At 63.9% G+C, this 55,298-nt stretch carries 59 protein-coding genes (1 of these 59 running past the window's edge); 37 read left to right on the forward strand and 22 right to left on the reverse strand.

Features of this window, described 5'->3' with window-relative positions; genetic code table 11:
* Positions 1–336: 336 nt before the first annotated feature.
* From pgsA to AB4074_RS15510, 5 genes are all read right to left on the reverse strand, one after another.
* Positions 337–966 (reverse strand): phosphatidylinositol phosphate synthase, encoded by a 630-nt coding sequence (gene pgsA, locus AB4074_RS15490; protein ID WP_441414172.1) that lies wholly within the window; start codon positions 964–966, stop codon positions 337–339.
* Complete coding sequence (locus tag AB4074_RS15495) at positions 959–1,567, reverse strand: HIT family protein (RefSeq protein ID WP_345450673.1); 609 nt, start codon at positions 1,565–1,567, stop codon at positions 959–961. Before AB4074_RS15495 ends, pgsA begins: the two co-directional genes overlap by 8 nt.
* 29 nt (positions 1,568–1,596) lie before the next feature.
* Positions 1,597–3,606, reverse strand: a complete 2,010-nt coding sequence (gene thrS, locus AB4074_RS15500; RefSeq protein WP_441414173.1) for a threonine--tRNA ligase — start codon at positions 3,604–3,606, stop codon at positions 1,597–1,599.
* A 242-nt stretch (positions 3,607–3,848) separates the two neighbouring features.
* Entirely contained in the window at positions 3,849–4,133 is a 285-nt protein-coding gene (locus tag AB4074_RS15505) for a YegP family protein (RefSeq protein WP_441414174.1), read from the reverse strand.
* A gap of 111 nt (positions 4,134–4,244) precedes the next feature.
* Positions 4,245–5,831 (reverse strand): S53 family peptidase, encoded by a 1,587-nt coding sequence (locus AB4074_RS15510; RefSeq protein WP_441414175.1) that lies wholly within the window; start codon positions 5,829–5,831, stop codon positions 4,245–4,247.
* Between the two features lie 174 nt (positions 5,832–6,005).
* On the opposite strand from AB4074_RS15510, the gene AB4074_RS15515 reads away from it, so the two are divergent.
* The 4 genes from AB4074_RS15515 to AB4074_RS15530 all read left to right on the forward strand — a co-directional run bounded on the left by AB4074_RS15515 (position 6,006) and on the right by AB4074_RS15530 (position 9,532).
* Positions 6,006–7,406 (forward strand): glutamate decarboxylase, encoded by a 1,401-nt coding sequence (locus AB4074_RS15515; RefSeq protein WP_441414250.1) that lies wholly within the window; start codon positions 6,006–6,008, stop codon positions 7,404–7,406.
* 43 nt (positions 7,407–7,449) lie between these two features.
* Positions 7,450–8,316 carry a class II glutamine amidotransferase gene (locus AB4074_RS15520; RefSeq protein WP_441414176.1) on the forward strand — a complete coding sequence of 289 codons (867 nt, stop codon included), beginning with the start codon at positions 7,450–7,452 and terminating at the stop codon, positions 8,314–8,316.
* 89 nt (positions 8,317–8,405) lie between these two features.
* On the forward strand, positions 8,406–8,558 hold the full coding sequence (locus AB4074_RS15525; RefSeq protein WP_172465612.1) for a hypothetical protein: 153 nt from the start codon (positions 8,406–8,408) through the stop codon (positions 8,556–8,558).
* An 83-nt stretch (positions 8,559–8,641) separates the two neighbouring features.
* Positions 8,642–9,532, forward strand: coding sequence for a helix-turn-helix transcriptional regulator (locus AB4074_RS15530; protein ID WP_441414177.1), 891 nt, complete (start codon positions 8,642–8,644; stop codon positions 9,530–9,532).
* 4 nt (positions 9,533–9,536) lie between these two features.
* Here the strand turns inward: AB4074_RS15530 and AB4074_RS15535 are convergent, their stop codons facing one another.
* The 4 genes from AB4074_RS15535 to AB4074_RS15550 form a co-directional block, all read right to left on the reverse strand.
* Positions 9,537–10,457: a dienelactone hydrolase family protein gene (locus AB4074_RS15535; RefSeq protein WP_441414178.1), complete on the reverse strand. Its 921-nt coding sequence runs from the start codon at positions 10,455–10,457 to the stop codon at positions 9,537–9,539.
* Positions 10,458–10,492: 35 nt separating this feature from the next.
* Entirely contained in the window at positions 10,493–10,936 is a 444-nt protein-coding gene (locus AB4074_RS15540; protein WP_441414179.1) for a hypothetical protein, read from the reverse strand.
* A 200-nt stretch (positions 10,937–11,136) separates the two neighbouring features.
* Positions 11,137–12,117, reverse strand: coding sequence for a cation diffusion facilitator family transporter (locus tag AB4074_RS15545; RefSeq protein ID WP_441414180.1), 981 nt, complete (start codon positions 12,115–12,117; stop codon positions 11,137–11,139).
* Between the two features lie 36 nt (positions 12,118–12,153).
* On the reverse strand, positions 12,154–12,885 hold the full coding sequence (locus tag AB4074_RS15550; RefSeq protein WP_441414181.1) for a DUF72 domain-containing protein: 732 nt from the start codon (positions 12,883–12,885) through the stop codon (positions 12,154–12,156).
* Positions 12,886–12,956: 71 nt separating this feature from the next.
* On the opposite strand from AB4074_RS15550, the gene AB4074_RS15555 reads away from it, so the two are divergent.
* The 6 genes from AB4074_RS15555 (at position 12,957) to AB4074_RS15580 (ending at position 17,777) form a co-directional block, all read left to right on the forward strand.
* Complete coding sequence (locus AB4074_RS15555) at positions 12,957–13,166, forward strand: hypothetical protein (RefSeq protein ID WP_441414182.1); 210 nt, start codon at positions 12,957–12,959, stop codon at positions 13,164–13,166.
* Entirely contained in the window at positions 13,163–13,717 is a 555-nt protein-coding gene (locus tag AB4074_RS15560) for a DUF6328 family protein (protein ID WP_441414183.1), read from the forward strand. Before AB4074_RS15555 ends, AB4074_RS15560 begins: the two co-directional genes overlap by 4 nt.
* Positions 13,718–13,997: 280 nt before the next feature.
* Entirely contained in the window at positions 13,998–14,300 is a 303-nt protein-coding gene (locus AB4074_RS15565) for a hypothetical protein (protein WP_441414184.1), read from the forward strand.
* Positions 14,301–14,356: 56 nt separating this feature from the next.
* Positions 14,357–15,121: an SRPBCC family protein gene (locus tag AB4074_RS15570; protein WP_441414185.1), complete on the forward strand. Its 765-nt coding sequence runs from the start codon at positions 14,357–14,359 to the stop codon at positions 15,119–15,121.
* Between the two features lie 398 nt (positions 15,122–15,519).
* A complete protein-coding gene (locus tag AB4074_RS15575; protein ID WP_441414186.1) occupies positions 15,520–15,867 on the forward strand; it encodes a hypothetical protein in 348 nt (115 codons plus the stop codon).
* A gap of 17 nt (positions 15,868–15,884) precedes the next feature.
* Positions 15,885–17,777 (forward strand): transketolase, encoded by a 1,893-nt coding sequence (locus tag AB4074_RS15580; protein WP_441414187.1) that lies wholly within the window; start codon positions 15,885–15,887, stop codon positions 17,775–17,777.
* A 67-nt stretch (positions 17,778–17,844) separates the two neighbouring features.
* Here AB4074_RS15580 and AB4074_RS15585 read toward each other — a convergent pair whose 3' ends face one another.
* A complete protein-coding gene (locus AB4074_RS15585; protein WP_441414188.1) occupies positions 17,845–18,921 on the reverse strand; it encodes a LacI family DNA-binding transcriptional regulator in 1,077 nt (358 codons plus the stop codon).
* Positions 18,922–19,068: 147 nt separating this feature from the next.
* Here AB4074_RS15585 and AB4074_RS15590 point away from each other — a divergent pair, with 147 nt between their 5' ends.
* The 7 genes from AB4074_RS15590 to AB4074_RS15620 all read left to right on the forward strand — a co-directional run bounded on the left by AB4074_RS15590 (position 19,069) and on the right by AB4074_RS15620 (position 24,834).
* Positions 19,069–19,950, forward strand: a complete 882-nt coding sequence (locus AB4074_RS15590; RefSeq protein WP_441414189.1) for an ABC transporter substrate-binding protein — start codon at positions 19,069–19,071, stop codon at positions 19,948–19,950.
* 73 nt (positions 19,951–20,023) lie between these two features.
* A complete protein-coding gene (locus tag AB4074_RS15595) occupies positions 20,024–20,812 on the forward strand; it encodes an amino acid ABC transporter permease (protein WP_441414190.1) in 789 nt (262 codons plus the stop codon).
* Positions 20,809–21,588 (forward strand): amino acid ABC transporter ATP-binding protein, encoded by a 780-nt coding sequence (locus AB4074_RS15600; RefSeq protein ID WP_441414191.1) that lies wholly within the window; start codon positions 20,809–20,811, stop codon positions 21,586–21,588. The genes AB4074_RS15595 and AB4074_RS15600 overlap by 4 nt, the downstream gene beginning before the upstream one ends.
* A complete protein-coding gene (locus AB4074_RS15605) occupies positions 21,588–22,631 on the forward strand; it encodes a Gfo/Idh/MocA family protein (protein ID WP_441414192.1) in 1,044 nt (347 codons plus the stop codon). The genes AB4074_RS15600 and AB4074_RS15605 overlap by 1 nt, the downstream gene beginning before the upstream one ends.
* A gap of 71 nt (positions 22,632–22,702) precedes the next feature.
* Complete coding sequence (locus tag AB4074_RS15610; protein ID WP_441414193.1) at positions 22,703–23,824, forward strand: NAD(P)/FAD-dependent oxidoreductase; 1,122 nt, start codon at positions 22,703–22,705, stop codon at positions 23,822–23,824.
* Positions 23,825–24,031: 207 nt separating this feature from the next.
* Entirely contained in the window at positions 24,032–24,280 is a 249-nt protein-coding gene (locus AB4074_RS15615; RefSeq protein ID WP_441414194.1) for a hypothetical protein, read from the forward strand.
* Positions 24,281–24,486: 206 nt separating this feature from the next.
* Positions 24,487–24,834, forward strand: a complete 348-nt coding sequence (locus tag AB4074_RS15620) for a YegP family protein (protein WP_441414195.1) — start codon at positions 24,487–24,489, stop codon at positions 24,832–24,834.
* Between the two features lie 139 nt (positions 24,835–24,973).
* Here the strand turns inward: AB4074_RS15620 and ligD are convergent, their stop codons facing one another.
* Positions 24,974–25,996 carry a non-homologous end-joining DNA ligase gene (ligD, locus tag AB4074_RS15625; RefSeq protein WP_441414196.1) on the reverse strand — a complete coding sequence of 341 codons (1,023 nt, stop codon included), beginning with the start codon at positions 25,994–25,996 and terminating at the stop codon, positions 24,974–24,976.
* Between the two features lie 89 nt (positions 25,997–26,085).
* Positions 26,086–27,912 carry a gamma-glutamyltransferase gene (ggt, locus tag AB4074_RS15630; RefSeq protein ID WP_441414197.1) on the reverse strand — a complete coding sequence of 609 codons (1,827 nt, stop codon included), beginning with the start codon at positions 27,910–27,912 and terminating at the stop codon, positions 26,086–26,088.
* 178 nt (positions 27,913–28,090) lie between these two features.
* On the opposite strand from ggt, the gene AB4074_RS15635 reads away from it, so the two are divergent.
* From AB4074_RS15635 to AB4074_RS15675, 9 genes are all read left to right on the forward strand, one after another.
* Positions 28,091–29,080, forward strand: coding sequence for a LacI family DNA-binding transcriptional regulator (locus AB4074_RS15635; protein WP_441414198.1), 990 nt, complete (start codon positions 28,091–28,093; stop codon positions 29,078–29,080).
* Between the two features lie 2 nt (positions 29,081–29,082).
* On the forward strand, positions 29,083–30,063 hold the full coding sequence (locus AB4074_RS15640) for a 2-hydroxyacid dehydrogenase (RefSeq protein ID WP_441414199.1): 981 nt from the start codon (positions 29,083–29,085) through the stop codon (positions 30,061–30,063).
* Positions 30,060–31,277, forward strand: a complete 1,218-nt coding sequence (manD, locus tag AB4074_RS15645) for a D-mannonate dehydratase ManD (protein ID WP_441414200.1) — start codon at positions 30,060–30,062, stop codon at positions 31,275–31,277. Before AB4074_RS15640 ends, manD begins: the two co-directional genes overlap by 4 nt.
* A gap of 3 nt (positions 31,278–31,280) precedes the next feature.
* Positions 31,281–32,804: a mannitol dehydrogenase family protein gene (locus AB4074_RS15650; RefSeq protein ID WP_441414201.1), complete on the forward strand. Its 1,524-nt coding sequence runs from the start codon at positions 31,281–31,283 to the stop codon at positions 32,802–32,804.
* Positions 32,801–33,853 (forward strand): NAD(P)-dependent alcohol dehydrogenase, encoded by a 1,053-nt coding sequence (locus AB4074_RS15655; RefSeq protein WP_441414202.1) that lies wholly within the window; start codon positions 32,801–32,803, stop codon positions 33,851–33,853. The genes AB4074_RS15650 and AB4074_RS15655 overlap by 4 nt, the downstream gene beginning before the upstream one ends.
* A gap of 48 nt (positions 33,854–33,901) precedes the next feature.
* A complete protein-coding gene (locus AB4074_RS15660; protein ID WP_441414203.1) occupies positions 33,902–35,278 on the forward strand; it encodes an MFS transporter in 1,377 nt (458 codons plus the stop codon).
* A gap of 76 nt (positions 35,279–35,354) precedes the next feature.
* Positions 35,355–36,029, forward strand: coding sequence for a bifunctional 4-hydroxy-2-oxoglutarate aldolase/2-dehydro-3-deoxy-phosphogluconate aldolase (locus AB4074_RS15665; protein WP_441414204.1), 675 nt, complete (start codon positions 35,355–35,357; stop codon positions 36,027–36,029).
* Complete coding sequence (locus tag AB4074_RS15670; protein ID WP_441414205.1) at positions 36,026–36,979, forward strand: sugar kinase; 954 nt, start codon at positions 36,026–36,028, stop codon at positions 36,977–36,979. Before AB4074_RS15665 ends, AB4074_RS15670 begins: the two co-directional genes overlap by 4 nt.
* Positions 36,976–38,004 carry a DUF4862 family protein gene (locus AB4074_RS15675; RefSeq protein WP_441414206.1) on the forward strand — a complete coding sequence of 343 codons (1,029 nt, stop codon included), beginning with the start codon at positions 36,976–36,978 and terminating at the stop codon, positions 38,002–38,004. Before AB4074_RS15670 ends, AB4074_RS15675 begins: the two co-directional genes overlap by 4 nt.
* 68 nt (positions 38,005–38,072) lie before the next feature.
* Here the strand turns inward: AB4074_RS15675 and AB4074_RS15680 are convergent, their stop codons facing one another.
* Entirely contained in the window at positions 38,073–38,600 is a 528-nt protein-coding gene (locus AB4074_RS15680; protein ID WP_441414207.1) for a hypothetical protein, read from the reverse strand.
* Between the two features lie 313 nt (positions 38,601–38,913).
* Between AB4074_RS15680 and AB4074_RS15685 the strand changes: the two genes are divergently transcribed.
* Positions 38,914–40,155, forward strand: coding sequence for a serine/threonine-protein kinase (locus AB4074_RS15685; protein WP_441414208.1), 1,242 nt, complete (start codon positions 38,914–38,916; stop codon positions 40,153–40,155).
* A gap of 167 nt (positions 40,156–40,322) precedes the next feature.
* Here the strand turns inward: AB4074_RS15685 and AB4074_RS15690 are convergent, their stop codons facing one another.
* Positions 40,323–40,580, reverse strand: a complete 258-nt coding sequence (locus AB4074_RS15690; RefSeq protein WP_415984111.1) for a DUF6458 family protein — start codon at positions 40,578–40,580, stop codon at positions 40,323–40,325.
* 224 nt (positions 40,581–40,804) lie between these two features.
* Here AB4074_RS15690 and AB4074_RS15695 point away from each other — a divergent pair, with 224 nt between their 5' ends.
* Positions 40,805–41,146 carry a YegP family protein gene (locus tag AB4074_RS15695; protein WP_441414209.1) on the forward strand — a complete coding sequence of 114 codons (342 nt, stop codon included), beginning with the start codon at positions 40,805–40,807 and terminating at the stop codon, positions 41,144–41,146.
* An 84-nt stretch (positions 41,147–41,230) separates the two neighbouring features.
* Here AB4074_RS15695 and AB4074_RS15700 read toward each other — a convergent pair whose 3' ends face one another.
* Both AB4074_RS15700 and AB4074_RS15705 read right to left on the reverse strand, forming a co-directional pair.
* A complete protein-coding gene (locus tag AB4074_RS15700; protein WP_441414210.1) occupies positions 41,231–41,683 on the reverse strand; it encodes a hypothetical protein in 453 nt (150 codons plus the stop codon).
* 4 nt (positions 41,684–41,687) lie between these two features.
* Positions 41,688–42,992, reverse strand: coding sequence for an MFS transporter (locus AB4074_RS15705; RefSeq protein ID WP_441414211.1), 1,305 nt, complete (start codon positions 42,990–42,992; stop codon positions 41,688–41,690).
* Between the two features lie 498 nt (positions 42,993–43,490).
* On the opposite strand from AB4074_RS15705, the gene AB4074_RS15710 reads away from it, so the two are divergent.
* From AB4074_RS15710 to fdxA, 8 genes are all read left to right on the forward strand, one after another.
* Entirely contained in the window at positions 43,491–44,099 is a 609-nt protein-coding gene (locus AB4074_RS15710; RefSeq protein ID WP_236810629.1) for a helix-turn-helix domain-containing protein, read from the forward strand.
* 228 nt (positions 44,100–44,327) lie between these two features.
* On the forward strand, positions 44,328–45,710 hold the full coding sequence (locus AB4074_RS15715) for an FAD-dependent oxidoreductase (protein ID WP_441414212.1): 1,383 nt from the start codon (positions 44,328–44,330) through the stop codon (positions 45,708–45,710).
* Entirely contained in the window at positions 45,707–46,966 is a 1,260-nt protein-coding gene (locus AB4074_RS15720; RefSeq protein WP_441414213.1) for a CaiB/BaiF CoA transferase family protein, read from the forward strand. The genes AB4074_RS15715 and AB4074_RS15720 overlap by 4 nt, the downstream gene beginning before the upstream one ends.
* Before the next feature lie 8 nt (positions 46,967–46,974).
* A complete protein-coding gene (locus tag AB4074_RS15725; RefSeq protein ID WP_441414251.1) occupies positions 46,975–47,790 on the forward strand; it encodes an enoyl-CoA hydratase-related protein in 816 nt (271 codons plus the stop codon).
* 57 nt (positions 47,791–47,847) lie between these two features.
* A complete protein-coding gene (locus AB4074_RS15730) occupies positions 47,848–48,780 on the forward strand; it encodes a dihydrodipicolinate synthase family protein (protein WP_441414214.1) in 933 nt (310 codons plus the stop codon).
* Positions 48,780–49,565, forward strand: a complete 786-nt coding sequence (locus tag AB4074_RS15735) for an SDR family oxidoreductase (protein WP_441414215.1) — start codon at positions 48,780–48,782, stop codon at positions 49,563–49,565. The genes AB4074_RS15730 and AB4074_RS15735 overlap by 1 nt, the downstream gene beginning before the upstream one ends.
* Before the next feature lie 61 nt (positions 49,566–49,626).
* Positions 49,627–51,102 (forward strand): aldehyde dehydrogenase family protein, encoded by a 1,476-nt coding sequence (locus AB4074_RS15740; protein ID WP_441414216.1) that lies wholly within the window; start codon positions 49,627–49,629, stop codon positions 51,100–51,102.
* A 6-nt stretch (positions 51,103–51,108) separates the two neighbouring features.
* On the forward strand, positions 51,109–51,426 hold the full coding sequence (gene fdxA, locus AB4074_RS15745) for a ferredoxin (protein ID WP_441414217.1): 318 nt from the start codon (positions 51,109–51,111) through the stop codon (positions 51,424–51,426).
* Positions 51,427–51,428: 2 nt separating this feature from the next.
* Here the strand turns inward: fdxA and AB4074_RS15750 are convergent, their stop codons facing one another.
* The 5 genes from AB4074_RS15750 to AB4074_RS15770 all read right to left on the reverse strand — a co-directional run bounded on the left by AB4074_RS15750 (position 51,429) and on the right by AB4074_RS15770 (position 54,053).
* Entirely contained in the window at positions 51,429–51,740 is a 312-nt protein-coding gene (locus AB4074_RS15750) for a hypothetical protein (RefSeq protein WP_441414218.1), read from the reverse strand.
* A gap of 32 nt (positions 51,741–51,772) precedes the next feature.
* Entirely contained in the window at positions 51,773–52,780 is a 1,008-nt protein-coding gene (locus tag AB4074_RS15755) for an isopenicillin N synthase family dioxygenase (RefSeq protein ID WP_441414219.1), read from the reverse strand.
* 54 nt (positions 52,781–52,834) lie between these two features.
* Positions 52,835–53,182, reverse strand: a complete 348-nt coding sequence (locus tag AB4074_RS15760) for a VOC family protein (RefSeq protein WP_441414220.1) — start codon at positions 53,180–53,182, stop codon at positions 52,835–52,837.
* A 79-nt stretch (positions 53,183–53,261) separates the two neighbouring features.
* Positions 53,262–53,558 carry a hypothetical protein gene (locus AB4074_RS15765; protein WP_441414221.1) on the reverse strand — a complete coding sequence of 99 codons (297 nt, stop codon included), beginning with the start codon at positions 53,556–53,558 and terminating at the stop codon, positions 53,262–53,264.
* A 102-nt stretch (positions 53,559–53,660) separates the two neighbouring features.
* Positions 53,661–54,053 (reverse strand): nuclear transport factor 2 family protein, encoded by a 393-nt coding sequence (locus AB4074_RS15770; RefSeq protein ID WP_441414222.1) that lies wholly within the window; start codon positions 54,051–54,053, stop codon positions 53,661–53,663.
* A gap of 173 nt (positions 54,054–54,226) precedes the next feature.
* Between AB4074_RS15770 and AB4074_RS15775 the strand changes: the two genes are divergently transcribed.
* Complete coding sequence (locus tag AB4074_RS15775; RefSeq protein ID WP_441414223.1) at positions 54,227–55,078, forward strand: alpha/beta hydrolase; 852 nt, start codon at positions 54,227–54,229, stop codon at positions 55,076–55,078.
* On the opposite strand, the gene AB4074_RS15780 is transcribed toward AB4074_RS15775, so the two are convergent.
* Positions 55,075–55,298 carry the end of a group II truncated hemoglobin gene (locus AB4074_RS15780; RefSeq protein ID WP_441414224.1) on the reverse strand. Its footprint extends 238 nt past the window's final position, so only the last 224 of its 462 coding nucleotides appear in the window; the start codon falls outside the window, past its right edge; the stop codon is at positions 55,075–55,077. The genes AB4074_RS15775 and AB4074_RS15780 overlap by 4 nt on opposite strands.

Genomic DNA, 55,298 nt, shown 5'->3' on the forward strand with positions numbered 1-55,298 from the left:
ACACGCCGCCGGGCCGCTACGCTCCCGGCGACAAGCTCCTCGCGTTCCTCGAAGCCCTCTGATTATGCCGATAAGAATCCCAGACAAGCCCGCCAAATCAGGCCACAACAGCAAACGTCGGCATAATCCGGACATCGGCATAATGCAGCCACCACCACCACGTCATCCACAAAGAACACTGGACCATCACCCTGGAAACCGGCACGGCATGGTTCAAACCACCACCCCACGTCGACCCCCGCCAAACACCCCGACGCAACCACCACTTCAGACCCACCCGGACATAAACTGACCCGACAGGAAACGTGCCTGAACACGACAGGATGAGCCCACCACTTAAGCGGGCGTCCCGCCGTCGACGTCTGCCATCGCCTGTTCGCGGACGGCCGCCATCCTTTGGACGACGGTGACGGCCGTAGCGGCGGCGAGCATGACAAGGGTCACCAGCAAGACGACGGGAGGCAACCCGAGCCCGGTCAGGCCGGTGACGAGGAGCACAGAAATGAGCCGTTCCGCGCGCTCGGCGATGCCCACATTGGCATAGAAGCCTAATGATTCAGCCTTGGCGCGGGCGTACGAAACCACCATCCCGAGCACCAGGCAGGCCAGGGAAGCGACAGCGATCGCACTGTTCTCCCCGCCCGTGAAGAACCAGATTGCGACGCCGGCGAAAATGGCGCCGTCTGCCAGCCGGTCCAGCGTGGAGTCGAGGAAGTTTCCCCAGGGGCCGCTGCGTCCCTGTTCCCTCGCCATGATGCCGTCCACGACGTCGGACAGCGCGAAAACGGCGATCAGCAGCGAACCCCACCAGAGCTGGCCCAGGGGGTAGAGAATCAGGGCGCCGAGAACTACGCCGGCGGTCCCGACGACGGTGACGGCGTCGGGCGAGACCCCAACCCTGAGCAGGAACCGGGCAAGGGGCGAGAACAGCCCGGTGAAAAACCCGCGGGCGTGCCGATTAAGCATCCGTCTCCCCGGAGAGATCCGACTCTTCAGGCCAGGCGTCGGCCACTTGCTGGCGGACCTCGTCAAGGGTCTGCGTGATGGCCTTCGTCTGGGCGATGATCGGGAAGAAGTTCCCGTCCCCACCCCAGCGAGGAACCACGTGCTGATGCAGGTGTGCGGCGATTCCCGCCCCGCCTGCCACGCCTTGGTTCATGCCCAGGTTGAAGCCGCTCGGGTTGGCCACCTTTCGCAGCACCCGCATAGCGGTCTGCGTGAGCTCCGCCATTTCCGCCGTTTCCTGCACTGTGATGTCGGTGTAGTCCGGAACGTGCCGGTAAGGACACACCAGCAAATGACCGGGGTTGTAAGGGAACAAATTGAGCACCACGTAGCACGTCTTGCCGCGCCGCACGATGAGGGATTCCTCGTCCGTGCGGCTTGGAGCTACGCAGAACGGGCAGTCGTCCTGGTTTTTGAACTGGTTCTGCCCGCCCTTGATGTAGGCCAGGCGGTGCGGAGTCCACAGGCGCTGGAAGGCATCAGGAACACCTGCCAGGCCGAAGTCGTCAGTCACTTCGGCATCGCCCGGATACTCAGCTGTCACGCCCGTGTTCTCCTGCACTGTTTCCTGCCCCCGCGGTGTCCGACTCGTCAGCTCTCGCGGTTCTTGACGGCGTCCACAATTCTTCGGACGGCCTCGGCAACGGGCACACCGTTGTCCTGGCTGCCGTCACGGAAGCGGAATGACACCGCACCGGCCTCTGCGTCCTCTCCGCCGGCAATGAGGACGAAGGGAATCTTGTCCTTGCTCGCAGTGCGGATCTTCTTCGGGAAACGGTCCGAGGAAATGTCCACCTCGGCACGGATGCCCGCGGCCTTGAGCTGGCCGACGACGTCGAACATGTAGTCGTTGAACGCCTCCGCCACGGGAATGCCGACCACCTGCACGGGCGAGAGCCAAGCGGGGAAAGCTCCCGCGTAGTGTTCGGTCAGTACGCCCATGAAACGCTCGACCGAGCCGAACAAGGCACGGTGGATCATGACCGGACGCTGGCGGGTACCGTCGGCAGCCTGGAACTCCAGCTCGAACCGCTCAGGCAAGTTGAAGTCCAGCTGGATGGTGGACATCTGCCAGGTGCGGCCCAAAGCATCCTTCGCCTGCACGGAGATCTTGGGACCGTAGAACGCGGCTCCACCCGGATCCGGGACCAGCTCCAGCCCCGAGGCCTCGGCTACTTCGGCCAAGGTCCGGGTGGCTTCCTCCCATGCGGCGTCATCTCCAACGAACTTGTCTTCGTTCTTGGTGGACAGTTCAAGGTAGAAGTCGTCCAGTCCGTAGTCTTTGAGCAGGCCAAGGACGAAGTTCAAGGTTGTGGTGAGCTCGTCCTTCATCTGCTCGCGGGTGCAGTAGATGTGGGCGTCGTCCTGTGTCATGCCGCGCACGCGGGTCAGGCCATGGACAACACCGGACTTCTCGTAGCGGTATACAGAGCCGAATTCGAAGAGCCGAAGGGGAAGTTCCCGGTAGGAGCGGCCGCGTGACCGGAAGATCAGGTTGTGCATGGGGCAGTTCATCGGCTTCAGGTAGTAGTCCTGGCCGGGCTTGCGTACGGTGCCGTCGTCGTTCAGTTCCGCGTCGATGTGCATCGCCGGGAACATGCCTTCCTTGTACCAGTCAAGGTGGCCGGAGACTTCGTAGAGGTGTCCCTTGGTGATGTGCGGGGTGTAGACAAACTCGTACCCGGCGTCGACGTGACGCTGGCGCGAATAGTCCTCCATCGCCTTGCGGATGATGCCGCCCTTGGGGTGGAACACCGGCAGGCCGGAGCCCAGCTCATCCGGGAAGGAAAACAGGTCCAGCTCCGCGCCGAGCTTGCGGTGATCGCGGCGCTCGGCCTCGGCGATGCGCTCCTGGTATGCCTTCAGCGCGTCCTTGGTGGGCCAGGCGGTGCCGTAGATGCGCTGCAGCTGCTGGTTGTTCTGGTTGCCCAGCCAGTATGCCGCCGAGGAGCGGGTCAGGGCGAAGGCGTTGGAGATCAGCTTGGTGTTGGGCAAGTGCGGGCCGCGGCAAAGATCGCACCAGACGCTGTCACCGCTCTTGCGGTCCACGTTGTCGTAGATGGTGATGTCTCCGGCGCCCACCTCGACGTTGACGCCCTCGCCGGCGTCGGCGGCGTCATTCTTCTTGCCCAGCAGTTCAAGCTTGTAGGGCTCGCCCTTCATGGCTTCGCGGGCTTCGTCTTCGGTGACGACGCGGCGCACGAACTTCTGGTTCTGGTTGATGATCTTTTGCATCATCTTCTCAAGCTGCCGCAGGTCTTCAGGAGTGAAGGGCTCGGCAACATCGAAGTCGAAGTAGAAGCCGTCTGTGATGTATGGGCCGATTCCGAGTTTGGCGTCCGGACGAAGCTGCTGCACAGCCTGGGCCATGACGTGCGCGGTGGAGTGGCGCAGGACGTTCAGTCCGTCCGGCGACTCGATGGTGACGCCATCAACCTGGGCACCCTCGGGCAGCACCTGGTCGAGGTCTTTGAGTTCGCCGTCGACACGGGCCACTACGACGTCGCGGCGCTCAAAGAAGAGTTCCGCGCCGGTGGTCCCTTCCGTCACCTTGGTCTCTTCGCCATCGACGATGAGGGTGATCTGCTGGGCATCTGACACGGGTGTCTCCTATTCATTGATAAGGCTTCATAGCTTGTGGCGTACGGGGACCACAGCCAGCCATCGTCCATCGTATCCGCTCCGGCTGGGGCAGCCAAAGCAGGCGCGGGCGCGCCGTTTTTCGCCGAGGAGACGCGGCACCGGAAGGATTTTGACATGCGCCATTACGACCCCTGCAACCCGGCGGGGAGGGACTTGGGGCTGGAGAGCGGGGCGGTTCGCGAAACCGCGCTATCGCAGGGCTACGAGCGGCCCGCGGCGCTTCTCACTTCGTGCTTCCGCCACGCGGGCTGGTGGAACAGATGCAAGTGGTGTGCCTGGCGCTCAAGGGAAGGTGTCCAGCGTCCGTGGCTCCGGTCCTTGATAAGGGCCGTTCCGGCGATCTCCCTGAGTGTGGATATCCCGCGGACAGCCGACTGCTTGGTAGCAAAAGTTGTAGACATCGCCAGAATGTCGCCTTCGCCGTCGCGTAGTGCAATCCTGTACCCATCGTTGGGTCCGTCGATCAGCTCAAAGTATCCAGCCATTGTGTAGCCTCCTTTGAAACCTGCGCTTGTAAAGGACACCAACCAGTCTACCGAGCCAAACCCATTTGGAGCGGTGGATTCCGGGACACTGTGACTGTTCCGGCAGCTCGGCTAGGGCTTGGTTTGCAGCAATGCAAGGAGGGCACTGCCGTCCGGACTGCCCAGGCCTGTGCAGGGATCCCAGCCGGTCCCAGCATGGTAGCTTCCGTTGGAACCAGTGGTGATGTCATGGAAGCCCGACGCCGGTTGGGTGCCGTTTTGGTAGAGCAGCGGCTGGATGAGCCCGAAGCGCCTGTTAGTGGCCTGCGCGAGGCGGGCAACCAGGGCCGCCCAGAGCGGTGCGACCGCACTGGTTCCGCCGATCACCATGTCTTTCCCGTCGACGCGCACCTTGTAACCCGTCTGCGGGTCGGCGACGCCGCTGACATCCGGGACGCCCCTTCCGGCCTTTTTGTGCTTGGCGTGCCCCGAGATGCCCGACTGCCAAGACGGAACGGGAAAGACGTCGCTGTAACCTCCGCCAGTAGCCGAGTTGGGGCCGTCGTTCCAGACCGTTTCCGCGCTGATGACGCCTGTCGCGGTGTCGGCTTGAAGGCGGGTTCCGCCGCAAGCCAGCACATGCGGGCTCGACGCCGGGAAATCGGCGTGATCCTTGTTGTCCGTTGCGCCGTCCGCACTGCCGTTGTCCCCGGCTGCGGCTGTCACGGTCACCCCGAGGGCCGCGGCGTCGGCCATGGCTTGGTCGAAAGCCGTCCGGGCTTGGGCGGTCCAGGCGTCTTCACTCTGGCCCCAACTGATGCTGATCGCGGCCGGCGCCGGATTTGCATGGGAGGCCGCGACAATCGCATCCAGGAACCCGGCGTCGGTGTTGGGAGCGAAGTAGACCACAATGGTGGCCTTCGGCGCCAAGGCGCCGACTACTTCGACGTCGAGCAGGACTTCCCCATCGGCGCCCGCCGGATCCTGCCCGGGCTGGTTCGCCCCGCCGTCGACTCCCACCGCGGTGACGCTGGGCGTGGCGATCCCCAGGCCCTGGAAGTAGGTGTCAAGGTCTTGCTGTCCGTAGCCGCCGCCCAGCTCAAGGATGGCAACGGTTTGGCCCGTTCCGTCCGTTCCTTCAGGGAAGTTGTAGATCTTTCCCAGCTGGGGCGGGGTGTAGCTGGTACCGGCTGTAGCCAGGGGAATGGCGCGGAATTGGGCCCGGGCCTGCGGCCGATCGTCAAGGCCGAGGACGGCGACGACGACGCCGTCGAGATCTGCAGGTACTTGCAGGCCTCCGGTGCGGTGCCGGTGGGTGACAGCGGTGCCGTCCGGGCTGCGGCTCGTCAGCTCGTCCAGGGACGTACCGAAGATGCTGCTCATCCGCTCCACGGTTCCAGAGAGCCGAATTCTGCGGCTGGCTGCGTCCGACTCCACAACGTCGAGACCGAGATCGGCGAAGGTGCGTACAGCGAGATCAAGGTCTGCTGCCGACGCGCCGTACCGGGAGGCCAGTTCGTCCCGCGAAAGCGCAGCGGACGGAACTTCGGGCATCTCTTCCTGGCGCCTCAGGATGACCGTCGCCTCGATCCGACGCGAAGGATCGACGGGACCGAGAACGTCCCGGATACCCGGAGCCGGAGCCCTGTCTGATCCGGGCAGCGGAACGCTTTGCGTTTCCGCACGCTGTCGCTCTTCTGGGGTGTCCTGCATCGACATTGGTGCCTCCTACGCTCGCTGTGAGAGAGCTTCGTCCCCTGCGATTATGCACCAGGAGTCACTTTGGCACCATGGCCTGTGGCTTGGGCACGGCGGCTGCCCACGGTAGCGTGGGGCCTTGGCGGCCCAAGCCACAGCAATGGCCGGCGCAGCGGCGAGTCAAAGGAGCGAACCATCAATAGGTCACACCGAACATCAGCCCATGAACCCGACACCGCAGTTGAATTGAACCCGGTGTTCAGCCGGCCGGGAGAATCCAGTATTTTTCCACGGTTCACCATCCCGGACGGTGAGTCCCTTCCTTCGACTGCTTATCAGGTAGTCCACGACGAAGCCATGTTGGACGGCAACTCCCGCCTGAACCTCGCCACGTTCGTCGGAACGTGGATGGAACCCGAGGCGTCGAAGCTGTATGCCGAAACGTTCGACAAGAACATGATCGACAAGGACGAATACCCCCAGACGGCGTTGATTGAGACCCGCTGCTGGCGGATGCTCGCCGACTTGTGGAACGCGCCCGATCCGGCCAAGTCCGTGGGGACCTCGACGATCGGTTCTTCCGAGGCATGCATGCTGGGCGGCCTGGCCTTGAAGCGTCGCTGGCAGCACGCGCGGCGGGCGGCCGGCCTTTCCACAGACAAACCCAACCTGGTCCTCAGCTCGGCAGTGCAGGTGTGCTGGGAGAAGTTCTGCAACTACTGGGATGTGGAGGCCCGGTACGTTCCGGTGTCCAAGGAACACCAAATGCTGGACGGCTACGAGCTGGACAAGTACGTGGACGAGAACACCATTGGAGTTGTGGCCATCATGGGCGTGACCTACACGGGAGTCTATGAACCCGTCGAAAAAATCTCGGCGGCGCTGGACGAAATCCAGGAAAAGCACGGCTTTGATGTTCCGATCCACGTCGACGGTGCCTCCGGAGGCATGGTTGCGCCCTTCCTGCAACGGGAGACAGTCTGGGACTTCCGCCTGCCGCGGGTTGCTTCGATCAACACCTCCGGCCACAAGTACGGCTTGGTCTATCCCGGTCTTGGCTGGATCATTTGGCGGGACGAGCAGGCGCTCCCCGAGGACCTGATCTTCCATGTCAGCTACCTCGGCGGGAACATGCCGAGCTTCGCCCTGAACTTCTCGCGCCCCGGCGCCCAGGTCCTCCTTCAGTACTATCTGTTCCTCCGGCTCGGATACGAGGGATACAAATCCGTTCAGGCAACCTCCCGGGACGTGGCGCTCTATCTATCGAGCGAAATAGGGGCGATGGAGCCGTTTACTTTGTGGAGCGACGGATCGGACATTCCGGTCTTTGCTTGGCAGCTCACCGACGGCTACACGGAGAATTGGAACCTTCACCACTTGTCCGAACGGCTGCGGATGAATGGATGGCTCGTCCCCGCGTACCCCATGCCAGACGGATTAAGCGAGATCACAGTCCAACGGATCGTTGTCCGCAACGGTTTCACACGGGACCTCGCATCCAGTTTCCTGGCCGATCTCAAGAAGGAAGTGGCCTACTTGGACAGCCTCACCTCACCGATGCCCGCCGGTGGGCAAACACAGGCGTTCCACCACTAGCCAGCAGTTTCACGACCAGCCACTTCAAGTAAGGATGTGTGCCATGTGCCGATTGTTCGCCTTGCATGCCGGTTCGCAGGCAGTCCGGGCCACTTTCTGGCTTTTGGACGCGCCGGACAGCCTCTCTGACCAGAGCAGGCGCGAGCCCGACGGCGCCGGCATAGGCACCTTCGACAGTGACGGTAAGGCCCATGTCGCCAAGCAGCCGCTCGCCGCATGGGAGGATCACGCCTTTGCGCGTGAGGCGCGGGTGCTGAAGAGCACGACGTTTCTGGCCCATGTGCGGTATGCCAGTACCGGTGCGCACACCATGGTCAACACGCATCCGTTCGAGCAGGACGGGAGGTTGTTCGCCCACAACGGCGCCTTCGGCGATCTTGAACGGCTCGATCAGCGTCTGGCTGAGTTCGGAGTTTCGGATCTGGTGCAGGGCCAGACAGACAGTGAACGCCTCTTCGCGTTGATCACCGCAGAGAGCAGACGCGCGGACGGCGACGTCGGCGAAGGCATCACCCGGGCGATCAGCTGGATCGCCAAGGAGCTGCCAGTGTTCAGCTTGAATCTGATCCTGACGACGGCGAGCGACGTTTGGGCGGTCAGGTATCCGGACACGCATGAACTGCACATTCTGGAACGGTTGCCCACCCGCTCCGAGGAGGCAGCTCCCCTGGACGCTCGGAGCTCCCGCATCCGCGCACACAGCAAGGATTTGGCCCATTCCGGACACGTCCTCATTGCCACCGAACCGATGGATGACAACCCGGAGTGGAGAGCGCTGCCCGCCGGTGCGCTCGTCCACATCAATCCGGATCTGGCCGTGACCACGAGCCGTCCCTTCCCGGAGGCTCCGGCACATCCGCTCACGCTATCCGACCTCTCCCCCTCCGCGGCAGCATCCCAGAAGCCGTGATCCTCGAACACAAGGCAGCGCCCGGCGTCTTGGGCTTATGGCCGCGTGTTCATCGCGTCCGTGGGCACCGCCGCGCATAAGATCGATCCATGACCGCTGAAGTCGAATCCGAAACCGCCTTCGTCCCGGCCGTCCAACTCGACGGGCAAATGAGCATCAACGACGTCCTGCTTGAGTTGGGGCGGGAACCCGTGGTGTACCCGTCCGCGAACGCCGACGCCGGCGATTTCCACATTTTCTAGCACTGACGCTCGGGGAACTCCCGCTGATAGAGGTACTCGCAGGGACTCCCTCAAGGCGCTCAAACGTCACTATCGTTGATCGCATGGACAACCGGAACGACGCCCGCGATTTTCTTGCTTCCCGGCGTGCGAAGATCACCCCCGAACAGGCGGGGCTACCGACGTCGGGCGGCAACCGGCGCGTAGCCGGTCTCCGTCGCGGAGAAGTCGCAACCCTGGCCGGGGTAAGCGTTGAGTATTACACGCGGCTGGAACGCGGAAACCTTGCCGGAGTGTCTGAAAGCGTCCTGGAAGCATTGGCCAGGGCTCTCCAACTCGACGAAGCTGAGAGCGCACACCTGTTCGATCTGGCGCGCACAGCCGGGACGAGCAAGCGGCAGCGTCGGTCGGCGCCACAACAGGTCCGGCCGAGTGTCCAGTTTGCGCTTGACGCCATCACTGACGCGCCGGCATTTGTCCGCAACGCGCGCATGGATATCCTCGCCGCCAACAAACTTGGCCTTGCTTTGCATTCCGAGATGTACGTCAACCCGGTCCGGCCGGCAAACTATGCGCGCTTCATTTTCCTGGATGAAGAGCGGGCGCGGCGGTTCTTCCCGGATTGGGAACTCGCTGCCAACAACATGGTGGCCATCCTGCGCACAGAGGCCGGCCGAGACCCCTTCGACCGCGGATTGAGCGATCTTGTAGGCGAACTTTCCACCCGAAGCGATGAATTCCGCACTCGCTGGGCCGCCCACAATGTGCGCCGCCACTACAGCGGCTTCAAGCATTTCCATCACCCAGTGGTGGGCGAACTCCGGTTGCTGTTCGAGGCAATGGAATTGTCAGCGGACACCGGCCTCTCCCTGTTCATCTACCCTGCAGAACCTGGCTCCCCCTCGGCAGACGCCCTGCGCCTCCTCGCGAGCTGGGCCGCCACGCAGGAAATGGCAGATCAACCCCAAACCGCACCCACTGGGGGCGGGGTGTGATGGCCTAGGGTATTGATCGGGCTTCCGCCAGGCGGGACTTCAGCCACGAAACGGCGTGTCTTCTCTGAACGGACGGAAAGGCGTGCCCGCCTTCGAAAGGAACAAAATCGGCGACGCCTTCCCTAAAGGAACTGACGAGGCCCTGGACGTCCTGAAACGGAAACAGTGGATCTTCCTGTCCGGCGACGATCAGTACACGCTGGTCTTCGATGGCTTGGGCCACCAGATGCGCGTCACCCGCTTTGCGAAGATTGGGCACAAACCAGGCCGGGTTATGGGAAATGCCCTCACGTTCGAAGGACTCAAGCGTCCCGATCCCGCAACTAAGAACACCGGCACGCAGCCGTGGATCGCAGGCGAGATTGAAGAGCCCCACCTGGCCGCCCAGCGAATGACCGACAATCCCCAGAGGCCCTTGCACCTCATCGCAAGCTTCGAGCCACGAAGTAGCCATGGCAATATCCCTCGTGTGGACGCCCTGCAGCGTTGAACCACCAGCCATGAGGTCCTGCGCATCGCGGTCTTCCGCCAGCTGAGGGTCAACGGCGTCACGCTGCCGCTCTTCGAATCCGAGGAGGTCCGGGACGAGCGTCGGAACGCCGGACTCGGCCAATTCGACGGCGAAAGCCATTCGCGGGTCACCTCCAAGCCCGGCGAGCTCGCTCTTTCCCAGCGCATAGTTTGCGGCGTGTTGATGGACCGCCACTACGGCACCCACGTGGTGATCGTCGTCGATCGGATTAAGGAGCAGGCAAGGAACCATATCCCCTGCATCCGTCCAAAGCTCGATCCGCTCGCGTAGGACATCTCCCTGGCGCAGGCGCGGGCCGCGAACAACCTTGGCTGCGACATACGACCGGATAGGGTCCAAGCCAAGAAGCGAGAGGACCTTGGACCGTGCTGCATCCACCACGCGGTTTCCCATCAATGATCGGTCGGTACGGTCGTTGTGCGCCTAGCTTACGGCCTTGGCCCTCGGCGCCCCTCTTCGTCTCCTCGCTCGTCGTCGCGCTCCCGTTGGTCTCCGGCGTCGTCCCTGTCCCGACGGCGTCCCTCACCATTCGTGTCCGAGCGGTTGCCCGCATCGGGGTCCAACTCTTCCGCCCGCCGCAGTCTGTCCTGCGAGACTTCGTTTGCCCGTTCGGCTGCCTTCTGCTTGTCGGTGGCCTCCTGATGCAAGCGTTCCGCTTCGCTCTCGGCGCGGGCGGCGTCAGCTGCCGCTCGAGCGGCCTCAGCGCTGCGCTCGTGAGCTCCGAGGGCGTCGGCACGGGCTTTCTCGCGGAGGTCCGCAGCGCGCTTGCGGTTAGCTGCGTCCTTCGCGCGGCGCCCATAAGCGACGACGGCGACGATCACGGCGATGATCACAATCGCCACCACGATCCAAATCCATGCTTGCCCGTCCATTGCAGCTCCCCTCGAAAATTGACTGTGCTTCCGGTGCGCAAGTTCTATCGTTCGGCCGACCCTGCCGTTGGCAGCTTGGATCGGCGTCCCCGGACAGCGCGCGGATGCTGGTCCCTTGAGTCAACAACTTTGCGTGAAACATGGCACGAGTAGCCTGTACTTGTTTTCCCCAGAGGTTCCAACGGATTGCCGCTGCTGGTTTACTCAACGGCAGGCGACTGTCGCCGAACGCCAAAGGACAGCGAGGGTTCGTCGGGCGTAGCGAGGGTCAGCACCGCCTCCTCGACGGTCTCCTCATCTTCCAGTTCCCGTTCCACACGGCGCAATGCGATGGCTACTTCATGCTCCCGAAGGTCGCCCGTGATATCCACGGCCGCCACGAGGTATACCTTGCGCGGCCCAACAAACTCAAGGTGCAGATACGTCAGGCGATCGATTTCCGGGTGTTCCATGACCCTGATCGCCATCGACTTCTCGAGTTCCGGTGTAACGCCCTGACCGACGAGGAAGCGACGATTGCGATCTATCAGCACCACCGCGATAACACCGAGAAGGATGCCGACAAATATGGATCCGAGGGCATCTGGGAGGGGCGATCCAGTGAGCTGGTGCAGGAAGATCCCCAAGAAGGCAATGAGCAGGCCTATCAGCGCGGCACTGTCCTCCGCGAAAACGGCGCGCATGGTGGGGTCCGAGCTTTTGAGCACTTGTTCCAAGGTGCGACGTTCAAGTTGCCTTGCCGACGTGCGGGCCTGACGGAACGCTTGGATGAACGAGGCCCCTTCGAGCACGAACGATATCGCCAAAACGACATAGGCGACCTCGAAATCACCGGCTGGTTCCGGTGCGAAAAGCTGTTGGACACCGTGCATCACGGACACAACTGCCCCTGCTGTGAACAAGCCAAAGGCGGCAAACATCGACCACACGTAAGCTTCCCTGCCGTAGCCCATCGGATGGGCCACATCCCGCTGTTTCGAGGATCTCCTTTCAGCCACCAGCAGGAATATCTGGTTGCCGGTGTCCGCCCAAGAGTGGGCGGACTCGGCGATCATCGAAGCGGAGCCGGTAAGTATAGCGGCGACGGTTTTTGCCGCGGCGACCAAAAGATTTGCGGCAAAGGCCAAGATCACGGTCATGAGGGATGAAGATGGCATCTTGACCTTCTTGGTTTCAACCATGGAAGCTACGGTACCCAACAACCGTGGAGACCACGCCTAGTGGCTGCCGAGGAACGAACGGAGGGTGAGGGCGTTACGGACCGCGTTGCCGCCGCCGTCGTTATTGAAATAGACGAAGACCTCCTTGCCCGCGGCCTCCCATTCCGCAATTCGTTCCGCCCACCAGCGCAGGTCCTGATCGGAGTATGAACCTCCGTATAGGTGATGGTGATCCGGCCCATGCATCCTGATGTAGACAAACGGCGCCGTGGCCCTCAGGACGCAAGGGAGCTCCGCTCCGCTCACGATGCAGTAGGCCGTTTGGTGCCTTTCAAGCAGTTCGTAGACAGCCTCGTCGTGCCAGCTGTGATGGCGGAATTCGACGGCGACTTTCATCCACTTGGGAAGGAGGTCAAGGAAATAGGCCAGCCGGCCGTCGTCGCGCTCCATTCCCGGCGGCAGCTGGACCAACAGGACTCCACGCCTGTCCCCGAGTTCATGCCAGGCCGAAGTTATCCTGCCGATCCAGGCTTCAGGGGCATAAAGGCGTTTTGCGTGGGTGAGCCCGCGGGGCGCTTTGACCGAAAAGACGAAGCCTTCAGGTAGCCGGCGTCGCCAGCTGGCAAACGATGGATCACGCGGCCACCGATAGAAACTCGCGTTGAGTTCAACGGTCTCGAATTGCTGCACGTAGTAACCGAGCCGGTTGCGGGAGGGAGTACCGGAGGGATAGAGCACGTGGTCCCAGTGGTCATAACTCCACCCCGACGTTCCAACGTGGGTTTTCATTCGGCCAGCCTATGGTCGACGTGACTGAATAAGTAAGCTGATGATATTCGGAATCGATGAGAGGTTGGTCGATGGCCATGCGATTCGGGTCGATCTTCGGGCTGATCGTGGTGATCTGGCTCATCATTGGAGCGGTAGCCGCCGGACAACGCGGCTACTTCAGCGCAGTGCCCGCGCAGTGTTCCCAGTTGGCAACGATTAGCCTGAATATTGTTGCCGGTCCCCTGAACTACATGGGGCTGAACCCTGTGGCAGGCTGCGAACTGCCGCGGCCGTCGTGAGCGGCCCGGAAGATCCCCTGCTCCCCGGGCCGGATCCCGATACCAGGCACGAGTCCGAGGACCAACGGATGGACCGGAATTGGAATGAGCTGCTCCAGGAAATGCGCGTCCTCCAGACGGGCGTACAAATTATCGGTGGCTTCCTGCTGACCCTTCCGTTCCAGCAACGATTCGGCACGCTCACAGAGATGCAGAAGTGGTGGTTTCTCCTGCTGGTCGTCCTGGCGACCATGACCACCGGCCTCATGCTGGTTCCTGTCAGCCTCCACCGTCGGCTCTTCCAGCATCACGTCAAGTACCGGCTTGTGGCTGCAGGGGACGTGATCGTCAAGGCCGTCGTGGCGTGTGTATCCTTGCTGATCGCAGGATGCGCCGGACTGATCTTCAGCGTTGCTGTGGGGCCCGAGGCTGGCCTCGCCGCGGGCGGCAGTATTCTTGTCGCTCTCGCGGCGCTCGTGCTGCTGTACCCGCTGCTTTCCTGGTCTCCCGGCCGCCGGAAGGCGCGGTCGGAACACCCATCGGGCAAGGCGCCCGAAAGTCAGAAACCCTAATTCGCGGCCCGAAAACCGAGCTAGTCCAGGCCTTGTCGATCAACATAGTAAGTTTGCTGATCAATTTCCCGGAATCCATGGACAAGGGACCGCCCGGCCTACTAGTTTCGATGTGGTAGCAGGCTCGAGCGACCGTCGAAAGAAGGCCAGGTCCTTCTCGTCCCGGGCTAGGTCCTGCATCTCTGAGGCCGGCCTCCCGGTCACCGACGGAAGACGTCTTGAGTAGCCGGTTCTTGATTTCCACCAACAGGTTCAACCAACACGGAAGGACGGTATGGATATGGACGAGCAACATACAGCCGAGGAAGAGGAAGCCGGAGGCTACGGAACTCCGACGCCCGAACAAGAAATGCCAGGAGGCGGGGGCCAGCAAGCGGATCAGCCGAAGGAGGACGCCTCGACACCAGAAGACGACGACGGATCAACCGCGGTGCCATCGGCAGATGCCGAACTGGATGACGCGAACTCCGAGAGAGGCAACGCGGGGAGCTCTTTCTCGTCCGAACCGAAGGGCGATGCAACAGGACTGCCCGAGGATAAGTCCCCGAAAGACGACGACGGCGAAACATTCGACGCCGGCTAGACCGCCCAAACGACCCACCAACCTCCGTAGGAAAAGCGCAAGCAAGGAGCACGAACATGGCGACCGTTAATCGAACAATCGACGTAGAAGTTCCCGTTTCAGTGGCTTACAACCAATGGACCCAGTTCGAGTCTTTTCCGGAATTCATGAAGGGCGTCGAAGCGGTGGAACAAATCGACGAAACCGCCCTGCATTTTTCCACCAACGTGGGCGGCGTCAAGCGCGACTTCAACGCCCAAATCCTTGAGCAGGTCCCGGATTCACTGGTCAGCTGGGCCAGCATTGACGGACCAAGGAACGCGGGGACGGTAAGCTTCGAGCCACTGGGCGCGGACCGTACCCGCGTGAGTGTGGAGATCGAATGGGAGCCGGAGAGCTTTGCTGAAAAGGCGGGCTCGCTGGTGGGCATCGACGATATGCGCGTTTCAGCCGACCTCGACAAGTTCAAGAAATTCATCGAAGGGCGCGGCTATGAGACTGGCGGATGGCGAGGCTCCGTGGCCGCCGGCGATGTCGACGACTCCGGGACGGCAGTCTCCCCTGCCGCTCCCACTTCGGAGCTGCCCGCCGTCGATCCCGATTTGACGGCCCCTGCCGCTACGGAAGCGGCCGACGGCGGCGACGCGGCTCGCGTCGGCCAGTACACCGAGGGCGACTACGGCACGGAGCGCGTCACGGATCTGCCCGCGGAGAGCGTCGAAGGCGACTACACCACGGAAGAAGCGCCCCGTGATCCTTCCGTGGAACGCGGCGCCGAACCTTGGCCCGCTACGGAAGCTGGCCCGGGAACAGAAACACGTCCGCGGCCGTCGGACCGCTGAGCCCCGTGGGGCCGGCCACGAACAGGCCGGCCCCACGGACGTCCACCCAAACTTCATTGAAGATTCGAGGAGCAAACAATGAGCGAGTTCCCTCCCGACCCCACGCGAGACCCCAACGCTGACCCCACCCGAGAGCCTGGCCCAAGCCCGACGCCGGAGCCAGTGCCGTTGCCGGAGCCAGGGCCGACACCTGTGCCGACCCCCGGCCCGCAGCCCGAACCCGGGCCCCGCCCGGGAACCCCCGAACCGGTTCCGCTGCCCGAGCCGGGACCCTCCCCGGTCCCGGAACCGGGCCCGGACCTTCCTTTCCCGCCCTCGCGCCCCCTGGGAGAGCCGCCCCTCACGATCTTGTGAGCTGGCTGCTCGTGTAGCTTGACGGAAGAGATCGAGGTTCCAACATGGCCGTGAAACTCAACAAGAAGGCCTTCGATCATGCGAAGAGCCTTATCCGGGACAACAAGGTAGTCATCGATACCCGGGACGACTGGAGCGAACACGCGCCGTCGACGCAGGATGAGAACAAATTCCTGGATAAGAACGGGAGCGCCGAATATTCGAAATGGTTTCTCGGCGTAGACGATGAGCACCCTGAGGGACAAAAGGGCCGCTACAAATTCCCTTATGGAGACTTCAAGAAGATCCATCGGTGCGCCGTGATTTCAGGCGAAAGCAGGGCTAGCCAATACGACCACGACGATATTCGCCAAGCCTTGGGGGATTTGCTTGAGCGGCTGAACGAGCAATAAGGAGAGAGGGACCGGACATGTCAGAGGACAGGACAACAACCCCCGCCCGGTTGGAAGCCGGAGCAGCGGATTCCATCCGGGCACTAGCCACGCAATTGCGTGTGGACTCCATCAGGTGCAGCACCAACGCCGGCTCGGGTCATCCGACGTCGTCGTTGTCGGCCGCGGATCTCATGGCGGTCCTCCTCACGCGGCACCTTCGCTACGACTGGGAACGACCGTCGTTGCCGGACAACGACCACCTCATTTTCTCCAAGGGACACGCTTCACCGCTTCTGTACTCCATGTATCGGGCCGTGGGCGTCGTCGAGGAAGATGAGCTGCTAAACACCTACCGTCAGTTCGGTGCCCGGCTCCAGGGCCACCCGACCCCCGTTCTGCCTTGGGTCGATGTGGCTACCGGATCGCTGGGACAGGGGCTGCCGGTCGCCGTCGGGGTAAGCCTCGCAGGGCGTTACCTGGACAAGCTGCCCTTCCATACGTGGGTGTTGTGCGGAGACAGCGAGCTAGCTGAAGGGTCCATCTGGGAGGCCCTCGACAAGGCGGCCTACTACAAGCTTGGCAACCTCACCGCCGTCGTGGACGTCAACCGGCTTGGCCAGGACGGCCCTACCGAACTTCAGTGGGATATGGACGCCTACGCAAGGCGGGTTGAGGCTTTCGGGGCACGGGCCATCATCATCGACGGTCATGACCTTGGTCAGATCGACGACGCCCTGAGCCGGGCCCGGAGCGAACCTGACAAGCCGACGGTCATTTTGGCCAAGACGATCAAGGGCAAAGGGGTACCTGAGATCGAAGACCAGAACGGCTGGCACGGCAAAGCGCTCCCGGCGGACATGGCCGAGAAAGCCATAGCGGCCCTTGGAGGGCCAAGCAGCGTCCACGTGACCACCCGTCTTCCGGAGTCCGGCACACCAGCAATCACGCCGATCGTCCAAGCCGCGGTCACGCTGCCACAGTGGAAAGTTGGCGACAAGGTGGCGACCAGGGCCGCCTTCGGTGCCGCCGTCTCCGCGCTTGCGGTCCGCCCCGAAGTGGTGGTCCTCGATGGCGAAGTGGGGAATTCGACCCACGCCGGTGACTTCAAGGAGGTGGCCCCTGAGCGGTACTTCGAAATCTTCATTGCCGAGCAGCAACTCGTTGCCGCAACCATCGGCCTCTCGGTCCGCGGCTACGTGGCCTTCGCCTCGAGTTTCGCGGCGTTCCTGGTTTCGCGGCCATTCGACTTTATCCGCATGGCGGGAGTCTCAGAAGTGAACATCAGGCTCGTCGGCACGCATGCCGGCGTTGAAATCGGGCAGGATGGTCCTTCGCAAATGGCCCTGGAGGACATTGCTGCCATGCGGGCGGTGCACAGTTCCACGGTGCTCTATCCGGCCGACGCCCCGTCCACGGCGCAGCTCGTGAGCGCCATGGCAGACACGCCCGGAATCTCCTATCTGCGCGCAACTCGAGGAGCCTATCCCGTGATTTACCGGCCGGACGAACGGTTCCCCTTTGGCGGAAGCAAGGTCCACGGAGCCAGTGGCGATGACCAGGTGGCGCTCATCGGAGCCGGCGTCACACTCCATGAATGCCTCGCAGCCGCCGAGCACCTGGCCCAATCGGGAATCAAAGCCCGCGTTATCGACCTCTATTCGATCAAGCCGATCGACGTCGACACCCTGCGCCGGACGTGCCTCGAAACCGATGGCCGGATTGTTGTCGCAGAAGACCACTACGCACAGGGCGGCATCGGCTCGGCCGTCCTCGAAGCCCTCGCGAGTGCCAACACTCCGAAACTCCATCTGGCACTGCTTGCCGTAAGGGAACTGCCGGGTTCCGGCGAACCCAACGACTTGCTCAACGCCGCAGGTATTTCCGCACGCCACATCGCCGCCGCCGCGCGCGACCTCGTCATGGACTGAGGCCGCAACACCGCGACCGCCAGCACTGCACACCCGCATGTCCGCCGTCGTCGCTTGCTGAACGAATCTAGACTCTCGCGGCGCGCGGCATTGCGACCGATCCCCGCCGGATCAGCCGGGCGGAGAACTCAGGTCCGTTGGCCGCGGGCTTTCGGCCCTCGATTTGCCGGATCAGGGCACTGGCAGCGGCCACGCCCATTTCGTACACGGGCTGGGCGATGACCGTCAGCGGGGGGCTGGTCAGGCGTGTCCAGGAAAAGTCGTCATACATCAGGAATGAAACGTCGTCGGGGATTGAGAGGCCCAGCTCCTGGATGGCTTCGACGACGCTGAGTGCTATGAGGCCGTCGGACGCCACAATGGCGGTGGCGGGATCGGGCATGAGTAGAAGCCCGCGGGTGATGGTCCGGATCGAGTTCGCGTCACCGGCGTTGAGCCTCACCTGGTCTTCGGGAAACGTGAGTCCGCTTTCCGTGAAGGCGCGCTGCATGCCTTCCAGTCGCTCGGAGATCTGCGAGGAGTCCAGCGCCATTCCGAACCGGTATGGGGAGTCGGTTTTGAGGGTGGAGATGAACGCGATCCGGCGGTGGCCGGCCTCGAGGAGATACCGGGTGGACTCGTAGGAAATCCCGGCCATGCTCACCGCGACGGTCTCCACGTCCAGCCCCTCGGCCTTTCGGTCCAGGAGGACGAGGGGCCGTCCGGTTTCGTGTACATGCTGTAAATGTTCTGTTTCAACAGAGGACGCGGGGGCGACGATCAGCCCGTCCACGCGCTTGTCGAGCAAGACGCGGACCGCCTCGATTTCGGCGGCGGTTTCCTCGTCGGTGTTGATCAGTATGACGTTGTAGCCGCTCTTTTTGGCGGTGTCGGTGATGCCCCTCGTCGCCAGTCCGAAGTGGGGGTTTTCGATGTCGCCTACGACTACCCCGATCGTGTTGGACTTCCCCGTGTTCATGCTGCGGGCCAGCTCGTTGGGCCTGTAGGAAAGCTCCTCCGCCGCCGCAAGGACCCGGCCCCGCACCTCTTCACTGACGGCCCCGTAATTGCCCAGGGCGCGCGCGGCTTGGGCCTTGGAGACTTGTGCCGCTTTCGCGACATCGGCGACGGTAATCTCGCGCCGCCTCGAACTGTAGCTGCTCATGCATGCCTTCCGAAGGGGCCTTGACGGCCTGTGTGGTTTGGGTTACATTTTTTGCAACCCCTTGTGAGTCCGGTCTCAATCCTAGCCACTGAGACCGGACTCAACAAGAGGAATCCCGAAAGGCTTCAAGGCCGCTTACCGCTTCTCATGATTGGAAAATTTGCTGTGACTAAACGACTGAACTTCCGCCCCGGGGTGATCGTCGCGGCTGCTGTCGCAGCCCTCCTGGCACTGAGCGGGTGTGGCGGATCGACCCCCGCGTCGTCGTCGACTGCCGGGAACCCTTACGGCCTCATAGAACCCGGCACCATCCGCGTGGCCAGCCTGGGAGATGCCAAGCCTTACACGTTCACGGACGCCACCGGAAACTTCACAGGTTTCGACGTCGAACTGTTCAAGGATGTCGCGCACCGCGCCGGAGTGGACAAGGTCGTCTTCACCGGACAGGACTTCTCGGCGATCCTGCCGGCCGTCGCCAACGGCCAGTTCGACGTCGGGGTCGCGGCCATCGGCATCACGGACAAACGCAAGCAGACCGTGGACTTCTCCAACGGCTACCTCGCCGGATACCTCACCGTCCTGACGACCAAGACCTCGGGAATCAAGGATGTCGGCGGCCTCGCGGGAAAGCGGCTCGGCGTGGTCCAGGGCACCCTGCAGGAAGCCTACGCGGTGAAGAATTTCCCCACTGCGAACCTGGTGCGCTTCCCGGACAACAACGCCGCGATCTCGGCCGTGAACAGCGGTTCGGCCGACGCCCACTTCCTGGACTACGAGGCCGCCAAGTCCTACGAACAGCAGTTCGGCCTGGTCAGCGCCGCCGATATTCCGTCCTTCGACGCACCGGCCGGCTTCGCGCTGGCCAAGGACAAGACCGCCCTCAAGGATGCCCTGAACAAAGGACTGGCCGCGGCGATGGAGGACGGTACCTGGGAGAAGCTCTACCAGAAGTGGTTCCCGGGATCCCCGATGCCCACGCAGTACCTGCCCAAGGCCGAGCAGACCGCCACCCCGACCCCGAGCAAATAAGCCCCTGCCAAGCAGGCGGGCGGACCGCACCTGGTCCGCCCGCCCGACAGCCAACTAAGTCTGAGAGCAAACCATGGACTGGTTAAGCACCATCACACGTACATTCTTCGATTTCGGCGCGATGGCCGAGGTCCTGCCGCAACTGATCGGCGTGGGCCTGCTGAACACGCTGATCATTTCGGTCTCCGCCACGATCATCGGCGTCGCGCTGGGCATGGTCGTTGCCGTCATGGGGATCTCATCCTCCAAATGGCTGCGTGTCCCTGCCCGCATCTACACCGATCTGTTCCGGGGCCTGCCGGCAATCCTGACCATCCTGCTGATCGGCCAAGGCTTCGCCCGGCTGAGCCAGTCGATCTTCGGCCCCTCCCCCTACCCGCTCGGCATTATTGCGCTGAGCCTGATCGCCAGCTCCTACATCGGTGAGATCTTCCGCGCCGGCATCCAGAGCATCGACAAAGGCCAAGGCGAGGCGTGCCGCGCCCTCGGTATGAGCTACGCCAAATCCATGCGGCTCGTGGTGGTGCCGCAAGGCATCCGCCGGGTGCTGCCGGCCCTGGTGAACCAGTTCATCGCCATCGTCAAGGACTCCTCCCTCGTGTACTTCCTGGGCCTGCTGGTCAGCGAACGCGAACTCTTCCGGGTGGGCCAGGACGCCGCCGTGCTCTCCGGAAACCTGTCACCGTTGGTCATGGCCGGCGTCTTCTACCTCGTCATCACCGTCCCGCTGACCCACCTCGTGAACTACTTCGACAGCCGCTTCCGCACGGGACGCCGCCGTCCGAGCGCGCCGAGCAGCGGCCTGAAGGAAGTCACAGAACTCGACGCGGCATCGCCGCTGATCACCGGGAGCAACACATGAGCGCCAGCACCAGCACCAACAACAACACCGCCGCCGGTGTCCAGACGTTCCACGGTTCCAGCCTGGAGCTAAGAAACCTGACCATGGCGTACGGGGACATCGAGGTGCTGCGCAACGTCAGCCTGAACGTGGCTCCCGGCACCACCACGTGCATCATCGGCCCCTCCGGATCCGGCAAGTCGACCCTGCTCCGTGGCGTTAACCGGCTCCACGAACCCAAGAGCGGCGACGTCCTCCTGGCCGGTCAAAGCGCACTCAAGGTCAAGCCGGACATCCTGCGCAGCCGCATCGGCATGGTGTTCCAGCACTTCAATCTCTTCCCTGACCACACTGCCCTCGAGAATGTGGCCCTGGCGCTCTGGAGCGTGAAGGGAATGTCCAAGGCCGCAGCCCGGGAACGTGCACGGCGCAGCCTCGCCGAAGTGGGGCTCGCCGAACGCGCGGATCACCGCCCCCGCGATCTCTCCGGCGGCCAACAACAGCGCGTCGCGATCGCCCGGGCACTGGCCATGGAACCGGAGGTCATGCTCTTCGACGAAGCCACGAGCGCCCTGGACCCTGAGCTCGTCAAAGGCGTACTGAACCTCATGGCCGGCCTGGGACGGCGCGGCATGACCATGCTGGTAGTCACCCACGAAATGGGCTTCGCCCGGAAAGTCGCCGACCAGGTGGTGTTCATGGACGAAGGAGAAGTCGTGGAATCAGGAACCCCCGCCGAGCTCTTCGACAACCCCCGCAGCGAACGGCTCCAACGATTCCTCTCGGAAGTACTGTGATGCCGAACCCTGCCCCCGCACCCATCCGCACGGCCGTCGTCGGATTCGGCGTTTCCGGAAAGGTCTTCCACGCACCCCTGATCGCCGCGGACCCCGGCTACTCCCTCGACGTCATCGTCACGGCTGATCCGCAGCGCGCCGCGGAAGCGGCAAGACTTTACCCCGGCGTGCGGATTGTCCCCACCCCGGAAGCGCTTTTCGCATTGGCCCCGGACCTGGACCTCGTGGTCCTCGGCACTCCCCCGCTCACCCACTTCGATCTCGCCGCGACCGCGATCGCCCACGGCCTCGACGTGGTGGTGGACAAGCCCTACGCCACAACCTCGGCTCACGGGGAAGAGCTGATCGCCAGGGCGTCCGACGCCGGTGTGCGGCTGACGGTATTCCAGAACCGCCGGTGGGACGCCGATTTCCTGACACTACGGAAGATCCTGCGGGAAGGTGTGCTGGGCAAGGTCCGAAGCTTCGAATCGCGATTCGAATGGTGGCGCCCCGAAGGCTTCGGCAATTGGCGCGACAGCGCGTCCGTGGCCGAAGGCGGCGGCATCCTCCATGATCTCGGTGCCCACTTGATCGACCAAGCCATCCAGCTGTTCGGTCGCGTTGAAGATTGCTACGGCGAGACCGCAAATCACGGACAACAAGCGGAGGGTGCCGATACCGAGGCCTTCGTGTCCCTGCTCCACACCTCAGGAGTGCGGTCCAGGCTGTGGATGAACGGCATGGCTGCCCAGGTAGGACCGCGGTTCCACGTCCTGGGTTCCAAGGCCGGCTACACCAAGTGGGGACTCGACAGCCAGGAGGCGGCCCTCGCAGCCGGCCTGCCGCCGTCGGATCCCGCCTATGGCGTTGACCCCGTAAGTTCCTGGGGCGTCCTGGGGACCGCCGGAGACCATGAGCCCGTACCCGCCCAAACCGGCGCCTACCCCCGGTTCTATGCCGAACTCGCGGTCGCCATCCGCGGGGACGGGCCGTTGCCCGTTGACCCCGCGGAATCACTTGAAGCCCTCAAAGTCATCGAAAGAATCCACGCCTTCGCGTAGGCGGATCTTTCCAGCTATGCCACCGTCCGCCCCGCGCGGCCACCAACCACACCCCAAAGAAAGGGAGAGCCATGTCCTCCACGCCCCCTACCAAACACGTCGTCGTCATCGGCGGCGGGATCCTCGGAGTCTCCACTGCGGTCCACCTGCTCCGCGAAGGCGCGTCCGTTGTCCTGCTGACCGAAAAGGGCCTCGCCAGCGAGGCCAGCGGCCGCTCCCTCTCGTGGTTGAACTCCGCAGGAGAACGCTCCACCCCCTACCACCGGCTGCGCCTCGCCGGGGTCGACCGCTACCGCACATTGTTCGCCGCGGATCCCCACCGTGAATGGCTGCAATTCGGCGGCGGCCTCATGTGGAACTCCGCTGGACAGCAGGCCGTCACGGAAGGACGCCACGCTTACGAGAAGTCCGTCGGGTACGACTCCAAGCTGCTGACACCCGAAGAGATTGAATTCGCCACCCCCGGGATCAATGCAAGCGCAGTGCCGGATTGCGCCATTTTCAACCCCGGCGAAGGCTGGGTCAGCCTGCCGGATCTGATCGAATTCCTCATGGAAGAATTCCACGCCCGGGGAGGACAGCTTGTCCTCAACTCCGGCAAGGCTTCCGTCACGGTCGACGGCGGGCGTGCCACCGGCGTCGAGACCGCCGCCGGCGAAACTTACCAAGCCGACGCCGTCCTGGTGGCTTGCGGCGCCGCCACGCCTGCCGTCGTCGCACCCCTCGGCGTCGACATCCCCAACGGCTCCCCCGTCTCCATGCTCGTGCTGACCAAGCCCGTGGACCATGAGGTGAGGGCCGTCATGAACACCCCCCGCGCCGCCATCCGGCCAAACCCGGGGAACACCTTTGCGCTGGACCACGATTGGTACGAAGAGCACATCACCGAGCACGAGGACGGTTCCTTCAGCATCCGTGATGGCATCATCCAGGAACTTGCTGACGAGGCGTCCAAACTCATCGCCGGCAAGCCCGAGCTCAAACCGGCGTCCTGGAAGATCGGCTACAAGCCCATTCCCGGCGACGGTGAACCGGTGCTCGGCGAACTCGGTCAAGTGCCGGGCTGCTTTGTCGCCTTCACGCACTCCGGAGCCACGCTCGGACTCATTGTCGGCGAAATGCTGGCGGGTGAAATCCTCACGGCAAGCAAGCACCCCATGCTCTCCACTTTCCGTCCCTCCAGGTTCTCCTAGTCGACCACGCAGGATGGCTGCGCCTCAAACAAAAGGCGCAGCCATCCGCCATGGGTCCGCGTCATAAACTGTCGTTTCGAGGCGATTTTCATCCTTCTGATCCGCAAGCGATGAACAATCCGGGTGCCCTCATTACTATCTAGAGTGGATGGGGGCGAATTCCCGACGGGGCTGGGACTTGCCGGGATGAAATATCAGGAGCTGGCAGTGTCGGAACCTTTGGAGTCTGAAGACCCGCTCGTCGAGCCGGAACCGGTTCTGGTTCCCGGCGACGACAGTGACAGCCTGGCGGCTTTGCGTGGGCAAGCGCAGGACATCATCGACGAAGTCCTCAGCGGAACCGAACCGAGCGGCGAACACCTCCGGGCAAAGCTCAGGTCCAGCATTGCCCGGCACCCCGGATTCCCGGAACTAGCGCTGCTCGAGCACCTGATGAACCGGGCGAGTGGCAACTGACCCACCCTGCGGTTGCACACGTTTTACACAGGGTTAACTCGCGCGGTCTTGTTAGCCTCAACACAGTCAGCACAGACTGAATATCACGTGAGAAACGATTCACGGTGGTTGTTCAACCAGAGCAGCAGACGAGGAATGCAGTGATGCTCCGTCCCGGCCGGTAGTGAAGTCGCTACTGAGCGGGATCCGCAGACCGGGAGGTAGCAGTGGCCGGCATATTTGAAGTGTTTGTTGACGGGGAGTCCTTTTTCAGGTTCCGCCTCAAATCACCTGACGGCGTCGTCATTGCTGTTTCGACGCCGTTCGAGGACAAGCCCGCGGTTGTCGCCGGAATCGCCGCTGCCCGGGAGTGTGCGGGCATGGGACTAGTCACTGACCTTTGCCCGGCGGCAGGCGTACGCGAACCGGCCGCGACCGTTCGTCCGAGCGCTATCCTCCACAATGCGGGTTCCCAGTCATGTGACGAACCGCGCCAGGCGTCCGACGGATTCCGCACCCGCGCCAAGGAACTCCGGCGCTCGGCAACCGCGCCCAGATGGACCGGCGCGGCGTAAGAGGCGAGCAACGTCAGGACCGACGGCGCACTGGGGGACTCACCTGGGTCTCAGCAGGCAAGATGCGCCGCCGGCCGTTTTGGTCCAGCCCTCATTCTCCCACTCATTGTCTGTCGAGGCCACCTTCCCGGCCCATCAGTCAGTCCTGCTTGCGTGCGCGACTTGGCTGTACACGCGGTGGTTCTCCGGGCATCTTCGGGTAGTCGGGCGGGAACGGCAGCTCCCCGAGCCCGGCGCCGACGTCGCGTTCCCACCATTGAAGCAGGACGTCAATTTTGCCTGCTTTGGAGTTCATGTCACCCCAAGGATCCCCCACGGATTTCAGCCTGCCAGGCACGCTAAGGATCGTGAAGTCTTTCGGGTCCGCCGACTCAAGTTCGTCCCACGTGATTGGACAAGAGACCGGGGCATGGGCGAGCGCCCTCGGGCTATACGCGCCCGCTATGGTCCGGTCACGGTTGGCTTGGTTGAAGTCGACGAATATCCGTTCACCCCGTTCTTCCTTCCACCAGGCAGTGGTGACCTTGTCCGGCATTCGGCGCTCGAGCTCCCGGGCGGCCGCGATAACGGCATGCCGTACGTCCAAGAACTCATGCGAAGGCTCGATCGGGGCGTAGACATGAAGTCCCCGGTTTCCTGAGGTCTTGATAAAGGTGGTCAACCCGGCCTCGGCAAGTACGTTCTTCAGGGTAAGCGCGGCGGGAATCGCGTCGTCGAAATCTGTTCCGGGCTGCGGGTCCAGGTCGATCCGCAATTGGTCGGGGTTGTCGGTGTTTTCGGCACGTGACGGCCAAGGATGAAAGACCACCGTGTTCATCTGGACGGCCCACACTGCCGCGGCTGGCTCGTCGAGGACCAATTGGGGATGCGAGCGCGCACTCGGATAGATCACCTTTACCGACCGGACAAAGTCTGGGGTTCCTTTCGGCGGATTCTTGGAGAAGAACTGTTCTCCGTCGATGTTGTCCGAAAAGCGCTGCAGCGAGACCGGTCGGTCACCGTTCGCGGCTATGAATGCTTCCCCGACATCAACGATATAGCGCGCGAGATCCAGCTTGGTGAGGCCCAAATCCGGCCAGAGAACCCGGCTGGGACTGGAGATCCGCATTTCCCGGGGACCGTTCGGCCCATCAACGGTGAGGGTGGTTGCTTCGGTAGCCATGGGGACAAGTTACCCCAGCGCGACCCCGGGCGTCAGCACCACAGCGGCTCGAATGGACCAACGGTTTCCCGCCAAAAGCCATACACATCTCACGGCGACGGTTTCAGCACCATCGCCGAGCCGCCGCCGCGTCTGACCGGCTCGGCGGCGGCGATCATGCGCCCGTTCGGCCTGAACTCGATCGCGGTTGCGGCACCGATCTCCGCCGCCGAAGTGAAAGCGTCGCCGGATGGCGTGAACTGGTGGCCATACGGCGCGAGTTGACTCCCGTACGCCGTGATGAACTCCGGTTCGGCCGTGACCGTTGCCGTATTCCGTTGAGAGGCGCGCGGTGCAGCGATCGCGTCGGAAATACTCATGCCCAGGTCAACCCTGTTCACGATGGTCTGCAGCACCGTGGTGATGATCGTCGATCCGCCGGGTGAGCCGAGAGCGAGGAACGGCTTACCATCCTTGAGGATGATGGTCGGGGACATCGAGGAGCGTGGGCGCTTGCCGGGATCGATCCGGTTGGGGTCGCTCGCGCTGTAAACGGCAGAGAAATCGGTCATCTCGTTGTTGAGCAGGAACCCGCGTCCCGGCACTACGATGCCTGATCCGCCGGTTTGCTCGATGGTGAGCGTGTATTCGACCACGTTCCCCCACTTGTCGGCGACTGTCATGTTGGTCGTCGAGATGTTCTCGGTGTCCTTCTCGTCGGCGAGCGCGGCAGCGGAAGCCGGGCACACGCCGTCGTCCCCGGACACATCCCCTGCGGCGACGGGCTTCGTAGCGGCGTGCAGCGGGTCGATCTGGCAGGCGCGTTCCTTGCCGAAGAGCGGGTCAGTGAGCGCGGCGGTGGGGACATCGACAAAGGCAGGGTCGCCAACATACTTTGCACGGTCCGCAAACGCGAGCGCGCTCGCCTCGAGGTAGTGGTGCAGGGCAGCTGGCTTGGACATCTCCGAAAGGTTGACGGTGTCCAGGATGTTCAGCGCCTCGCCTACCGTGGTACCCCCGCTGCTCGACGGCGCCATGCCGTAGACGTCGAGGCCGCGGTAGTCGACGTGGGTGGGCGCTTGGTCCAGGGGCTCGTACGCGGCGAGGTCGGCTGTGGTCATGTGCCCCACGGGGATGGGCAGCTTAGTGGTGTCGGTCGTCGGCGGTGCCTGGACTGTTGCTGCGATCTCAGCGGCGAGTGGACCGCGGTAGAAGGCGCTGGTGCCCTGTTTCGCGAGGAGCCGGTACGTCGCGGCGAGGTCGTGGTTCTGGAAGATGCTGCCGACGGCGGGTGCGTCGCCTCCCGGTAGGTACAGCTTGCTCGTGGAGCTGAACGCCGCGAAGCGTTGCTTGTTGTCGAGTGTTTGTTGACGGAAAGTCGGGTCGACGACGAAGCCTCGGGTCGCGACCTTGATGGCAGGCTGCAGGGCGTCGCCAAGGCTCAAGGTGCCCCAGCGGTCCAGCGCGCGTTGCCAGGTGGCCGCGGTGCCGGGGACGCCCACGGAAACGCCGCTCGTGACGAGCTCGGGCGTGAAGTTGTACGGCTTCCCTGTGGCGGGATCGATGAACGCATCGTGCGGCATGGCCGCCGGGGCGGTCTCGCGCCCGTCGATGGTGCCGATCTTTCCGGTCTTCGCGTTGTAGAACACGAAGTAGCCGCCACCACCGATACCTGCGCTGTACGGTTCGGTCACGCCCAGGGTCGCGGCGGCGGCGACGGCGGCGTCTGCTGCGTTGCCGCCCTTGCGGAGGACCTCGATGGCGGCAGCGGATGCTTCAGGGTCTACGGTGCTGACCGCGCCGCCGTATCCGGTGGCGGTGGCGGTCTTTTCAGTCTGGCGCGGATCGGCAAAGGCGGGGTTGGCGACGGCGCCGCTCGTCACGCTCAGCGCGAGTACTGCCGTGATCGTGGCCAGTCGAAGTTTGCGATGTGACATGGTCGCTCCTCAAATGGTGGTGCGAGGTGGGTGGGGCCACCCTACTCCGCCGTTGCGCGACGCTCAACGGAATCAGGCAATCCGGCAGCCCCAACAACCCTGTGCAAACTATTGACAAACTTGTACAAGTCTTTCCATACTTGCAGGACAAGGTTTCAACGAAGCAACTGGAGGACAGATGTCGGCAAAACTCACGGATGTCGCAAAGCTGGCAGGGGTGTCCCTGGCAACGGCGTCGCGGGCATTCGGAGACCCCGGCCGCCTGGCAGCCGAAACGCGGCAGAAGGTCATGGCCGCGGCCGAACAATTGGGTTACGACGTACCCGGAGTCACGGGCAGCCGAACATTCGGCGTCATCGTCCCCGACATTTCCAACGCCGTTTTCGCCGCCCTCATCAAAGCCATCCAGGACCAGGCATGGCACGGCCGCCACCGGATGGTCCTCGCCGACACCTCGGAGTCCTCGTCGCGGGAACGGGCGCATCTCGAGTCCTTCGCGACGGGAGTGGATGGCATCATCCTTTGCTCGCCCCGACTGCCGTCCGAGCAGATTCACCGTCTCGCGGGCAGCGCACCGCTGGTGGTCATCAATGGCGAGGCGGAGCACGCCGCGCGGGTGCTCATGGAGGCCGGCGAGGGAATCCGCCAAGCCGTCGAGCATCTCTACGCCCTCGGCCACCGCAAGCTCGCGTACATTCCCGGACCCGCGTCGTCATGGGCCAACGGCCAGCGGCGTGCAGCGATCACCCGCTTCTGCGCCGACTGGGGCATCGAACTCGTCACCGTGGGGAACCAGAATGCAACGGTCGACGGCGGACTGGCCGCGGCGGCGTCGGTGGTCGCCAGCGGCGCCACCGCAGTGATTGCATACAACGATCTGGTCGCCATCGGCATGCTCGCCGGCGCCCGGAGCCTCGGCTACCACTGCCCAGAGGACATCAGCGTTGTCGGCATCGACGACCTCGACATTGCCGCCGCGGCAGAACCCGGACTCACGTCTGTCCGCGTACCCATTGACCGAAGCGGCGCCCTCAGCCTTGAGCTCCTCCTCGAGCAGATGGCCGGAAAACCGATGGCCACGGAGGCCGTCCACCTCAGTTCACAACTCATCGTGCGTGGCTCCACCTTTGCTGCACGCACCGCAGAGCAAGCCCTCCAGGGAAAGTAACCATGAGAATCGTCATCGCAGACCCCAACCTGATGCCCCACCGCTCCACTTTCGAGGCCGCGCTCCCCGAGGGTGCCCTTACCTCCTGGCACGACAGCTGGAGCGAGCATGCAGTACTCACCGACCTCAAAGATGCCGACGTCTACGTCGGGCCACGCTTCACCGAGGCCATGGGCGCGGCCGCCGGCAATCTGCGGCTTGTGCACGTCGGCGGTGCCGGCTACGACGGCATCGACGCCTCCGCGTTGCCCGCCGGGGCGGTCTGCGCGAACACCTTCCACCACGAAAGTTCCATTGCCGAACATATCGCCACCGTTTTGGTGGCCCTCCGCCGCAACCTGATCGGCCAGGACGCGGCGCTTCGGAGCGGCGTCTGGTCTTCCTCGGTCTACTCCTCCCAGATCCGGCAGCCGGAAACACTCCGCGGTGCTGTGGTGACATTCCTCGGGTTCGGGCACATCGGCGGGGCGGCATGGTCGCTCCTCAAGGCCTTCGGCGCCGAGGGTATCGCCATCACCCGCAGCGGCAGCGTGGACGCAAAGGCCAAGTCCTTGCGCTGGGCCGGCACCACCGAGCGGCTCGGCGAGGCACTCAGTGAATCGGACATCCTGGTGGTCAGCATCCCGCTCTCGGAGCAAACCGCCGGCATCATCGGCGCGGCAGAACTCGACGACCTCGGGCCGGACGGCTTGCTCGTCAACATCGCCCGCGGACCCGTCGTCGACGAAGCCGCACTCTACGAAGCCCTGAAAGACCGGCGGATCGCGGGGGCCGCGATCGACGTCTGGTACCAATACCCGGGAACTGACGGCCGCGGCGAACCGTCCACCCTGCCGTTCGGCCGGCTGGACAACATCATCATGACCCCGCACTCCTCCGGCGTCACCGCCGAGACTTTCCGCAGCCGCGCACTCGAGATCGCCGAAAACATCACCCGTCTTTCCACAAACCAGCCGCTGAAGAATGTAGTGGTTTCCCGATGACCCGAAAAATCGTCGACGTCGACGTCCTGGTAACCAGCCCGAGCCGCAACTTCGTCACCCTCAAGATCACCACCGACGACGGCATCGTCGGATGGGGTGACGCCACACTAAATGGCCGCGAACTCTCCGTCGCGAGCTACCTCCGCGATCACCTTGCCCCAGCCCTGCTGGGCAGGGACGCAGACCGCATCGAAGACACTTGGCAATACTTTTACAAAGGGGCGTATTGGCGCCGCGGGCCGGTGACGATGGCCGCGATCGGCGCCATCGACCTCGCCCTCTGGGACATCAAAGGCAAGGCCCTCGGCGTTCCGGTCTACCAGCTCCTGGGCGGCGCAGCCCGCGACAAGATCCTCACGTACACGCACGCCACCGGCTGGGACCTGCCCGAATTGCTGGACTCGGTTGACCAGCGCCGTGAACAAGGCTTCCGCGCCATCCGCGCCCAGTCCGGCGTCCCCGGGCTCGACAAGGTTTACGGCGTCACCAAGGGTGCCGCGAGCTACGAACCCGCCGGCCGCGGTGCCGGACCTGTCGAAGAAGACTGGGACACCGCCGCCTACCTGCGCCACGCACCAAAGATCCTCACCGCAGTCCGTGAGCACGTCGGCCCCGAGCTCAAGCTCCTCCACGACGTCCACCACCGGCTCAACCCCACCGAGGCAGCCCGCTTGGCCCGCTCCTTGGAAGACGTGGACCTCTTCTGGCTCGAAGACGTCACACCCGCGGAGAACCAGCGTTTGCTCCGCACGCTGCGCCAGCAGACCACCATTCCTTTGGCCATCGGCGAAGTCTTCAACACCGTCTGGGATGCCGAGTTGCTCATCACTGAACGGCTCATCGACTACATCCGCACCGCCGTCGTACATGCCGGAGGCATCTCCCACGTCCGGAAGATCCTGGCCTTCGCTGAGGTGTACCAGATCAAGGGCGCACCGCACGGCCCGTCCGATGTCTCCCCCATCAACCTGTCTGCATCACTGCACCTCGGCCTGGCCACGAGCAACTTCGCCATCCAGGAATACATGGGCTACGACCCCAAGGTGTCCGCGGTCTTCCAATCGAGCTTCCGCTTCGAAGACGGTTACCTGCACCCCGGTGACGAGCCGGGCCTGGGCGTCCAGGTGGACGAAGATGCCGCTGCGAGGTTCCCCTACACGCAGGCCTACCTGCCCATCGCACGGGAGCTCGACGGCTCCATGAAGGACTGGTGAACCATGGCCACGCCACGCCTCCCGCGGCTGAACGCCGAAACCCCCGGAGTCCTTCGCCGGACCGTCGCCCCTGCTCCCGGCATCGTGCACCTCGGTTTTGGGAACTTCCATCGCGCGCACCAAGCGGTCTATACGGATGCCGCCGTCGCGGCGCACGGCGGCGATTGGGGAATCATCGGAATTTCCAGCCGTTCCTCAGCCATCACCGATGCCATGCACGCCCAGGACATGCTCTACACCGTCGTCGAAATCTCGCCCGACGGATCCAAGTTCTCGACCCCGCGCGTGCATACGGACGCCTTTGTCGCGGCACAGGAACCACAACGCGTCGTGGCCGCCATTGGCGCCGAGGCCACGCGCATCGTATCCCTGACGGTCACCGAAAACGGCTACACCTACAGCCCCGCGACTGGCTCCTTGAACGTTGCCGATCCTGACGTCCAGCACGACCTCGCGAACAGCTCAGTTCCCCGGACGCCGATCGGGCAGATCGTCCGCGGACTCCAGCAGCGGGCGCGCACTCATGGCAAAGCAGTGACGGTCCTCAGCTGCGACAATCTTGCAGACAACGGGCACCACACCCAACGCCTGGTACGCGAATTCGCATCACTGCTCCCGGCCGGCGAGGCCGCCGAGACGGTGCAGTGGATCGATGCCAACGTCACCTTCCCCTCGTCGATGGTGGACCGGATCGTGCCCGCCACGACGGACCACTACCGCAGCCTCGTCGCCGAGCAACTCGGCTATGCGGACCAGATCCCCGTGCCAGCCGAGCCGTTCACGATGTGGATCCTGGAGGACAACTTCATAGCGGGCCGCCCGGCATGGGAGGCTGCGGGGGCTATCTTTACTGACGACGTCGCGGCGTATGAGCAGCTCAAGGTCCGGCTCCTGAACGGCACCCACTCGCTGATCGCCTACCTCGGAGCCCTGTCCGGTGCGGCCACCATTCCGGACGCCACGGGCATCGACTTCATCGAAGCCGCCGCGCGCCGCGTCCTCCGCGACGAGTACCTGCCGAGCGTAACGGTGCCCGCGGCTGTCGACGTCGAGGCCTACGAGGAGCAACTCTTTTCGCGTTGGCGTAACTCGGCATTGGGGCACCGGACCAGCCAGGTGGGCAGCGATGGTTCCGTCAAGCTCCGCCAGCGGATCCCGATTCCCGCCTTGGAAATGCTCGACGGCGGCGCGATCCCCCACGACCTCGCCCTCACCGTCGCCGCGTACCTGTCATGCATCGCGCCTCTTCGGGGATTCGACCCCGGCAACCACGCCAACGAGATGCAAGACCCCGCCCGGGAAACACTCCAGGAGCTCGCAGCGGGATCCACGTCCGGAAGGGACCTCGCAGCCAAGGTACTCGGCGAACACCATCTTCTCGGCGACGAACTCGCGACTCGTGAAGACTTCATCCGCCGCACTGGTGAGCTGATCGACATCATCCACCGGCAAGGCCCCCTCGCCGCCGCAAGCGCGGCAGCCGAATCCACCTCGCTTCTTCCCGCACAGACCCGGAGCATCCGATGACCAGCCAAGCAGTCCGCCGCGCCGACGGAACCTCCCTGCCGCTGACCACGGAAGCGGCCGTCCTGCACGGCGCAGGAGCTCTCCGTATCGAACAGAAACCCCTGAAGCCCCTCGGGCCGAACGATGTCCTCATTGAAATGTGCTCGGGCGGCATCTGCGGCTCGGACATGCACTACTTCGCCGATGGCCGCAACGGCACCAATGTCCTCCAGCAGCCTACGGTCCTCGGCCACGAGGGAGCCGGCGTCGTCATCGCACGCGGTGAGGCGGCCAGCATCGCCGCGGGCACCGCCGTCGTGATAGAACCGGCGCTGCCATGCCGGAGCTGCCCCACGTGCCTCTCCGGACGCTACAACCTCTGCCCGACGGGGACGTGCTTCGGTTCCCCGCCCACCGACGGCTTGTTCGCCCGCCACGTAGTGGTGCCCGAAGCCGCGCTTCACGTTCTGCCGGAGAGCGTCCCGGCGGAGATCGGGGCGGCCATCGAACCGCTCGCCGTCGCCGTCTGGGCGGTTGAACGCGCCCAGGTGCAGGCCGGACACCGGGTGCTGATCACAGGCGCAGGGCCGATCGGCCTGCTCGTGGCGCAAGTGGCGGCCTCCCGCGGCGCGTCGGAGATCATCGTGACAGACGTCAACGACGACCGTCTGGCCGTTGCCGCCCGGTTCGGCGCCACTGGGACCATCAACACCTCGGTGACGGCCTTGGATCTGAAAGACATGGATCGCCTGATCGAATGCTCCGGCAACACCAGGGCACTGGCTGACGGCATCCTGACACTGGCCCCCGCCGCCCGGGCAACCGTCGTCGGTCAGGCTCGCCCCACCGTCGACGGGATCCCGCTCGGCTTCCTCCAACGCTTTGAAATCGATCTGGTGACCGCGTTCCGGTACGCCAACGCCTTCCCGACGGCGATCCGGCTCGCCTCCTCAGGGGTAGTGGACCTCCGGTCAATCATCACCGCAACATTTCCCCTCGCCAACGCGGCGGCCGCACTCACGGCCCCCGTGACAGACCCCATCAACCTCAAAGTCCTCATTACCTACTGACTCGGCCCAAGTACGGGCCAGCGGACATCCATTCAAAGGAGTATGGAAATGACCACAGCAGCAAACCTCCCGCCCACGCCGGTGGACCAAAGCAAGGTCCGGAAGGCCGCCGTCGCCGGACTCATCGGCACCACGCTTGAACTGTACGATTTCGTCATCTACGGCACTGCGTCGGCACTCGTCTTCAGCAAGCTCTTCTTCCCCAACATTTCCCCCGCGGCGGCGCTGCTGGCCAGTTTCAGCACCTTCGCCGTCGGGTTCCTGTTCCGGCCCCTCGGAGGGATTTTCTTCTCCCACTTCGGTGACCGCCTCGGCCGCAAGTGGGTCCTGGTGGTCACTCTGCTTCTCATGGGTGGGGCGACCCTGGCGATCGGGCTTCTGCCGACCTTTGGCCAGGTAGGACTCCTTGCCCCGATCCTGCTGTGTGTCTGCCGCGCGGCGCAGGGCTTCGGCGCCGGAGCGGAGCAATCGGGCGGCGCAACACTGCTCACCGAATCTGCCGCGCCTGGAACCCGAGGCAAACTGGCCTCCCTCATCATGGTCGGCGCCGCCGCCGGAACGGCACTCGGAGCACTCGTGTGGATCGCGGCCCAGTCGCTTGCACCCAACGACATGCTCACATGGGGCTGGAGGCTCGTCTTCCTCTCCAGTATCTTCGTCACCATCGCCGCGCTGGTCATCCGGCGGAAGCTTGACGAATCACCCGTCTTCGAAGAGATCAAGCAGGCCCGCACGGAACCCCCGGCACCCCTGCGGGAAGTTGCCAAGTACGGCAAGGCCAACGTCCTGCGCGTCATCCTGATGAACCTCGGCGTCAGCACCCAGTCCTACACCATCCAGGTGTTCATGGCCTCGTACCTCATCACCGTGATCGGAACGGACCCGAAGTTCATTCCCCCGGTGCTCCTCATCGGCTCGCTCTGTGGCGGCGTCGCGGCTGTGTCGTTCGGAATCCTTTCCGACAAGATCGGACGCCGACGCGTCGTCTCACTCATCACCGGCGCCCTCATCCTCTTCCCCGCCCCTGCGTTCCTGCTGCTGACCACGGGCTCGCCGGTAGCCATCGTGTTGGTAATCGTGGTCGGCTTCGTCCTGGCATGCCAAGGCGTCGTGGGCGTGCACATGAGCTACTTCCCTGAGATCTTCGGCAGCCGTTACCGCTACGCGGGTGTCACCTTGGGCCGCGAATTCTCGTCCATCATCGGCGGAGGCATCGCTCCCATGATCTGCGCGGCGCTGCTGGGCATGTTCAGCAACTCATGGATTCCTGTGGCGATCTACATGTCGGTGACCATGCTCATCAGCTTCATCGCCACCCGCATGTCACCGGAAACGCTCAACCGCGATTTGACGGACCCTGAGGACGCCGCACACGGCAAAAGCGGGGTTGCCCCGGTGACCTCCGAAGCGCAACACGTCCAATAGCACCCAGGCTTCCCGACGGCGGCGCGTGCCGCCGTCGGGAACGCCCGCCAGCCAACCAAGATACGAAGGACATCCAATGCTCAGCCTCGAGAACCCGGGCACTGCCTCCCGTCCAGCCCCGTCCGCAATCCTCCGCGACTCCAGGGTCGTTGCAGTGCTGCGGGCTAGGCACGCCAAGGACTATAGCCCCGTCATCGAAGCCCTCCGGGACGGCGGGGTGCTCAGTATCGAGCTGACGCTAAGCACCCCGGGAGTATTCGAGGAGCTTCCCCTCCTGCTGGAGCGGTTCGGCGAATCCGTGGAAATCGGCGTCGGCACGGTGACGACGGCTGCCGAGGCCGAAACGGCACTCGACCTGGGCGCCGCGTACGTCGTTACGCCCATCACCGAACCGGACGTCATCACCGCCTGCACCCGACGCGGCGTGCCCGTCTTTCCTGGTGGGCTCACACCCACCGAGCTCCACACCGGTTGGAAGCTGGGCGCCACGGCCGTCAAGGTCTTCCCCGCCTCCACGGTCGGGCCCGGCTACATATCGCAACTCCGCGGCCCCTTCCCCGACATCCAGGTGGTCCCTTCCGGCGGCGTCAATATCGAAGACGTACCTGCATGGATTCGCGCAGGAGCATTGGCAGTCAGTCTCGGAGGACCGCTCCTCGGTGACGCCTTCAAAGGCGGGAGCCTGACTGAACTGACCGCACGGGCCCGGCGGGTCCGAAACTTCGTTGATGAGGCACGTGAATCCCTATGAGTCACGGAACATATGTCGTCACCCTTGGCGAAACCATGGCGCTCATGGCTTCGGACAAGGCCGGCCCGCTTGCCCATGCGTCCACCATGAGCCTCGGCATCGGAGGGTCTGAGTCCAATGTTGCCATCGGCCTGCAACGTTTGGGTGTCCAAGCCGTCTGGTGCGGCCGGATCGGCGCGGATTCCCTCGGCCAGCTTGTAGCGCGGGAGATCCGCGCTGAGGGCGTGGATGTCCGCGCAATAGTCGACGACGACGCGCCCACGGGTCTGATGATCAAGGAACGTCGGACCCCCACAGCCCAGAAAGTTGCGTATTACCGTTCCGGCAGTGCAGGCTCACGGATGGTCCCCGACGACATCGACGAACGGCTGATTGCCGGGGCCGCCCTGCTCCACGTCAGCGGAATCACCCCGGCGCTTTCTCCGCAAGCCGCTTCCACCCTTCAGTACGCTATCGCCGCAGCCAAATCATCCGGTGTTCCGGTCTCTTTCGACCTGAATTACCGCAGTAAGCTCTGGAGCGCCGAGGCCGCCGGGAGTGCCTATCGCGAGATTATCCCGGACGTCGACATCGTTTTCGCCGGTCTCGAAGAGGCCGAACTCGCGGTCGGGACAGTCCGCGACGCCGAAGAGGCCGCCAGGCGCATCGCGGCCCTGGGTCCCAGCCAAGTGGTTATCAAGTTGGGTGCAGACGGCGCTTTGGCATTTGTCGACGGCGAGGTTTTCAGGCAGGGCGCACTGGTCATCGATGCCCTTGATACCGTGGGTGCCGGAGACGCGTTCGTCGCGGGCTACCTGGCCGAATTCGTCGGAGGCTTGGAGGCTGAGGAGCGTCTTCAGACAGCAGTCAGCACGGGTGCTTTTGTGTGCCTCGTCCCCGGCGACTGGGAGGGACTCCCCCGGCGCGATGAACTGCCACTCCTCGGGAACCACGAACCGGTCAGTCGATGAGCAAATTCTTCATAGGGGCCTATGCGGCAGCACCAAGCTTGAGCGGTTGGGATCCGTCGGCTGAAGGCAGCTTCCTCAAGTCTGTCCTGGAACTGGACGGCGTTGCCGGCCTCGAAGTCCCCTTCGCGGGGAAGCTGCACAAGGACGACGAATCCTGGTTCTTGCGGCAGTTGCCCGAGCAAGCAGACTTCATCGTGACCACCATTCCGGGGACAATGGCACGCCTTGGGTCAGACCCCGGCTTCGGCTTGGCTTCAACATCCAGTGCCGGGCGCAAGGCGGCAATCGACTTCATTCGAGAGGCGCTGAACGCCGCCGAGAGACTCAACGAAAGCCTTGCGCGAGCCGCGGTTGTTGCCGTTGAGATCCATTCAGCGCCTTGGGCAGATGGACAGCGGGCTTCTGCGTCCGCCTTGGCCGATTCGCTGAAGGAAATTTCTGACTGGCAGTGGAACGGTACGCAGATTGTGCTTGAGCACTGTGATGCGTTTGTCCCCGGCCAAGTGCCTTCCAAGGGATTTCTCCCGCTCCACGTTGAAGCGGAAACAGTGCACCGGGTGAACGAGTCAAGTGGCCGGCCCATGGGCATTGCCGTCAATTGGGGGCGTTCAGTGATTGAGCAACGCAGCCCGGATGCCGCTCTGGAGCAGATCAACTTCCTGCGCGGGAGTGACCTGCTCGGAGGGTTTGTGCTCTCGGGCTGCGCAGGGGTTGATACCCGGTACGGCGCTGCGTGGGGCGATGTGCACGTGCCTCCTGCGCCTCCAACCTCGCTGTGCGCCCGTCCGGACGTCGAATCGCCGGGGGACCTGGATGTCCTCGAGTCGGGGTCCCTCTTGACGGTGGACCGCATGGAGGAATGCCTGCGCGCTGCGGGTCCGGCGAGCGGCGAAGATTTTCGGGGAATCAAGGTTGCCGCCCCTCCGCACGCAACAGTGGAGCAGCGCGTGGCAGTCATCTCGAAGACGCTCGAGCTGGCCCGCGCTGCGGAGAGGCAGGGCGGGCAGGGCAGGACAGGAAAGTAGCGGGAAGGCCGAATCGACCCTCCCGCTACGGGATGCGCGCTCTGGAGCTGGCCTTCTGGCCGGGAAGCCTAGCGCTTGCCGACGTCCGAGTTGCCCTCGGCGTGGGCGCGGTCCGGCTTATGGTGGTCCTCGACCTTGGACTCGTGGTCCGTCCTACTGCGTCCGGCGACTTCGTCCTTGGCTTCGTTCACACCGTCGTCGTCGCGATCGGCGGCCTGAACCGCCGGCACATCGGACGAAGGTGAAGCCTTGGGAGGAGCCGGGGCCGGTGAACTCGGAGTCGGGGCCGGCGCCGGGGCCCCGGGCGCATCCTCAGCTGGATCCTCGGCGGCGGGAGCCGACGGCGAGGGGGCCGGGGACTCCGTCTCAGGAGCCTTTACAGGGGACACCGCCGTCGTCGGGGAAACCGACGACGGCGGGGAGAATACCCGAGGAGCCGACGACGGCGCGTCAGCCGATGCGGTGGACACTGGGGCCGGCGCTTCGGTAGTGGTGATGCTGGTAAAGGCGGCGGCGCCGCCTCCTGCTGCGATGGCACCCGCTGTGATCATCGTGATCACGGTTTTACTGGCTGCGAGGCTGGTCAGAATAGGCATTGGAGACCTCCGGAATTCTCTTCTTGATTGCTCATTGGATATTTCACGGACTGGGTTGCGGTTGCCTTACCGCGCGTTCCGGTATCGGAACTCCCGCAGCCAACGTAGGCACAGATGAGGCTGGATATCAGCCCTTCGGACGGGAGTTCCAGCCTTTGTTCACCCACCGTTCATCTCGCCCGGCGACTTTCGGCCTAACCGTAACCTTCCCCTAGAGCCTGACGATTACCCCCGAGGGGACGAATGTCCATGGCCCGGCAAGCGGGCCTAGACTGTACGGGCTCCGTCGGTTCGAAGAAAGCGAGGTGAAACCGTGCCTGATGGCCCTATTGCTGGAGACAGCGATGCCCTTGTAGCTGGTCGGTACAGGCTGGGAACCTTGATCGGCCGCGGCGCCACCGCGTCGGTGTACCGGGCGCAAGATGAGAGGCTAGGCCGCGACGTGGCGCTGAAGCTCTTTTCTCCCCTGCTCGGCGGGCCGGACGAGCTTGCCCGGCAGGAAAACGAGATGCGGCTCCTGGCGACATTCAATCATCCCTCACTCGTCACTCTCTTCGACGCCGGTACCGACGATCGGGACCCGGAGCATGCCCGGACATTCCTTGCCATGGAACTGATTCACGGTCCGGACCTGTATGCCAGATTGCGGGGCCGACCGCTGTCGACCCAGGACGTGGCCCATATAGGAGCGGATCTGGCTTCGGCCCTGGACTACGTCCATGGGCGCGGGATCATCCACCGCGATATCAAACCCGCGAATGTCCTCCTGCCTGATGCCCCCGTAGGATCCCCCATCCGGCCCAAGCTCACAGACTTCGGGATCGCCCGGATCATCGAGGGAACGCGCCTGACCGCAACAGGCACGATGGTGGGAACCGCTGCCTACCTGAGCCCGGAACAGGCCACCGGCTCTGTCCTCGGACCGTCAAGCGATCTCTACTCCCTCGGACTCCTCCTCCTCGAATGCCTGACCGGAAAGCTCGAATACCCGGGAACCAGCGTGGAGTCGGCCGTTGCGAGGCTCCACCGCCCACCCCGTGTACCGGAGGCCCTGGGGGCGCGCTGGGTTGACCTCCTCACCGCCATGACATCGACTGAGCCTTCCGTACGGCCCGGCGCACTGGAGGTTGAGCAAGCACTTCGGGGCGCCGTCAGTTCCGGCGTCCCTGCGGCGACGCCCGTTGGCGCCAACGGAGCCACGCACACCCTTCCCCGCATGCCCGACCGCCCGCCCCGCACAGCCAAGGAAACCATGCAGATGCGGGTGCAGCCCGAGGCAACGGCGGGGCGAGGGAAGCCCGTAAGCCGCGCGCGCAGATCGGCGTGGGCTGTCGGCGCCGCACTTCTGACCGCCGCCCTGGTGATCGTTGGCGTGAGCGCCTTCCAGCCTCCTGCTCCCGCAGCCCCGGACCCGTCCGTCTCGGCAACGCCCACGCCCAACACCCCTACGCCAACGCCCTCACCCAGCATTGAGCCATCCACGCCGGCCGCGCCTGTTCCGGTGGCACCGGCACCGGGACATCACAAGAGCAACGGCAAGGGAAGTGGCGGTTAGGAACCGGCGCTGAGCTGACGAAAGCTGGCTTTGCGGGTCGTACTTAAACTCGCGGAGCTCCTGCGGGCAACTGCAGCCCGGACGGCAACGACCCGTTTGACTACCGTCCAGGTGCATCGAAAAGGGGAGGGTCGGCACGCCGACCCTCCCCTTCGTTCCTGCTGTTGCTAGATTCCGCCGTCGCGGGTGTCCCGGGTCACGATTCGGTCCCCCGTGACCGGGTCAACTGTGGCGCGGCTTTCGCTGATTCGGCGGGTCCGGCGCGGGCCGAACACGAAAAGGGAAACGAGCAAGCCGATGACGCCAACGACCATCAGGATGTAGCCGACCATATGGAGGTCGATGAAAGACACGACATCTCCGGGGATGGCGAAGGCCAGGATGGCGCCTATCGCGATAAGGAAGATGGATGATCCGATTCCCACTGCTGTACCTCCTGCTGAACCGCGGACCCGGCGGTGGCGGGTATTACTAAGGTTACTTTGCATCGCCAAAGCTACACGTCAGCACCTCATCCGGCAACCACGCGCCGCGGATCCGGTATCCGAGCGGCATATCGCTAAAACACTAAGGGTGCTTTGTTTTTTGGTGACCGCCGGGTACGGTCCATTAGAGGACGACCATATGTGTCTATTGGGGAGGTCAGCGAATGGCTGGGAAGTTTGAACTGTTTGTCGATGCCCGGGAACGCTACAGGTTCCGGCTGAAGGCAGCGGATGGGACCGTCATGGCGGTCTCGAAGGATTTTGAGACCAAACGCGCCGCAGTGGTGGGAATCCGCGAAGTGCGGGCATGTGCGGGAATGGGACTGATCACGGACCTGTGTCCGAGCCAGCCGGCCGCATCGGGGGCGGCACCGGAAGCCTCCTCCCCTGCCCCGGCCGAAGAGGGGCAGCCCCGGGTCCGGAATTGGCTGGGCCGAACCTCTATCGTCCGTAGGCGCACCCACAAAGCGCTGACGTCCAAGCGTTGGCTGAACCTGGTCAAATAGAACCTGGTCGAATAGCACGGGTCGAATAGCACGGAACTGCAGAAATGGCCGGAACTCCATGAGTCCCGGCCATTTCCATTGCATTCAGTACGAGTTCATGGCTTCCGGCGGTTGGGTGGTCCATTCGGTCTCGGTGGCCCGCATCCAGGGATACGGCAGGAGTTCCTCCAAGCCGACGCTTCCAACCTCTCCCCCGGCATCAACCAGGACAGTTGCCTCGGCCCCATAGTTCCGCAGCAGCTCCCGGCAAACGCCGCAAGGATTGGTGACCTGGGGTTCGCCGTATTCGTCCATGCTCACTGCGACAGATGACCGGATGGAGGCTTCCTGCGCAATGCGGGCATTGGCGAGGGCGCTGGATTCGGCACACACGTTGATTCGTTTCGAGCCGATGTGAAGGCCCAGGTAGATCGCCCCTGACTCGCCCCGCATGGCCGCGGCCACCCGGTGGTTCTCGCCGTGGTGGGCGGTGAGAAGCAGCTGACGTGCCGCGGTGTAGAGCTCCACATCGGACTGGCTGAGGTCGAACGAGATCACATTCCTAGCTTCCAATGAAGATGCCATTCTTCCGCCGGGCGAGGACGTAGAACACAATGCTCAACACGGACAGGACGGCGACGTAAACCGGGAAGATCCACGATGCATTCATGGACTGGAGCCAGACCAGGAGGTAAGAGGCCGTGCCGCCGAAGATGGCGACGCCAATTCCATAACCAAGGGAAGTTCCGGCGCCGCGGCAGGACTTGGGCATCAGGGAACTCGTGACGACGTTGTACAGGGTCATGTTCAGCACCAGGACAACCGAGCCGCCCAGGAGGACTGCGGCGAATCCGCCGATGCCCGGACGGACGTACATGAGCATCAGGAAGACCGAAGGAATGGACAGCGCGCGGGTGATCAGGAACCACTTGGAAATGGACTTCCCATCGGCGAACTTGCCGACCACCAGGCTGCCGACTACCAGCACCACGCCAAGAATGGTGGTGAGGGCGAAGACGGCGGTGGCGTCTTCTTTGAAGCCGCTGCGGGCCGCGGTGGGCAGTCCCGTGTTCCAGGCGTAGTTGTAGGCTTGCGCCGCTCCGACGACGAAGGTGATGGCCAGCACGCTCAGCCAGTGCTTGCGCACCCCGCCCCAAACGGCTTTCGAGGAGTTCTCTGCAAGCTCCTCGGGCCGCATGGTTTCCGGAAGGGTCCGGCGAAGGTAGACCACAATGAAGCCGAAGATTGCGCCCACGATGAAGGGAACGCGCCAACCCCAGTCGGCCATGACGGCCCCGCTCAGCATCAGGCTGCACAGGTAGCTGACCAGCGAGGCAAGGAGAATGCCTGAGTTGACGAAGAACGAAATAATGCCTGCGACGAACCCTTCGCGTCCCACGGGAACCAGTTCGACGGCGTGTGCGGTGGAGAGCGGAGCTTCAACACCGGTGGAGATGCCCTGCACGATGCGGCAAATCAGGAGGATGACGCCGGCAGCGCCGCCGATCTGCTGGTACGTCGGACACAGGGCGATGATCAGCGTGGTGACTGCCATCATCATGATGGACCAGAGCATCACTTTTCGACGGCCTATTCTGTCGGCGAAAGTACCGAGCAGGACGCCGCCGAGCGGACGGAACGCGAAGCCGACGGCGAAGACCGCCAGGGCGTTAAGGGTTGCGGCGGTGGGATCCTGCGAGGGGAAGAACTTTGGCCCGATGAAGGCCGACAGGAGTCCGAAGACCATCCAGTCATACCACTCAAGGGTGTTCCCGAGTCCGAGGCCCAGCAGCCCACGGCGGATTTCCGGAGAGAGCCGGGATTTCCGGGCGCTCTCCGGGCCATTCTTGACGACAGTGTCAGTCATGATTCTTTCCTTCCTCCGCACCTTCGCGGTGCGTGAGGGTACGGATCACCGTTGACATCCAGGAGGGTATGGACGGTGATCGAAACTATCATTTTGGCTTGGTCCGGCAGGGCTGCCGAACCAGCTCACCTCATGGGAAGCGAGTTAGCCCAGATAGCTACGCGTGCCTCTTCGTAGCGCTTTGAAGCAAACGGGGACATCCAGTCCGGTAAAGGGAACGTGGATGGCTTGCTTGGATGCCGCAGGATCAGTATGGGAAACACGAGGGGGACGTGGGGCTGGGCTGGGCCTTCCGCCGGAAGGCTGAAGCGCCCGCGTCTCTGATCGTGTTGCAAACTTCCCCACGTGATGCGACTCACTTAACTATATTGAAGATATTCACCAGGTCAATGCTTTTTGATAAATAGCCCGCGCCGAAAAAATCTTCACCAAACCATTGATTCGCTAAAATTTTTCACTATAGTTATGTGAGTCAGCTCACCGAGAGAAAGCTGGATCATGACCAACGAGATCATCACGGCATCCTCACCGGCCGGCACGAGCGCGCTTCTGGCAACTGTCGGCAACAAGGTCCGCACGATGCGCAAGGACAAGGGGATGACCCTGTCCAAACTCTCGGAAATCACCGGTCTCAGCCCGGCGATCGTCAGCCAGATCGAACGTGGGCTGGCCAATCCGTCATTCACCACCTTGGCACAGCTGGCTCACGGTCTGGACATTCCCGTCGGGAAATTCTTCATCGGTCAGGAAGAGACCAGATCGCCGGTTGTCCGCAAGGCCGAACGGCGAAACCTCAAAGGCGTTACCAAGAAGTCCGTGGGAGAGGCAGTCTACGAGCTCCTGACCCCGGACCTCAACGGCGCCTTGGAGGCCCAATGGATCGTGAGCCCGCCAGGCCACGACACCAGCGCCACTCCTTTCCGCCATAGCGGCGAGGAATTCGGCATCATCCTCTCGGGAAGGAAAGACATCTTCCTGGACGGCCAGTGCTACACGCTTGAGGCGGGCGATTCGATCACTTTCTCGTCGGATACGCCTCATTGGTACAAAAACAGCTACGAAGAGGTATGCGTAGCAATATGGGTCAACGCCCCTCACGTGTGGTGATCACCCGGCGCTAGCCGCCGCCTGCTCCCACACACGCACGGACCCTTGGACGTCCGTTCGCAAACATCTCTATTTCCGTGTCCAGGTCCCGCGGGACCTCTACTCGTCATGCCCTCCGCCCGGGCCTGGTTCGCTGCGTGCATCGCCGCGAACTCCTCCTGGGCACCTCGTCTAGACCCCGGCAACCGTTCCAACGGCATGCCCGCCGGGAAGTAAGGATCCTCCTCCATGAACTCCTTTGCCAGCACATCGTCACTGGAACTCAGTACGACGACGGCGGATCTCACCGCGCCCGTCATCTCCCGCTCCGCTGTTCTCGTGGTCGGCGGTGGGCCCGCCGGCGTGGCCGCCGCGGTCACCGCAGCACGTTCCGGCGCATCCGTGACGCTCCTGGAGCGCTACTCCTCGCTCGGCGGGCTTGCCTCCGGAGGCATGGTCCTGGTGCTCGACGACATGATCAACGGCCAGGAAATCACGGTCACCGGCATCGTTTCGGAGTACGTGGAACGCCTCGAGAAGCTCGGCCTGGCCATCGTTCCGCCTGCCGATGACCGCAAGACCTCCGAGGAACTCTGGAACAAGTGGGGCCGCTACGGCACCTTCGACTTCCACTCTCACACCAACCCCAAGCCGATTTGCTACGCCGCAGCCTTCGACCCCGACGGCTGGAAGCGGGTCTCCAACGACCTCGTCCGCGAAGCGGGGGTCAACCTCCGCCTCCACTCGTGGTTCTCCCGCCCGATCGTGGACAACGGCGTCATCAAGGGTGTCATTTGCGAGACCAAGTCCGGCCCGCAGGCGTTCATGGCGGACATCGTCATCGACACGACCGGAGACATCGACGTCGCCTCCCGTGCCGGCGCGAGCCACATCAAGGACAGCTACCTAACCACGCTCGTTTTCCGCCTGGGCAACGTTGACACCGCCGCCGCAGAGGCTTTCGAGCAGGCCAACCCGAAGGAAGCCCGCGCCATCAACCGCACCATCAAGCGCCTCCTCGGCGGCGCCTGGGAACTGTGGTGGCTCAAGACACCGATCGACGGCGTCGTCTGGTGCAACGCTCCCCACATGACCGGATACGACGGCGTGGACCCGGCGGACATGACCGCCGCCGAGTTCGCCGCACGGGACCGGATCACCGAGGCCGTTGAGTACGTCCGCGCCCATCTGCCGGGCTTTGAGAACTGCTACATGCTCGACGTCGCCTCCCAAATGGGCGTAAGGCAAACCCGCCTGCTCGAGGGCGAATACGTCATGACGAAGGACGACGTCACCTCCCGCCGCCACTTTGCGGACACCGTGGCCCGCGGCCGCGATTACTACTACCCGTACCGCTCTCTGCTTCCCAAGGAAGTGGACCAGCTGCTCGTCGCCGGCCGCCACTACTCGGCCACCCCGGAAGCGCAGAAGATGTCCCGCGAGATCCCGCCCTGCATGGCCATGGGCCAGGCAGTCGGCGTCGCCGCGGCGCTGGCGGTCGAAAACGGCACCCTCGTCCGCGAGGTTTCCGCCCTGGACATCCAGCAGGGCATGCGCCGGCACGGTGCGGACCCTGGCGACGTCCCGTCGTCGAACGCTACCCTTGACAGCGAAGCGGCGGTGGGGGCATGAGCACCGACACCCTTCTCGATGAGTTTGAGGAAACCACGACGGCGGTGCCCGGCGCCGCTGCCAAGCCCAACGGCATCCCGCTCCCCCTCGACGGAATCAAGATCGTGGACTTCACCCAGGTGTTCATGGGACCGTCCTGCACCCAGCTGCTGGGCGACTACGGCGCGGACATCATCAAGGTGGAACGTCCGGGCGCCGGCGACATCTCGCGCAACTCGTTCCCCGACAAGGACGGCCAGGACAACCCCATTTTCCTGTCCATCAACCGGAACAAGCGAAGCGTTTCCGTGGACACCCGCACCGACGAGGGCAAGGCCGTCCTCCGCCGGGTCATGGCCGACGCCGACGTCGTCGTCAGCAACTTCCGTTCCGGCGTGATGGAGCGGATGGGCTTCGGCTATGAGGAACTGAAAGCCGCGAACCCGGGCATCATCTGGGCCTCCGGCACTGGCTTCGGCCCGGTTGGGCCGTACTCCCACAAGGGCGGCCAGGACGCGATCGCACAGGCATACTCAGGCGTGATGTGGCGGCGCGAGTCGGACGACGTGAAGCCGGCCATCTACCCCACCACGCTGTGCGACTACATCACGGGCATGCACCTCATGCAGGGCATCCTGCTGGCGTTGCGCACCCGGGAGAGGTCCGGCGTCGGGCAAAAGGTCGAGGTGACAATGTACGACTCCATGCTGCACTTGCAGATGCAGGAGGCCTGCATGCAGCTCAACCGCGGCTACGAAGTCAACTGGGGCGCCATGCCACTGAGCGGCGTCTTTGAAACCACCGACGGCGCCGTCTGCATGGTCGGCGGCTTCACCCCCGATCCACTCGCGCGGATTTCCGAAGCGCTGGGCCTGGACGAAGACCTCACCCAAAGGCCGGAGTTCGCCAACCTGGAGCAGCAGTTCAAGCACAAGCCGGCCCTGCAGGCGATCTTCCGGGAACGCATCGCCACGAACACCACCGAGTACTGGACCAACCAGCTGGAAAGCCAAGGCCTGCTCAACGCCCCCGTCCACACCCTGGAACAGGCCCTCGCCGATGCCCAGACCGAGGCCAACGGCATGATCGTCGAGGCCGAGCACCCGGGCGTCGGCACCGTGAAGATGCTCAATGCCCCGATTCGCTTGTCTGCGACGCCGCCTTCCATCCGGCGCGTAGCGCCGCGGCTCGGCGAGCACAACGTCGAGGTCCTCCTGGAGAACGGCTTCGACGCTGAAACCATCGAGCGCCTGCAGAAATTGGGAGTTCTCCGGTGACTGCTTCGATGGATGAGAAGGCAATCTCAGTTCCCAACGCAGTTGACGAGGTCACGCTGACCATCGAAAACCACGTGGCCACTGTGGTGATCGACCGCCAGCACGTGCTCAACGCGGTGGACGGGACTGCCCAGGCCAGGCTCAATGACATCTGGAACCAGATCGAAGCCGATCCTGACGTGCGCGCCGTCGTCATCACCGGTGCCGGCACGCGGGCGTTCTGCGTCGGTGCTGACATGTCCGCCTCCGCCGTGGACAAGACCGGCCTGCAGTACTGGGCGGAGCTTGACCCCAACGGTTTCGGCGGACTGAGCCTGCGGACGAGCCTGGACATTCCGGTCATTGCCCGGGTGAACGGCTATGCGCTTGGCGGCGGCATGGAGATCGTGCTCGGCGCCGACATCGTCGTTGCCGCGGACACGGCCCGCTTCGGCCTCACCGAACCGCGGGTCGGGCGCCTGGCGCTCGACGGCGGCATCCACCAGTTGGTGCGCCGCGTCCCCTACACGCAAGCGATGGGCCTGCTCCTCACCGGCCGGAAGGCCGAGGCTGCAGAGATGCAGTCGATGGGCCTCGTCAACGAAGTTGTTCCCGCTGGGGAGCTCGACGCCGCGGTGCAGCGCTGGGTGGACCAGGTCCTCGCCTGCGCGCCGAGCTCCGTCCGGGCCGTCAAGCAAATGGTCAGCAGAACGAGCCACTTGAGTGCCGCGGAAGCCCGCGGCCTCAGGCTGCCGGCCCTCATGGCCGCCCTCGACAGCGAAGACTCCGCCGAAGGCGTACGCGCCTTCCAGGAAAAGCGCCCGCCTGTGTGGCCGGGCCGCTGAATGCAGCACGAACAGATGCAAGACACCGAACTTCAGCACGCACGGAAGGACATTCCAATGCGGGAAGCACTAGCACCCGGAGTGTGGGGCGTCGTCGCCACGCCATTCCAGGGCAGCACCCTCGATCTGGACACCGACAGCCTGGCCCAGTTGGTGGAGCACTATGAATCCATCGGCGCCGCAGGGCTGACCGTCCTGGGTGTCTTCGGCGAGGCCGCCGCCCTGACCGCAGCGGAGCGCAGCCTCGCGCTGGAAGTTGTCGTCGAAGAAACCCGATTGCCTCTCGTGGTCGGTGTGACCTCGCTCTTCACGGGCACGGCTGTCGAAGAAATCCGCGCTGCCCAGGCCGTGGCGGGAGACCGGATCGCGGCAGTCATGGTGCAGGCAAATTCGGCACGGCCGGAGGTGGTCATCGCGCACCTGAACGCCATCCACCAATCCACCGGCGCCAAAGTTGTCCTGCAGGACTACCCGGTGGCCAGCGGTGTCAGCATCAGCACGGAAGCGCTCATTTACGTAGTCCAGGCGTGCAAGTTCGTTATCGCTGTAAAGGCCGAGGCGCCGCCCACCAGTGTGGCCATCGCCCAACTGGCGGCCGCCGTCGAGGTCTCCGTGTTCGGCGGGCTGGGCGGTCAGGGGCTCCTCGACGAGCTGGTAGCCGGCGCTGCCGGCGCCATGACGGGGTTCTCCTACCCGGAAGCCCTCGTGGCCTGCGTCCGGGCCTGGCAGTCGGGCGGCTACGACGCCGCCCGGGACGCATTGCTCCCGTACATGCCACTCATCAATTTCGAGCAGCAGGCCCGGATCGCCCTGGCGGTCCGGAAGGAGTGCTTCCGTGAACGGGGCTTCATCAAGGACTCCGGCGTCCGACCGCCCGCGGCTCCTTTCCCTGAGGTCCTCAGGAACGGAATGCTGACGCATCTGGCTGAAACGGCCCGTGCTTTGGATCTCTCGCTTACCCCCACCGCCCACACAGCAGGAAGGCTCTGATGGACTTCGGAATCAGTGGCAGGACCGCATTCGTCGCCGCCTCCACGGGAGGGCTGGGACTGGCTGTCGCACGCGGCCTCGCGGCCGAAGGCGCCCGGGTTGCCATCACCGGCCGCCGCGGCGAGCTGGCCGAGAAGATCGCAGCCGAGCTGGAGGCAGACGGCCACAGCGCCGTGGCTGTTGAAGCGGACCTCAGTACCGCGGACGGAGTGACCGCCGCCGTCGAACGCGCCGTGGAACTGCTCGGTCCCATCGACATCCTCGTCCTCAACGGCCCCGGCCCCAAGCCCGGGGCAGCCGCGAGCCTTGGCGCCGACGACATCGCGGCGGCGTTCGAGTTGCTCGTGAAGCCCCACCACGCGCTTGTCTCGAAGATCCTTCCGGGGATGCGGGAGCGGCGCTGGGGACGGATCCTGGCCATCGGATCAAGCGGAGTGGTGGCACCCCTGCCCAACCTCGCCGTCTCCAACACGGGCCGCGCAGCATTGGCCGGGTACCTCAAGACACTTGCGGCGGAAGTGGCCCTCGACGCCGTCACGGTCAACATGATCTTGCCCGGACGTATCGCCACCGATCGCGTCGCCGAACTGGACCGGGCGGCGGCCAAACGCCGCGGCACCACGCCTGAGGAGATCCAACTCGAATCCCGCAAGACCATTCCAGCCCGACGGTACGGCGAACCGGAGGAGTTCGGTGCCGCCGGCGCGTTCCTCTGCAGTGCCCCGGCTTCCTACATCACCGGCGTCGCGCTTCGCTGTGACGGAGGCCTGATCCGGAGCCTCTAGGCGCCGATCTCCGCCCGAACAGCCTAATGCCCAATCCCAACCGCTAAGCCAAAGGATTACCATGACTTCCACCGCCACCGAATCCGCAACGTCCACCCGCAAGGATGTTGCCGCAGCGCAGCACCTGATCAACGGCGAATGGATCGGAGACCCCGAAATCCAGCGAATCAACCCTGCCCGCCCGGAGGAACTTGCTGCCCTCTCCCCGCGAGGCACCGCCGATGACGTCGACGCGGCCATCACCGCCGCTGCCGCCGCCCAGCCGGCTTGGGCAGCCCTGCCCGCCCCTGCCCGCGGGGCCATCCTCATGACCGCCGGCAACCTGCTCCTTGAGCGCCAAAGCGCGATCGCCGAGGACCTTGTCCGCGAGGAAGGCAAAACCCTCGCCGAAGCCAAGGGAGAGGTCAAGCGCGCCTCGGACGTCCTGCGCTTCTTCGGCTCCCTCGGCTGGGCCGCCACTGGCGAAGTGCTTCCCAGCGGCCTCCCGGACACCACCATCACCACCCGGCGCGAGCCGCTCGGCGTCGTCGGGCTCATCACCCCCTGGAACTTCCCCATCGCCATCCCGGCATGGAAGGCCGCCCCCGCACTCATCAGCGGTAACGCCGTGGTCATCAAGCCGGCCGAACTCACCCCGCTCTCCGCGACGCACCTTGCCCGCGCCCTGCAGGACGCCGGGCTTCCCGCCGGAGTATTCAACGTGGTCCACGGCAAGGGCCGAGTGGTCGGAGACGCTTTGGCACGCGATCCCCGCATCGCAGGGCTGTCCTTCACCGGATCCACCAAAGTGGGGCTCGGACTCCAGGAAATCCTGAATGCCCGCCGCGCCCGCGTCCAGCTCGAAATGGGCGGCAAGAACGGCGTCCTGGTGCTCGATGACGCCGATCCGCAGAAGGCCGCCGCGGTAGTCGCAGCCGGCGCGTTCGGACTCACGGGCCAGGCATGCACTGCAACGTCGCGCGTCTACGTCACCCCCGGCATCCGTGACGCGTTCCTCGAAGCCCTTGTTGTGGAGGCAGCGGGCTACACCGCCGGTGACGGGCTCGACGGCGCCAAGATGGGCGCTGTGGTGAGCAGCCAGCAGTTCGAACAGGACCAGGCCGCGGTGCGCACCGCCGTCGAACGCGGCGCCACCCTCCTTCACGGAGAGTACGACGGCGACCCGTCCGGTGCGCTGCTCTTCCCAGCCGCTGTCCTCACCGACATTGCCCTTGACGATGCCGCCGTGACGGAGGAAATCTTCGGTCCGGTGGTCGCAGTCCTGGAGGTGCCCGATTACGAGGCCGGCCTCGCCGCGATCAACGACTCCCGCTACGGCCTCACCGCAGGCATCTGCACCGATTCTTTGGCCTTGGCCACGGACTTCGCCGCGCGTGCGCAGGCCGGAGTGATCAAGGTCAACCGTCCCACGGCTGGCCTGGACTTGAACGTGCCGTTCGGTGGCGTGAAGGACTCCTCCACGAACACCTTCCGCGAGCAGGGCAAGTCCGCACTGGACTTCTTCACTTGGGGCAAGACCGTTTACACGGGTGTTTAGCGCGTCATGACCTACGTGATCGCGCAGCCCTGTGTGGACGTCAAGGACAAAGCCTGCATCGATGAATGCCCGGTGGACTGCATCTACGAAGGCGAACGCTCGCTCTACATCCACCCGTCCGAATGTGTGGACTGCGGCGCCTGCGATCCCGTGTGCCCGGTCGAGGCGATCTACTACTCGGACGACGTTCCGGATGAGTGGTCAGATTATGTCCGGGCCAACGTCGGGTTCTTCGAGGAGCTCGGATCCCCGCAAGGAGCATCGGCGCTGGGGAACCTCGGCCGGGACCACCCGGTGGTTGCAGCGGCGCCAGTACCGGGCTGATGTTAAGCGGCCAGCCTGGCTTGGATCGCCTGTCGAAGCGATTCCAGGCTGGGCAGGCCGGAGAGGCCCCCGGCCGTACGGTAGACGCGACACGTCATGGCCGGCTCTGCTGCAGAGGGGAAGAGGTCAATTCCGTCCACCGTGAATGTCGGGGACCCGTGGAATCCGGACGCTTCGGCCTCTTCGTCGGTCGTGATCTCCCTGGCCGCAATCAAGGCCGGGTCGTTCCCTTCCAGTTCAACGGCCCGGGCGAACAGTTCCCGGGCCGCGGTGCCATGGGGACAGTCCTGGATGGTGAGCAATTCGAAATCCATGACCCCCATTATCCGGCACCGCGCTGTCAGGCTCACAGCAGGTCGGCGTGATGCTCCGCGACGACGTTCGGGTGGGCACGAAGCCGGTAACGGAGGGCGTTGTCGCCGTAGGTTTCCAGAATCGGACTGTTCGTCGGGTCAACTGACAAGCCACGGGCTTTTGCCTGGAACTCCGGGCTCACGGCAAGCTGCGGCATGGCCGCGTCAAGTGCAGGGTTGTAGAAGAACGGAAGGGAAATCCGGTCCGTGCCTCGAAGCGGTGAGATGACCCGGTGCAGGGTCGCCTTGAGGTAGCCGTTGGTGGCCAGTTCCAGCATTTCGCCGATATTGACCACGAAAGTTCCCGGCACTTGTGGAGCGTCGATCCACTTCCCTTGATACTCGACCTGGAGACCGCCCTTTCCTGGCTCAACCAGGAGGAGCGTGAGTACTCCTCCGTCACGGTGGGACCCCACGCCCTGCTTGGGTTCCGGGTTCGACTCCCCCGGATATCTCACAATCTTGAGGACAGGGAAAGCCCGTGCGGCGAATGCCGCATCAAAGGTGTCCTCGGGCGCTCCGAGGGAAACTGCCAGGGCACGCAACAAGGCAAGGGAGATGGTGCTCAGCCGTTCGGTCCATTCCGAGACAATCTCCCGCATTTCCGGCAGCGCGGCCGGCCACAGGTTGGGTCCCTCCAGGCGCCAATATTCCGCGAGACCCTGGCCCGGCTCAACTGCGTCGCGCTCGACGCCGATGTCAATCTGCTCGCGCCAGTCGATCCCGCCGTCCGTGAGCTCGCCGCCGACGCGGGTGTAGCCGCGGAACTGGGGGCTGTGGACATTCTCGATTGCGAGCTTTTCTTCTTCCGGCAGCTCGAAAAAGCGGCGCGACACGTCGAGAATGGCGTCCGTTAACTCCGGCGGGATGCCGTGGCCGGCCAGGTAGAGAAAGCCAACCTCATGCATGGCATTGCGCAGTTCGTCACGGAACCGGGCGGCCTCTTCCGGGCCTGCGTCCAGACGGGAGAAATCGATCACGGGCAATGTATCGAGTGTCAATGCACTTTGTCCTTTTCATCGAATGTCGCAAGCGTGCGGATGATCCCCGTCGCCTCAGCCCTGCTGTTTGGGATGCCACACACCGAAGCGGTTGCCTTGCGGGTCCAGGAGGTGCGCGAACTCGATCGCGCCGTTGTCGACGAACGGGATGGCGACGCTCGCACCGAGCGCCTCGGCCCTGGCGATCGCGGCTTTTACATCGTCGACTTGCACGTAGAAGATCGCCCACGACGTTCCCTCGAGCGAGGACGTGTCCCACAGCCCGCCCTTGTCGCCATTCAGCATCTGGTAGCTGGCAGGCGAGGACTCACCGAAAGTCCAGTCGAAGAGCGAGCCGTAGAAGGCCTGCGCTCTCTCGGGATCGGGCGAACCGATTTCGAAGTAGTTCACTATGGAGGCCATGACGGCTTCCTTTCCACTTCCGCGGCAGATAGACGGAGGGAGGCCGCCCCCGACACCTGGGGGCGGCCTTTTCGAATAGTTAGGGCATGACCTTGTAGAGATCGACGACGGTCTCCTCCGGGGGCGACTCGAATCCGCCCTCGATGCCGGCCTGCATACGGGGCATGAGAATGCCGTCGCGGAATTTCTCCCAACTTTCCTTCGACTCGTGGACGGCCATGATCGTCCAACCGCCGGCCGACGGGCCTGCGGCATGGAAAGTCTGGCCTTCGGGCAGTAACCCCTCTCCTGGGTGGACCGCTGCAATTGACGCCTCGTATTGGTCCTTCGTGCCTGCTGGGAAGAAGTGCACGACTCCGTAGGGCGCGGCTTCCATATCTGCTCCTTGCTGGTGTGGACGGGTGTGGACATGCCAAGCAATAGACCCCCCCACCCGGGATGTCAATGAGTTTTCATGGGCGGGATCCGAATCCGAGATTCAGGTCCAGAATTCGTCTGCCTTGGCAGTGTCCTCGAAGAACTCCCGACCCTCTACAACCTTTCCGTCGCGGAGAACGAAGGAGATCGCAGTTGCAATGTCCAGGGTTTTTCCGTCACTTTCGGCGTGGCTTTGCTGGAGCCCGATGGTGTGGTTTTCTCCGCCGATGATGTCCTGGACCTTCGCTTGGAAGGTACCTTGGGAACGCGCTCCCAGCTCGCCGAAATACGCCAGGACCGCGTCGCGTCCTTGCTTCGTGCCGGACAGTACGCCATTTCCAGCTGCGTACCAGACTGCGTCTTCCGCGAACAACTCGCTGAGTGTCGCCAGATCGCCTGCGTTAAAGGCCTCGTATCCCCGCCGGACCAATTCAGCGTTTTCTGTAGCTCCCATGTTCGGATACCTCTCCGTCATCCTCGTCGGTCAATGGGACGGCTTAAGGCTATTCCTGGGCAGGGTGCCTGTCGATGGGGAAAGCCTTGAGTTCGGGGACCACTCCAAGGGGCGCTATCGGCAATACAGTGGCAAGCTTGACCACAAGGGGCCGCAGCGAGAGAGGGCAAGCCGTGATTGACACCGCTGAGGCCGTTCTCCACGACGGTACAACGATTGCCATGACCATCCACGGAAACGGACGCGCCCTTCTTGTCCCGGCCCGCTTCGCTCCCTATCCGCCGGAGGAAGCCGAAACAATGCGCCGCTGGGGCGCTGACCCGGATCTCGGACCCAAGCTGGTGAACGGACTCGCGCGATCCCACCGTGTGGTCGTCGCCGATTATGAAAACCACCGGATGGCACACCCCGCACCGGACACCCTTACTCCAGGGAATGTCACGGCTGATCTCCTTGCCATCGCCGACGCCGCTGAGGCCGGCAGCTTCGCCTACTACGGCTACTCCTGGCTAGCACTCTGCGGCCTGCAACTCGCAATCCGCACTGACCGGCTTTGGGCACTGGTGATGGGCGGATTCCCACCCTTGGATGGGCCTTACGAGAGCATGTTGGCGGTGACCCGGGCAGCACATTCGATGTCCACACAATCCGCCGACCTGGTTCCTTCGCCGACCACTGACGTTGAGCCTGGAGACTGGGATTCGGTGCCCGTTCAAACGAACGAAGCCCAGACCCGTCAATTCGTGACCCTCTACGAGGCCCTTCAAGGCTTCGACGATTCCTCCGCCGAACTTCCGCCGGGCTTGCCCCGCCTCGCGTTCGCAGGGGCGGACGACCGGATCGATTACGGACCGGCGTGGGGCAACGTCCAGGTAAAGATCGGCGAGCCCCTGACGACACACAAGCAAGCCCTCATTGAAGCCGGGTGGGATGTCCAAGTGCTTCCTGGCCTCGACCACATCGGAGCGATGCATAGCTCCGTCGTCTTGCCACTCCTGACGGACTGGCTCCGGAAGGTCGGCTAGGCCTGCTGCTCATTCACGGGCCCGTCCCAGGACCACTTCGGGAAGCGAAGTCCCTCCGGGACGTCGTTTGCCGAGCGGTGGTACCTGGACATAGTGGTGGTTGTCGCCCAGGCGAAGTAGTCGTGCAGCACTTCCCGGAGAAGGCCGCCTCCGGTGAGGCCTACATCCGCGAGTGCCTGATCGAAGCACGCGATCGCCCGGCGGTCCATGTCCTCATGCG

Origin of the sequence: Arthrobacter sp. 2MCAF14 (assembly GCF_052115645.1) — a bacterium.
Classification (GTDB): domain Bacteria; phylum Actinomycetota; class Actinomycetes; order Actinomycetales; family Micrococcaceae; genus Arthrobacter.

What these genes read in the sequence shown, in the direction of transcription:
- AB4074_RS15525 (WP_172465612.1), top strand. Translation starts at nt 8,406, where the DNA reads ATGACCGCTGAAGTCGAATCCGAAACCGCCTTCGTCCCGGCCGTCCAA.
- AB4074_RS15650 (WP_441414201.1), top strand. Translation starts at nt 31,281, where the DNA reads ATGGCCACGCCACGCCTCCCGCGGCTGAACGCCGAAACCCCCGGAGTC.
- AB4074_RS15765 (WP_441414221.1), bottom strand. Translation starts at nt 53,558, where the DNA reads ATGGAAGCCGCGCCCTACGGAGTCGTGCACTTCTTCCCAGCAGGCACG.
- AB4074_RS15600 (WP_441414191.1), top strand. Translation starts at nt 20,809, where the DNA reads ATGAGCGCCAGCACCAGCACCAACAACAACACCGCCGCCGGTGTCCAG.
- AB4074_RS15715 (WP_441414212.1), top strand. Translation starts at nt 44,328, where the DNA reads ATGAACTCCTTTGCCAGCACATCGTCACTGGAACTCAGTACGACGACG.
- AB4074_RS15770 (WP_441414222.1), bottom strand. Translation starts at nt 54,053, where the DNA reads ATGGGAGCTACAGAAAACGCTGAATTGGTCCGGCGGGGATACGAGGCC.
- AB4074_RS15670 (WP_441414205.1), top strand. Translation starts at nt 36,026, where the DNA reads ATGAGTCACGGAACATATGTCGTCACCCTTGGCGAAACCATGGCGCTC.
- AB4074_RS15750 (WP_441414218.1), bottom strand. Translation starts at nt 51,740, where the DNA reads ATGGATTTCGAATTGCTCACCATCCAGGACTGTCCCCATGGCACCGCG.
- AB4074_RS15585 (WP_441414188.1), bottom strand. Translation starts at nt 18,921, where the DNA reads ATGAGCAGCTACAGTTCGAGGCGGCGCGAGATTACCGTCGCCGATGTC.
- AB4074_RS15510 (WP_441414175.1), bottom strand. Translation starts at nt 5,831, where the DNA reads ATGTCGATGCAGGACACCCCAGAAGAGCGACAGCGTGCGGAAACGCAA.
- pgsA (WP_441414172.1), bottom strand. Translation starts at nt 966, where the DNA reads ATGCTTAATCGGCACGCCCGCGGGTTTTTCACCGGGCTGTTCTCGCCC.
- AB4074_RS15720 (WP_441414213.1), top strand. Translation starts at nt 45,707, where the DNA reads ATGAGCACCGACACCCTTCTCGATGAGTTTGAGGAAACCACGACGGCG.
- AB4074_RS15580 (WP_441414187.1), top strand. Translation starts at nt 15,885, where the DNA reads ATGTCAGAGGACAGGACAACAACCCCCGCCCGGTTGGAAGCCGGAGCA.
- manD (WP_441414200.1), top strand. Translation starts at nt 30,060, where the DNA reads ATGACCCGAAAAATCGTCGACGTCGACGTCCTGGTAACCAGCCCGAGC.
- fdxA (WP_441414217.1), top strand. Translation starts at nt 51,109, where the DNA reads ATGACCTACGTGATCGCGCAGCCCTGTGTGGACGTCAAGGACAAAGCC.
- AB4074_RS15550 (WP_441414181.1), bottom strand. Translation starts at nt 12,885, where the DNA reads ATGAAAACCCACGTTGGAACGTCGGGGTGGAGTTATGACCACTGGGAC.
- AB4074_RS15665 (WP_441414204.1), top strand. Translation starts at nt 35,355, where the DNA reads ATGCTCAGCCTCGAGAACCCGGGCACTGCCTCCCGTCCAGCCCCGTCC.
- AB4074_RS15655 (WP_441414202.1), top strand. Translation starts at nt 32,801, where the DNA reads ATGACCAGCCAAGCAGTCCGCCGCGCCGACGGAACCTCCCTGCCGCTG.
- AB4074_RS15555 (WP_441414182.1), top strand. Translation starts at nt 12,957, where the DNA reads ATGGCCATGCGATTCGGGTCGATCTTCGGGCTGATCGTGGTGATCTGG.
- AB4074_RS15725 (WP_441414251.1), top strand. Translation starts at nt 46,975, where the DNA reads ATGGATGAGAAGGCAATCTCAGTTCCCAACGCAGTTGACGAGGTCACG.
- AB4074_RS15660 (WP_441414203.1), top strand. Translation starts at nt 33,902, where the DNA reads ATGACCACAGCAGCAAACCTCCCGCCCACGCCGGTGGACCAAAGCAAG.
- AB4074_RS15735 (WP_441414215.1), top strand. Translation starts at nt 48,780, where the DNA reads ATGGACTTCGGAATCAGTGGCAGGACCGCATTCGTCGCCGCCTCCACG.
- AB4074_RS15570 (WP_441414185.1), top strand. Translation starts at nt 14,357, where the DNA reads ATGGCGACCGTTAATCGAACAATCGACGTAGAAGTTCCCGTTTCAGTG.
- AB4074_RS15520 (WP_441414176.1), top strand. Translation starts at nt 7,450, where the DNA reads ATGTGCCGATTGTTCGCCTTGCATGCCGGTTCGCAGGCAGTCCGGGCC.
- AB4074_RS15710 (WP_236810629.1), top strand. Translation starts at nt 43,491, where the DNA reads ATGACCAACGAGATCATCACGGCATCCTCACCGGCCGGCACGAGCGCG.
- AB4074_RS15540 (WP_441414179.1), bottom strand. Translation starts at nt 10,936, where the DNA reads ATGGACGGGCAAGCATGGATTTGGATCGTGGTGGCGATTGTGATCATC.
- ggt (WP_441414197.1), bottom strand. Translation starts at nt 27,912, where the DNA reads ATGTCACATCGCAAACTTCGACTGGCCACGATCACGGCAGTACTCGCG.
- AB4074_RS15695 (WP_441414209.1), top strand. Translation starts at nt 40,805, where the DNA reads ATGGCTGGGAAGTTTGAACTGTTTGTCGATGCCCGGGAACGCTACAGG.
- AB4074_RS15595 (WP_441414190.1), top strand. Translation starts at nt 20,024, where the DNA reads ATGGACTGGTTAAGCACCATCACACGTACATTCTTCGATTTCGGCGCG.
- AB4074_RS15605 (WP_441414192.1), top strand. Translation starts at nt 21,588, where the DNA reads ATGCCGAACCCTGCCCCCGCACCCATCCGCACGGCCGTCGTCGGATTC.
- AB4074_RS15505 (WP_441414174.1), bottom strand. Translation starts at nt 4,133, where the DNA reads ATGGCTGGATACTTTGAGCTGATCGACGGACCCAACGATGGGTACAGG.
- AB4074_RS15610 (WP_441414193.1), top strand. Translation starts at nt 22,703, where the DNA reads ATGTCCTCCACGCCCCCTACCAAACACGTCGTCGTCATCGGCGGCGGG.
- AB4074_RS15705 (WP_441414211.1), bottom strand. Translation starts at nt 42,992, where the DNA reads ATGACTGACACTGTCGTCAAGAATGGCCCGGAGAGCGCCCGGAAATCC.
- AB4074_RS15565 (WP_441414184.1), top strand. Translation starts at nt 13,998, where the DNA reads ATGGACGAGCAACATACAGCCGAGGAAGAGGAAGCCGGAGGCTACGGA.
- AB4074_RS15680 (WP_441414207.1), bottom strand. Translation starts at nt 38,600, where the DNA reads ATGCCTATTCTGACCAGCCTCGCAGCCAGTAAAACCGTGATCACGATG.
- AB4074_RS15635 (WP_441414198.1), top strand. Translation starts at nt 28,091, where the DNA reads ATGTCGGCAAAACTCACGGATGTCGCAAAGCTGGCAGGGGTGTCCCTG.
- AB4074_RS15740 (WP_441414216.1), top strand. Translation starts at nt 49,627, where the DNA reads ATGACTTCCACCGCCACCGAATCCGCAACGTCCACCCGCAAGGATGTT.
- AB4074_RS15530 (WP_441414177.1), top strand. Translation starts at nt 8,642, where the DNA reads ATGGACAACCGGAACGACGCCCGCGATTTTCTTGCTTCCCGGCGTGCG.
- AB4074_RS15545 (WP_441414180.1), bottom strand. Translation starts at nt 12,117, where the DNA reads ATGGTTGAAACCAAGAAGGTCAAGATGCCATCTTCATCCCTCATGACC.
- AB4074_RS15590 (WP_441414189.1), top strand. Translation starts at nt 19,069, where the DNA reads ATGATTGGAAAATTTGCTGTGACTAAACGACTGAACTTCCGCCCCGGG.
- AB4074_RS15575 (WP_441414186.1), top strand. Translation starts at nt 15,520, where the DNA reads ATGGCCGTGAAACTCAACAAGAAGGCCTTCGATCATGCGAAGAGCCTT.
- ligD (WP_441414196.1), bottom strand. Translation starts at nt 25,996, where the DNA reads ATGGCTACCGAAGCAACCACCCTCACCGTTGATGGGCCGAACGGTCCC.
- AB4074_RS15760 (WP_441414220.1), bottom strand. Translation starts at nt 53,182, where the DNA reads ATGGCCTCCATAGTGAACTACTTCGAAATCGGTTCGCCCGATCCCGAG.
- AB4074_RS15675 (WP_441414206.1), top strand. Translation starts at nt 36,976, where the DNA reads ATGAGCAAATTCTTCATAGGGGCCTATGCGGCAGCACCAAGCTTGAGC.
- AB4074_RS15535 (WP_441414178.1), bottom strand. Translation starts at nt 10,457, where the DNA reads ATGGGAAACCGCGTGGTGGATGCAGCACGGTCCAAGGTCCTCTCGCTT.
- AB4074_RS15640 (WP_441414199.1), top strand. Translation starts at nt 29,083, where the DNA reads ATGAGAATCGTCATCGCAGACCCCAACCTGATGCCCCACCGCTCCACT.
- AB4074_RS15730 (WP_441414214.1), top strand. Translation starts at nt 47,848, where the DNA reads ATGCGGGAAGCACTAGCACCCGGAGTGTGGGGCGTCGTCGCCACGCCA.